The sequence below is a fragment of the Actinopolyspora mzabensis genome (genome assembly GCF_900101095.1).
Classification (GTDB): Bacteria; Actinomycetota; Actinomycetes; order Mycobacteriales; family Pseudonocardiaceae; genus Actinopolyspora; species Actinopolyspora mzabensis.
The window spans coordinates 57,672-115,342 of the sequence record NZ_FNFM01000014.1; the positions used below are offsets into that span (position 1 = coordinate 57,672).

The window sequence follows — 57,671 nt, forward strand, 5'->3', positions numbered from 1 at the left end:
TGCAGGATCGTGCCCCGGCGGGACCGCATCTTGCGCTTGCCGACTCGCTCCACCCTGGCGAGCACGGTGGCATGTTCCCCGATCTCGAGCCCGCCGATAGCCGTGAGTTCACCACGCTCCGCGTAACGGCGGGGATAGTGCCGCAGCAGGTCGCCCACTGTGGACATGCCGAACGAGCTGTTGAGTGCCTTGGCGGTCCTGCCGCCCAGCACCCGATCGAGGTTGGTATCCCACCCGGTCATCGCTTCACCAGTTGTGTCACGGTCGCGGAGCCGTGCTCTCGACGTCGTAGGCCGACCGAACCGGATCGCCCCGCACGGGGCGACCGGCGGCTCGGATCGGTGTGCACCGGTCAAGTTATCCGAGACCACCGACGACGATTATCCGGCCCTGGGACCTGCCGCCGCCCCCGGGCGAGCGTCACTCCACTCCCAGCATCAGTTCGGTGCTCGACTCCCCACAGGAATAGCAGATCAGCTCGACCTCGGGATGGGTGCCGCGCAGGTGCTCGGCCAGCACCGTGGGCAAGGCGCTCGGAGCGTGGTCCGGAATCAGCGCGGTGACCAGTTCGCCGCCCGAGGAGAGCATCCGGTCCAGCAGCAGACAGGCCGCCCGCAGCCTGTCATCCCCGATGAGCACGACCTCGCCGTCCAGCATTCCCAGCAGGTCGCCACTGCGGCAGTAGCCTACCCAGGTCAGCGCCTCCCCCGCCGCGACGCTCAGCTCACCGCGGCGGGTCGCCGCGGCCGCCTCCGCCAGCGCGACTGTGTCGTCGGCGGTCCTGCGGTTGGGATCGTGCACCGCAAGCGCGGCCAGCCCCTGCACCGGTGACGCCGTGGGGACCACCACCACTTCGATCCCCGCCCGCAGCGCGGCCTGTGCCGCGTCCTCGGCGGGACGTGCCAGCGACTCCTCGTTGGGCAACAGCAGCACGTCCCCGTAACCGGTGTCGAGGACCGCTTCCAGGAGCTCTCGCGCCTCCGGCACCGCCCGCTCGTCGATGTGCAGCGTCAACGCGCCTTCCGCGCGGAAGAGGCTTTCCAGCCCTCCGCCGCGCGTGACCGCGAGTACGACGCGCCCCTCCGAGAGGTCGCCGCTCGCGGCGGGGCCGCGCCGGCCCGAACCGCCGCGCGCGGCCTCCCCGACCTGGTCGGCGAACCTGGTGACGCGGATGTCGTGCACCCTGCCGAGTTCGACGCCCGACTCGATGGCCGCACCGATGTCGTCGCAGTGCACGTGTACCGCCCAGGTGGCGGGTGTGGTCGGCTCCCTGAGGACCTGTCCCGTATCGGCCACCGACACGCAGTCACCGAGCCCCGCGAGACGAGTTCGCAGGTCGGCGGCGACGGAGGCGGGTGCCTCGGAGAGCAGGTACATGACCTCGTACTCGTAGTCCGAGTCGTGCCGGGGCTGCTCGTCAGCGGGCGGCCCGGAGTCCAGCACGGCGGGGCTGTCCACCGCGAGTCGTTGTGCGTCGCAGACCACCGCGTGCAGCGAGTCGAGCAGGATGACCAGCCCACGCCCCCCTGCGTCGACCACCCCCGCCGAGTTCAGCTCCGGGAGTTGCGTGCGGGTGAGTCGCAACGCGTCGATCGAGGCCCTGGTCGCGACTCCGACCACGTCGGGGAGTTCCTCGGCCGTGTCCCGGCATGCGTCGACAGCAGCGCGCAGCACGGTCAGCAGAGTCCCCTCCACCGGTCGGGCCACCGACTGTCCCGCCAGCTGGAGACCACGCCGCAACGCTTCCCGGAACAGATCCGCCCCCATCGGGGCTCGTCCCTCGGCCTGTTGGGCGATGCCGCGCAGCACTTGGGAGAGCAACAGCCCGGAATTGCCGCGGGCGCTGTGCAACGCGCCATCCGCCAGCGCTGCCAGCACCCGATCGGAGCGCTCCTCGGCCGCGGTGTTCGCCGCCGCTTCCGCCGCCGCACGCATCGTTTGGAGCAGATTGGTGCCGGTGTCGTTGTCGGCGACGGGATAGACGTTGATGTGGTCGATGGCCGCGCGGTTCGCGGTCAGCGCGAGCACTGCCAACTCGGCCCAACGCCGTACGGCGGGGCCGTCCAACGCCTGCAGCACCATTCCTCCAATGCGTGGACCACACTCGTCCCGGTTATCGCTGAGAATAGTGAGTGCCCACCGCGTCGGTCGCGCCGGTTCTCGAGGAGCGGGGTGTCTCACGGGGCACGGCCCGGCACCGGTCGCGGGCTTCCTGCCGAAGCGCATCCCGCCGTGTCCAACCGTGTCGACACGTGTTGCTAAACTCCGTCGTGATGGAACTCGAGCAGGATCGGTGAGAACCGAGCCGGTTCGCCCGAGGACCTGAATCGGCGGCGAGTTGCGTCGTGACAGCCCGCTGGAAACCCAGGTAAGGCCAGTCACGCTGGCATCGGGTATCGCCACGGGAAGACCTCGCACCACAGCGGAGCGGGGCCAATGCCGCGCCGCGAGGCGACGGCTCGGGGAACGTGCATGATTTCGCACGTTGTCCGAACGGCGGTGTACGGGCACGTAGTCACCCCTGGGTGGACAGCCTTCACCGGCGCGGGGGTAGCCGCGTTGCCCAACAGCGCTGTCACCGCACGAGCATGACCCGCGTCGGGTGACGACGCGGGGACGGAGATTCGAGCGAAGTAAGGGGTGTCTGACGTGGCTGCCGTCTGCGACGTCTGCAACAAGGGACCGGGTTTCGGCATGGCGGTCTCGCACTCTCACCGGCGTACCAAGCGCAGGTGGAACCCGAACATTCAGACCGTGCGCGCCAAGGTCAGCCCGACGCAGCGCAAGCGGATGAACGTGTGCACTTCCTGCCTCAAGGCGGGTAAGGTCGTGCGCGGCTGAGACGACGGCGACACGTCGTCGCGATCACTCGTCGAGAACGCTCGGTCGGTACAACCGGCCGAGCGTTTTTCGGCCGGTGGGCGCCGGGGTGGGTGCACCACGGGAAGCGGCGCTTCCTCACCCCCTCGTCGAGGCCCACCTCCGCCGCCCGATCACGGGCCGGATCTCACGCAACGGTTCGGGAGCCACTCCCGGACCGGAACGTAGCGTCGCGGTCACGGAAGTTTCCAGTCGATCGGCTCCGCCCCCAGTCCCCGCAACATCTCGTTCGCGCGACTGAAGGGCCGTGACCCGAAGAACCCGCGGTCTGCTGACATGGGGCTCGGGTGCGGCGACTCGACGCACTCGACGCCGGGCATCAACGGACGCAGGCTCCGCGCGTCGCGTCCCCACAGAATCGCCACCAGCGGTTCGGACCGTTGCGCCAGCGCCTTGATGGCCTGATCGGTGACTTCCTCCCACCCCTTGCCGCGATGCGAGGCCGACTTGCCCGGCTGCACGGTCAACGCGCGGTTGAGCAACAGCACGCCCCGCTCGCTCCACGGGGTGAGATCCCCGTTGGAGGGGTGCGGATGGCCGAGATCGTCACAGTACTCACGAAAGATGTTGGCCAGACTGCGCGGCACGGGATCGACGTCCGGAGCGACCGAGAAGCTCAAGCCGACGGGATGCCCCGGCGTCGGGTAGGGATCCTGCCCCACGATGAGTGCCCGCACATCCCGAAACGGCTGTTGGAAGGCGCGCAGTACGTTCTCACCGGCCGGCAGGTATTCGCGTCCGGCGGCGACTTCCGAGCGCAGGAAATCGCCCATGTCGGCTATCCGGTCGGACACCGGCGCGAGCGCCTCGGCCCAGCCTGGTTCCACAATCTCGTTCAACGGGCTCCTGCTCACGGGCCATGACCCTAGCGACCTTTTGATCATCAGCACCGCCCCCCTGGGTGCCTGTCACGTCACGGGATCAGGTATGAGTCCCGACCGGGTACTCCGACGGGCCGTTCAATGCCGCCAGTGTTGCCACCCGGTCCGTTCGGTGTGCTCGGCACCGTCCACGGTGACACCTCGACCCTGCCGGACCCGACCGATGGGACGCCACCCGGCGGGGAGATCGTCTTCACCGGGGAAGGTCGCCACCAACGCCTGGTCCTCACCACCGTTGAGTACCCAGTCGCCGGGATCGGCACCCAGTGCCGAGGCCACCTCCAGCAGCCGCTGCGGCACTTCGAGCTGGTCGGTGCGGATGTCCACCGAAACCCCGGAAGCATCCGCGACATGCGCCATGTCTGCGAGCAGCCCGTCCGAGATGTCGATCATCGAAGTCGCTCCGGCCATCGCCGCGGCGGGCCCGGCCTCGTAGGGCGGCTCGGGAACCCGGTGAGCACCGACCACCGACAGCGGTGAGCGGAATCCGCGAGCCAGCACCGCCAGCCCGGCCGCCGACCACCCCAGGCCGCCTGCCAGCGCCACGACATCGCCCTGTCGCGCACCCTCCCTGGTCACCGGTTTTCTGCCCCGCAGGTCTCCCAGCGCGGTCACCGAGACGGTCAGTTGGTTCGAGGTGACCATGTCACCGCCTATCAGGGCGGTGCCCGCGCGCCGCGCCTCTTCCCACATGCCCGCGGCCAGTTCGTCGACGAACTCAGCGGTTACCTCCCCGGAACACCCCAATCCCACCAGCAGGCCGGTCGGAACTGCCCCCATCGCCGCGATGTCGGAGAGGTTCACGGCCACTGCTTTGCGGCCCACGTGCCGGGGAGCGGACCAGTCCAGGCGGAAGTGCACGTCCTGCACCAGCACGTCGGTGGTGGCCACGACTCTGCCGTCCGGCGCGGTGAGCACGGCGGCATCGTCACCCGGCCCCAGGAGGGTGCTGCTCGGCTGGCTCCGGTGCTCGGTCACTCTCCGGATGAGACCGAACTCACCCACCTGTGAGACGGTCCGTGTGTCCGGTCTCTCCTCGGGAGTCAACTGGATCTTCCTTTCGTTGCGCGTCCACGCGACTGAATGCGGTAACTTGCCCGTTCGGGGACCGAGTTCGGTCGTCGGGACGGCACCGTCCCGCCCGGCCGCCCCGTTCCGGCGGGTGAGTCGGACGCGGCGCGGGACGGCTACCGGCCACGTCGCTCGGCCGCTGCTCGCGGGGTGCCCCGAGTCCCGGGCGCCGACTCGGCCGGGCCGGGACGCCTACCGCTCGACCAAGTCGTAAACAGCTTCCAGTTTCCACCTCGAACGCTTCCGACGAGACGAAGGGGCATACCCGTGGTCCAGGCATACATCCTCATCCAGACCGAGGTAGGCAAAGCCGCAGCGGTGGCGTCCGAGATATCCGGGAACACCGGGATCATCAGCGCCGAGGACGTGACGGGTCCGTACGACGTCATCGTGCGTGCCGAGGCCGAGAACGTGGACAAACTCGGCAAGATGGTGGTGGCCAACATTCAGAACGTGGAAGGAATAACCCGCACGCTGACGTGTCCGGTCGTGCATCTCTGAGCAGCCGCACCACCGGCAGGTGCCTGGCCGAACCCGCCCGGCTTCGCACCGGGTGGGAACGTCTGGGCTCGCTCGGGGTGGTGAGGTACCCGGCGCGACCTCCCGCGCCCTCGCACTCCCCTGCGAGGACGGCACCGGTCCGCACCGCCCGCACCGCTCGTGCTGTAGTGGGTGGCGTGCGGGAACAATTCGGATCCGGGCCACCCCGGGTCGTACTGATCATCGCGTTGTCGCTCGGGGTACTGCTGGCGGCGGGCGTTGCCACGCTGGGGGTCCTCAGCGGCGGGACCGGAGAGCACGCCCGACCCGATGCGGGAGCCGCCGCGGACACCACGGCCGATCGCAGCGGACCACTGGCGCTGCCCCCGGTGAAGGCTCCGGAAGCGAACTCGGCGGAGTGCACGACGGTGCTGGGCGCTCTGCCCGATGAACTGCGTGTCGACGGTTCCGCGGTGCCACGACGTGAACTGGCCGTCCCGAAACCGGCGGGCACGGTGGCCTGGGGCGACGCCGAACACGACCCGGTCAGTCTGCGGTGCGGCCTGACAGCCCCGGCCGAGCTGAAACCCACCTCCGAGCTGATGGTGATCTCCGGGGTGAGTTGGCTGCCGATCAGCAGCGGTGAAACCACCACCTGGCTGGCGGTCGATCGGCCGGTCTATGTCGCGGTCACCGGGTCGAACGACACCGGGATCGGCCCGGTCCAGGACGTGTCCCGGATCCTCGACCAGCACCTGCCCGAGCGGGAAGTGTTCGACTGAGTCCCACCCGCCGGACCGGTCAGCGCAACCCCGTGCCGCGGGCCACGGCGGTGTCCAGCAGTGTGCTCAACAGGCTCGAATAGTCGACACCCGCGTGCGCCCACATGCGCGGATACAGCGAGATCGGGGTGAATCCCGGCATGGTGTTCACCTCGTTGACCACCGGCCGGCCGTCCTCGGTCAGGAAGAAGTCGACCCGGGCCAACCCCTGGCAGTCCAGGGCGTGGAAAGCGCCGACCGCGGCCGCACGCAACCGTTCCGTCTCCTCGTCGGAAAGTTTGGCGGGCACGTCGAACTCGGTGTCGTCGTCGAGGTACTTCGAGTCGTAGTCGTACCAGCCAGAATCACTCTCGACGCGCAGTTCGGCGGGCGCCGAAGCGGTCACCTGCCCGTCCGGGAACTCCAGAACACCGCACTCGATCTCGCGTCCGGACAGCGCGGACTCGACGATCACCTTGGGGTCGACGCGACGTGCCGCGGCGACGGCGGCGTCGAGTTCGGCGGGATCGGTGACCTTGGTGATCCCCACCGAGGATCCGGCACGGGCCGGTTTGACGAACACGGGCAGGCCCAGCCTTCTCCTCCGAGATTCGTCCAATGTGGTCTCGTTGCGACGCAGCACCTCGTAGGTACCGACCTCCAGCCCCTCGGCCGCGAGGAGTTTCTTGGCGAACTCCTTGTCCATGGCTGCCGCGCTGGCGAGTACGCCCGGGCCGGCGTACGGAATACCGGCCATCTCGAGCAGACCCTGGATGGTGCCGTCCTCGCCGAAAGCACCGTGCAGCATCGGCAGCACCACATCAACCCCGGAGAGCACCTCTCCCACACTGCCCGACTCCAGCGAGACCAGTTCACGACTGCCGGGATCCACGGGCAGCGTCAACGCCCTGCCGTCGGTGATCTCCGGTTCGACCCGTTCCCTGAGCCGTAGCTGCTCCTCGTCGTCCGGCCCGAGCACCCAGGCTCCGGCACGGGTGATTCCCACGGGGACGACCTCGAAACGCCGCCGATCCAGCTGAGCCAGCACACTACCCGCGGAGAGGCAGGAAATACCGTGTTCGGTACTGCGTCCACCGAAAACAACCGCCACCCGGATCTTGCGTTCAGCCATACGCAGCACCATACCTCGCGTGCGGAGGTCACACCGCAAGCGGCGGATCAACCGCCGACGATCTCCGAGACCAGCATCGGCAAGGTCTCACGCAGCTCCCGTCCGCCGCACACGGCGTAGCCGAGAGCCAGCCCGTACCACTGCTGTTCGGCCTGATGATGCCTGCGCAGACCGTCGACGAACACGCCCCGCCGCCGCAGGGAGGCCATGATGCGACGTTCGGTGGCGCCGTCCGGCAGCGGAACCACGACGTGTGCCCCGGCACGATCACCGAACACTTCGACACCCGCCCGTTCGAAGGCCTCGACGACCAGCTCCCTGCGACCGGAGAGCTCGCGGCGCAGCCGCCGCAGGTGCCTGCCCAGATCCCCGTTCGCGGCGAACTCGGTGAGCAACCACTGCCCCGCCGGGGCGGGTCGCGTGCCGGTGCGTTCGCGGTACTCCAGCACTGCGGTGGTCACCCACTCGGGAGCCAACAGCCAGCCGACACCGAGCGTGGGAGTGAGGATCTTGCTGGTGGTACCCAACTGCACGACCACATCCGGCGCCAAGGCCGCCAGCACGGGCAGCGGAGCCACGTCGTAGCGCAACTCACCGTCGTAGTCGTCCTCGACGATCAGCCAGTTCGCCGTGCGTGCCCGTTCGATCAGCGCGGTTCGCCGCTGGGCGGGCATTCTGCCGCCGAGCGGGTACTGGTGGGCGGGTGAGCAGTAGACGGCGTCGACGTGCTCGGGAATCCGCTCGACCAGGAGACCGGAGTGGTCCACCGGGACGGGAAACACCTCGATGCCGCCTGCGCGCAGCGCACCCACCGCTCGCTGGTATCCGGGTTCCTCGATCGCCACGGACGCACCGGGCGGCAGCACGGCGGCGGCCAGTTCGGCGAGCGCGGCGGTGGTGCCGGCCGTTGCCAGTACCGAGTTCTCGGCAGGCCCCTCGACCACCAGGCCGCGGTGACGCAACAGGTGCTCCACGACGACCGCACGGTATTCCGGCACTCCGGCCCGATAGGGCATGGTGGACGGTGCCTTGTCCCCGGCCGCACGCCAGGCGCGCCGCCAAGCGGCACGGTCTATCCCCTGCGACCACGGCGCACCAGGGGACAGCACCACTCCCCGAGTCGTGTCCGCGTCGCTCTCGACGACCGTCCCGGCCCGCCTCACCCCGTCCACTCCCGGCGGCGCGGCGGTGACGTAGGTGCCGGAACCGTGCCTGCCCGCGATCCAGCCCTCGGCGTGGAGTTGTTCGTACGCGGCAGCCGTGACCGTACGGCTGACGTCGAGGTGTCGGGCGAGCGCACGGGTGGACGGCAGTCGGTCACCGCGTCGCAGCTGGCCCCTCGTCGCGGCGCCACGCAGCCCCTCGGCCAGCTGGACCGCCAGCGGCCGGGTGCTGGTGCGGTCCAGCTCGACTGCCAGTTCCAGCGGTGGCGCTCCGGGCGCGGAAGCCCTGGGTGGCATTTTCGAACACTCCCTGATTGGCCCTTCAATGATGCCACCACTCTGGAGAAGCTGCGGATACGACCCACAGGGCCACTCATCCGAGAAAGGTGCCGCGTTGCTGATCAGAGAACTCGACCAGGCGGAGACGGCCACGGCGTACCCGGTCCTCCGGGAATTACGCCCCCGGTTGAGCACGATGGCCGACTTCCTGGCCGCGGTGGACAGGCAGCGACAGCACGGGTATCGACTGATCGCGGCTCTCGACCCGGAACAGCGGGCGGTGGCGGCGGCGGGATTCCGGGCCGGTGAATGCCTTGCCTGGGGCAGTTACCTGTACATCGACGATCTGTGCACGCTGCCGCGATCCAGGGGAAACGGGTACGCGACCGAACTACTGCGCTGGATCGCACGCGAAGCCGAGGCCGCCGGGGTGGGCGAGATCCACCTCGATTCCGGGAACGGGCGTCACGCCGCGCACCGGTTGTACGCCAGCAGCGGGTTCACCACCCCTTCCACGCACTTCGTCCGGAAGCTGTCGACCGCGCAGGCGGGGTCCTGATCAGCCGGTCGGGTTGAGCGCCCTGCTCGGCCGGTACACGTGGATGCTGATCGCCGGGTCCGGGCCCTCGTTGTGCACCTGATGGGCGTAGTTGGGACCGAAGACCCGGGACTGGCCCGCGACGAGCGTGTGCAGCGCCTCGGCCTGATGGCGCCCGGAGTCGGACCGCACCGCGCGTTCGTGCAGCACACCGGCGAGCACGGTGAAGGCACCGTCGGCCCCTCCGTGATCGTGCAGCTCGGTGTGCTGGCCGGGCAACCAGCTCAGGATCCAGACCTCGTGGTCGTCGGTGCGCCGCAGCAGTTCGGACCAACGTCGTTCCCGGTCGTAGCGCACCAGGTGTGCCCAACCGCGGCGGTCGGTCGCGATCTCACGAGCTATCAACGCCGGATGAGCCCTGGTGCGTTCGGGCCCGTGGAGAACAGTATTCGGTGGAACGGCGAACACAGCGGAGAGTCCTTCGCGAGAGTACGGGAGAAGCGGAAAGCGCGGGAGCGGAGGATCAACGATCCGTGATCACGGGGAAACTCGACGCGAAGGACACAGCGCGCTCGCTACCAGGCGCAGCTCGACATGGCGGTACTGACCGGCCGGACGCCGGACCGCCGTCGGGTTCACCTTCGCAGCGCGCAAAAACACGACGAGAAGTGAACCAGGAACGGGGCGCTGCGGCAAGGAAATTCCCCGGAGTCCGCGATATCTCACACTGCCGTGCGATACCGGCTCACCTGGCGCTCACCTCGCTCCGGGAGTTCTCGCCGCGCGAACCGCGCGTTCCGGCGGCCTCCGCTCCACGGAAACCGGAGCGGAGCACTACTCCCGCCGCAGTGCCGCGAGGACGTCGGCCACGAGATCGGCGGGATCCTCACACCCTGCCGAGAACCGCACGAAACCCTCCGGCACGGGATCTCCCCACTGAGCACGCCGGTCCACGGTGCTGTGCACCCCACCGAAACTGGTCGCTCCGGAAACGAGGTGACTGCGCTCGACGAACCGCTGCACCGCCTCGGCGTCCCGCAGTTCGAAGCGCAGCACGCCGCCCCATCGGCGCATCTGCCGACTCGCCACCTCGTGCGCGGGATCGCTCGGCATGCCGGGCCAGCGAACTCCCGTGACGTCCTCGTGACCGGACAACGCCTCGGCGAGCGCCGCCGCGTTCTCGGCCTGCCGGGCGAGCCGCAGATCGAGCGTCGCCATGCTGCGATGCGCCAGCCAGGTCTCGAACGGTGCCGGAATCGCGCCGGAAAGGGTTCGTACTCGGGTGAGGCGTTGCGCGAGTTCCTCGTCACGCACACTGACGTGGCCGAGCAACAGGTCGCTGTGCCCGCACAGGGCCTTCGTGTCACTGGCCACCACCGCGTCGGCACCGAGTTCCAGCGGTCGCTGCCCCAGCGGCGTGGCGGTCGTGTTGTCCACGGCCAGCAGCGCGCCCGCGGCGTGAGCACGCTCGGCCAACGCCGCGATGTCGCAGACGTCGAGACCGGGATTGGAGGGAGTCTCCAGCAACACCAGACGGGCGTCGTCGAAAACGTCCTCCGGGAAGGGACCCGCGGTCGGAACCTCCCTGACCCGCAGGTGCAGCTCGGCGAGTTCGGTCCGCACGAACTCCCTGGTGGCGTAGTAGCCGTCGGTGGGCAGCACCAGCACGTCACCGGCGTGCAGCACGGCTCGCAGCAGAGTGCCGATGGCCGCCATCCCGGAGGGCAGCAGCAGGCACTTTCCGCCGTCGAGCTCCCCGACGGCGGTCTCCAGCGCCCGCCAGGTGGGGTTCCCGTCCCGACCGTAGAAATCGGCGTCGCCGAGACGATCGGAGCCACCGAGGTGGTACGGGGCCGCGAACACCGGTCCGGGCATGAACGGATCCCCGGTCGTCGGTTCGGTCTCTCCACCGTGTACGCAGCGCGTCCCGTCCCCGTACAACGGGCTCTCCCTCCTGTGCGGCATCTCGATCGCTATTCCGGTTTGCGGTCCCGTCCCAGCAACTCGGCCGCGGCGGGTACCGGGTCCAGCCCTTCGTGGCACACCCGGTGGACCACTTCGGCTATCGGCATCTCCACGCCGTTGGCGACCGCGAGCTCGCAAAGCGACCGGCAGGACTTGACGCCCTCCGCGACCTGCCCGTGTGCGGCACGCTGCGCCTCGGCGACGGAATCACCCTGCCCCAGGCGCTCCCCGAACGTGCGGTTGCGGGACAGCGGCGACACGCACGTGGCCACCAGATCGCCCATTCCGGCCAGCCCGGCGAAGGTCATGGGCTCGGCGCCCAGCGCCGTTCCCAACCGGGTCGTCTCGGCGATGCCCCTGGTGATGAGAGTGGACATGGTGTTGGAGCCGTACCCCAGCCCGGATGCCACCCCGCAGGCGAGCGCGATCACGTTCTTGCAGGCACCGGCCACCTCCACACCGACGATATCGGTGTTGGTGTAGGGCCGGAAGTATCCCGTCGAACAGGCACGCTGCAGCGCGACCGCGCGCTCGTGGTCCGGACAGGCGATCACCGTGGCGGTGGGCTGCTCGTCGGCTATCTCCTTGGCGAGATTGGGACCGGAAACCACGGCCACCCGGGCGGCGGACACATCGGCCACCTCGGCTATCACCTGGCTCATCCGCTTCAGGGTGCTCAACTCGACCCCTTTGGCCAGACTGACCAACGTGGCTCCCTCCGGGAGGAGGGTCTGCCACCCGGTCAGGTTCTCCCGCAGGGTCTGACTCGGCACCGCGAGTACCACCGCGTCGGCCCCGTGCAGCGCCTCCGCGGCCTCGTCGGTAGCGCGCAACCCGCCGGGAAGCGGGGTTCGCGGCAGGTACTCGGTGTTGACGCGGTGACGCTCGATCTCCTCGGCCACGTGGGTCCTGCGGGCCCACAACCGCACCTCGGTGCCCGCGTCGGCGAGCACCTTGGCGAACGCGGTGCCCCAGGACCCGGCCCCAAGCACGGCCACGCGCCGGAGCGCCGCACCACCCTCCGGTTCGGAAACGGCGGTCTCAGACATGGTCGTCGTTCCGCTCCACACGCCTCGAACCGGAGTAGAACGAGGCGGGCGCCGGTTCCTCCCTGATGTCGGCCAGCTGGTCGCGTACCCGACGCATGAGCAGCTCGGTGACCTCGCGCAACACCTTGGTGTCGACTTCTCCCGCGCGATACTCGGACAGGTCCTCGGGGGCGCCGAACCGCAGCGTGACCCGTTTGCGCGGGAAGGGGCGGAAACGTTTGTGATACCCGTCGAGGATTTCCCTGGTCCCCCATCTCGCCACCGGAATCACCGGGACGTCGTGTTCCAGGGCGAGCCTGGCCACCCCCACCTTGGGGGTCATGGGCCAGCCCTCCGGGTCCTTGGTGATGGTGCCGTCGGGATAGATCAGCACCACCTTGCCCTGTTCCAGGGCCCGGTGGGCGTCCCGGAGGCTCTGCTGGGCGCTCACACTGCCGCGATACACCGGGATCTGCTCCACTCCCCGCAACACACCGCGCAGCACCGGGTAGTTCCAGAGCGTGTGTTTGGCCAGGAAGCGGGGAAGCCTGCCCGCCCGGTGCACCGACACCGCGTCGTAGATCGGATCGAGGTGCGAGATGTGGTTGAGCACCAACAGCGCGCCACCCTGGGCGGGGACGTGCTCCAGCCCGATCAGTCTGGTCCGTGCCAGCAAGGTCTTGAGCGGATAGAACACGACGATGGCGATCGCCAACCAGATTCTGCCGACCACACCGTTTCCACGCTCTTTGGTGGCGCCGCGGGAACGTCGCAAACTCCTCGGCTCGGCCACGCCAACTCCTTCCGTTTGAGCGGCTGCCAACATACCCGTTGGGGTGGGCACCGCCGATTGACCGGTCGCGAGAGCTCTCCCCGCTGAGGCGCAGAATGGCGGGGTGACCGTGGGAGTCCAACTGCTCGTACCGATCAAACCACTGCACCTGGCAAAGACCCGGTTGCGTACCGCGCGAACCCTTCCCGAGGAGCACCCCGAGCTGGTTACCGCGCTCGCGATGGACACCGTCCTGGCAGCGGCAACGGCCGAACGGGTACGGGAAGTGCTGGTGGTCACCTCGGACGCGGTGCTGACGCGCCGGTTCCGCGAACTCGGGGTGGAGGTGCTGCCCGACTCCCCGCGGGCCGGGCTCAACGCGGCGCTGCGACACGGTGATCACCTCCTCGGCGCACGGGGCACGAAGGTCCGGGTCGGCGCCCTGCAGGCGGATCTTCCCGCGTTGCGCGGTACCGACCTGGACGGTGCCATCGCGGAGGCGGACTCGGAACGCTCCTACTGCGCGGATCGCCAGGGCAGCGGGACCACCCTGTTGCTCGCCGCCGGCGGCGACGCGCTACGCCCCGGCTTCGGCGCAGGCTCGGCAACGGCTCACCGCGAGAGCGGCGCGAAGGCACTCCTCGGATCGTGGGCCTCGCTGCGCTGCGACGTGGACACCGAAACCGACCTGCGTGCGGCGGAGGCCCTGGGGCTCGGAAGCCGCACCGGGGAACTGCTGCGACGAAACGATCCAAAACCAAACCGTACCGGAATCGGCTGCTCGGGCACGGTGTAGCACCACCGAAACCACTGAGTTCGGGCGACTCTTCACCCCGGCCTACTTGTGTAACCTCCGTCACCATCCGATCGGATGAGCGTAGCCCCCACCTCATGCGTGACAATAGTGGTGTGAGTACGGACGGCGACGATCGGCTTTCCGAATCGATGCGAGGGACCAGCGACGAGACGACTCCTCGGCAGGTCGCTCAACACGCGCCCGAAGCCATCACGCCCGAGGCCGGGACGGCGCCGGACGAAACGGTCACGCGCGGCGGCGAATCGGACGGCGCGCGCGTACCTGCGGCCCCTCCCGCGGTCACCAGAGCCGTGGCCAGTACGGACCTTCCGGAGAATCGGTACCTCAACCGCGAGTTGTCCTGGTTGGATTTCAACGCCCGGGTGCTGGCCGTGGCCGAGGACCGGTCCCAGCCGCCGCTGGAACGGGCGAAGTTCCTGGGCATATTCGCCTCGAACCTGGACGAGTTCTACATGGTGCGCGTGGCCGGGCTGAAACGGCGCGAGGAGACGGGGCTGTCGGTACGCAGCGCCGACGGCCTCTCGCCACACGAACAGCTGACCCGCATCTCGGCACGGAACCAGGACCTGGTGGAACGGCTCGACCGGGTCTTCCTCGACGAGCTGCTGCCGGAACTCGAGGCCAACGGCATCCGCATCCTGAGTTGGACGCGGCTCGAGGACCGGGACCGGGAGAACCTGACGCGCTACTTCGAGGACCACGTCTTCCCGGTACTGACTCCGCTCGCCGTCGATCCGGCGCACCCCTTCCCCTACATTTCCGGGCTGTCACTGAACCTCGCGGTGATGGTCACCGACACCGAGGCCGGGATCAAGCGGTTCGCCAGGGTCAAGGTGCCCGACAACGTGGCGCGACTGATCCGGGTGGAGGACGACCGGGACCAGTTGCAGAGCACGTTCATCCCGCTCGAAGAGCTCATAGCGGCGCACCTGGACAAACTTTTCCCCGGCATGGAGGTCACCGAACACCACATCTTCCGCGTGACGCGCAACGCGGACCTGGAGGTCGAGGAGGACCGCGACGAGGACCTGCTGCAGGCCATGGAACGCGAGCTGGCACGCAGACGGTTCGGTCCGCCCGTACGGCTGGAAATAGCCGACACGATGAGCCGGACAATGCTCGACCTGCTGCTGCGCGAGCTGGACGTGGACCCGCACGACGTCGTGGAGGTGCGTGGCCTGCTGGATCTCTCCTGCATGTTCCAGCTGGGCAAACTACAACGCCCGGACCTGAAAGGGGGGCCGATAGTCCCCGCCACTCATCCGGCCTTCGCGGAGGGCAACACGTCCAAGAGCATCTTCGCGACATTACGCGAGGGCGACGTGCTGTTACATCATCCCTACCACGCGTTCTCCACCTCGGTGCAGCGCTTCATAGAGCAGGCGGCCGTGGACCCGCAGGTACTCGCGATCAAGCAGACGTTGTACCGGACCTCGGGTGACTCACCGATAGTCAACTCGCTGATCGACGCGGCCGAGGCCGGCAAACAAGTGGTGGCACTGGTCGAGCTCAAGGCGCGGTTCGACGAGCAGGCGAACATCCAGTGGGCGCGTGCCCTGGAACGATCCGGGGTGCACGTGGTATACGGCCTGGTGGGGTTGAAAACCCACTGCAAGACGGCACTCGTGGTGCGCCAGGAGGGGGCGACGCTGCGGCGTTACTGCCACCTGGGAACCGGCAACTACAACCCAAAAACCGCTCGAACCTACGAGGATCTGGGACTGCTCACCGCCGATGACGACATCGGCGCGGATCTGACGGATCTGTTCAACGTACTCACCGGATACGCGCGGCACGACACTTATCGCAGGATTCTGGTCTCCCCCCAGGGCATCCGAACCGGGATAGTCGAACGAATCGAGGGCGAAATAGCGCTGGCGCGAACGGGAAAACCGGCGGGAATCCGGATGAAGATCAATTCGCTGGTCGACGAACAGATCATCGATGCTCTCTACCGTGCCTCGCTCGCCGGCGTTCCCGTTCGGATCGTGGTACGAGGTATTTGTGCCTTGCAGGCGGGAGTCGAGGGTCTGAGCGAAAACATCGAAGTCCGATCGATCCTCGGCAGGTTCCTGGAACATTCCAGGGTGTTTCATTTCCAGGGCGCGGACGAACACTGGATCGGAAGTGCCGACATGATGCACCGGAATCTGGACCGTCGGATCGAGGCGCAGGTGCAGGTCACCGATCCCAGGCTGACCTCGGAACTGGACTCGCTGTTGGACTCGGCACTTCACCCGCAGACACGTTGCTGGGTGCTCAACTCGAAGGGTGATTGGGAGGCATCACCGCGGCAGGACCAGCAGGTACGGGACCACCAGACGGAGATGCTGCGCCTGCACGGCGCTAAGGTTTGAGTCGAGATGTCCAACTCCGAACCCACTTCCGAGATCGATCCACCCGCGACGTCGAAATCCGCGACGGTGCACGGCGACACGGGGGGCCCGCTGCCCGCGGTAAGGGCTGCCGGGGCCGTGCTGTGGCGGCCGGGGCCGAGCGAGCCCCCGGAGATCGCCGTGGTGCACCGCCCCCGTTACGGGGACTGGTCGCTTCCCAAGGGCAAGCTGGACCCCGGTGAGACGATCCCGCAAGCAGCCGCGCGGGAGGTCACCGAGGAGACGGGACTGAACTGCGTGCTGTCCCGCCACCTGCGCAGGATCGATTACGAGGTCCCCTGGGGAAGGGACGGCCGGGCCGCCAAGTCCGTTGACTACTTCGCCGCGCGTGCGCTTCCCGGGGAGTTCGTCGCCAACGAGGAGGTCGACGAACTGCGCTGGGTGCCCGCGGCAAGAGCTCACGAGTGGTTGACCTACGCGGACGACCACGACGTGGTGGACTCGTTCATGAGCCTGCCCACCACGATGAGCACCGTACTGCTGGTACGGCACGCCGAGGCGGGCGAGCGCACGGAATTCCACGGTGACGACAACCTGCGACCGCTCAGCGAAGCAGGGTGGCTACAACGGAATCAGCTGCACGGCCTGCTCTCGCTGTTCGGCCCCGAACGTGTCCACTCCGCGCCGAGACTGCGCTGTGAGCAGACGGTGGATTCCGTCGCCGAGAGTCTGCGGACGAACGTCGAATCCGAACCCGCGCTTTCCGAGGAGGCGTATCGAGCCGACCCGGAGGCCGGGAGGCGACGACTGCTGCGCATCGCCGCCGAGCCGGGGACCGCGGTGGTGTGCAGCCAGGGCGGTGTCATTCCGGATCTGGTGGGCTCCCTGGCCCGCTCGGACGGGCTGTCACTCGGTGAGCTCAACAGCCGTAAAGCCAGTGTCTGGGTTCTCTCCTTCCTCACCACGCCGCATTTAGGTGACGGTTCACATCCGGCACCGCTGTTGGCAGCCGCCGACTACTTCCCCGGTCCGTCGCCGGAAAGCACGTGAAAGGAACTGCCACCGGCGTCACTTCTTGCTGCTACGGCCGGAAGTGGACTTCTTGGTCGAGGTCGTGGAGGTCTTGGCCTGCTGTGTCCTCCCGGTGCCGGACCTGGAGCTCGTCGTCCTGCCGGTACCCGTCGACTTCGTAGCACCCGACTTGGCGGTACCGGTGGACTTCGCCGCGCCGCTCCCGGCCGAGGACTTGGTGGTGCTCGCTTTCGCGGTGCTCGACTTGGCCGCCGTCCCACTCTTGGCCGCCGTCCCGCTCTTGCTGGTGCTGGTCTTGCTGGTGCCGCTCTTGGCGGTGCTGGCCTTGGCCGTACTCGCTCTGGTAGCGGTGGCAGCGCTTGTCCGACTCGTCGACGTCTTCGACCGGGTTCCGCCCGTGGCACCACTCTTGCTCGTCGCCGAACGAGCGCTGGTGGACTTGGAGCTCGTCGTCCTGCCGGTACCCGTCGACTTCGTAGCACCCGACTTGGCGGCACCGGTGGACTTCGCGGTGCTCGACTTGGCTGCCGTCCCGCTCTTGCTGGTGCCGGTCTTGCTGGTGCCGGTCTTGGCAGCCCCCGTCCTCGCCGTGGAGCTACGGCTGCTCGTCCCGCTCGTGGTGGCAGCGGTGGTACGGGATCCCGTCCTACCCGCACGGCTCGTGGTGGTTCCGGTAGGGGTGGAACCGGAGGAACTCTTGGTGCTCGTAGCGGTGCTGCGACTCGCCGTACCGGTCTTGGCCGTCGCCGCACGGGGAAGTTTTCGTTGGCCGCCCACCACTTCCTTGAACTGTGTACCGGCCCGAAAAGCGGGCACGTTGGTCTTGCGGACCCGCACCGCCTCACCGGTACGTGGATTGCGGGCGGTGCGGGCGGCACGAGCTCGTTTCTCGAAAACGCCGAAGCCCGTGATATTCACCTTCTCGCCTTTGTTGACGTTGCGGACGATGAGATCCACGACGTTGTCCACTGCCTGACTCGCGGTTTGTTTGTCACCGAGGCGTTCGGCCAATGCCTCGATTAGTTGCGCCTTGTTCACGTCAGTCCCTCCCAGGACAACTACGGCCCGTCCGGGCCGACTCAGGAGCCACGGTAAATCTCCGCGGGAGTGGATGCCATTCGCCACGCCCGCTTTTCGCGTGGTGGCGCGCCATTGACGGCCCGAGAAAACCGATATGGCCCCAGCGGCGCTTTGTCGCCCGGTGTTTTCCGTGAGGCGCGAGCGACGGAACCAACAGCCCGCTCTCGGTTGCGATGAACCGACATCGGGCGTGCACCCGGACCGCGTAGCGGCAAGTCCTGGGAGAAGCACGACGCGGGAGGAAGACGAGGCGGGGGAACACGACGTGGGGAATCAGCGGGTGCGCGGCACGCGGGAGTAGTCGTTCCGGAGCCGGGAAGAGCCGAAGTACCGGGAAACCACGGGCCGTCGACCGGGTGGGACTCGAGCACGCACTCGTGGAGTCGGTTTCCCGGTACGGGCCGGGTGGGATGCGCCGGATCGGCGCTCGCGAGCCGCGCGGGGCACGTCGAGCACCACTGCCGGATGTGCCTCGTTGCCTCGCGGTGCGTCAGAACCGCGCGGACGCGTCCTCGGACGGGTCCGCCTGTCGCCCGGAGTCGAGCCGCCGAATCGCGGCGGAACTCCGGCGGACGCCTCCTCGAGGTTTTCCGGCCTGGTTGGCAGGGTTGCTCACTCGGCGGAACCTCCCGCCGGCTGCGGGGCCCGACATGGGGTAGCGGCCTACCCAACGTCGGGCCCTCCCTGCGGGAGCGCGACGCGGGAGCACCCGCGAGGGGTCGCCCTGCCGAGGAGCTCTCCGACGTTTCCGGCGCGGCAACCGGCCCACGCCGCTCGGCGAACCGACCGGAAAACCCCGATCAACCGGTGGAGGCGGCCTGCGTGGTGGGCAGGAAACTCGGTCTGGTTCGCTCGAAGGCGTCGATGTTGTCCTCCGAGCGCATCGTCAGGCCGATGTCGTCGAAGCCCTCCAACAGCCGCCAGCGGGTGTACTCGTCCACCTCGAAACCGATGGTGAGGTCCTTGGCGCTCACGGTGCGCGCCTCGAGGTCCACCGTGACCTCGGTTCCGGGCTCGGACTCGAGCAGCTTCCAGAGCAGTTCCACATCGGACTGCTCGCAGCGAGCGGCGAGCAGTCCCTGCTTACCCGCGTTGCCTCGGAAGATGTCCGCGAACCGGGAGGATATGACGACCCGGAAACCGTAGTCCTTCAGCGCCCAGACCGCGTGTTCCCTGGAGGAACCGGTCCCGAAATCGGGGCCGGCCACCAGCACGCTGCCCCGGCTGAACGGTTCGACGTTGAGGATGAAGTCCTCGTCGGCGCGCCAGGCCGCGAACAGGGCGTCCTCGAAACCCGTTCGCGCCACACGCTTGAGGTAGACGGCGGGAATGATCTGGTCGGTGTCTACGTTGGACCGCCGAAGTGGCACCCCGATACCGGTGTGCGTGGTGAACGGCTCCATGAGGTACTCCGTATCTCGGGTTGATGGGTGGCTGCCCGGCGGGTCCGGACTCCGCGAACCTGTCGGGACCAGCGCACCGGTGTCACGACGTGGCTCGGTTACAGGTCCTCGGGCGAGGAGAGCGTGCCGCGTACCGCCGTCGCCGCCGCGACGACGGGTGAGACGAGATGGGTCCGCCCGCCCTTGCCCTGCCTGCCTTCGAAGTTGCGGTTCGAGGTCGAGGCCGAGCGTTCCCCGGGGGTGAGCTGATCGGGGTTCATCCCCAGGCACATCGAGCACCCCGCCTGGCGCCATTCGGCACCCGCCGCCTCGAACACCTCGTGCAGCCCCTCGTCCTCGGCCTGCTTGCGCACTCGCATGGATCCCGGAACGACCAGCATCCGGACGTCCTCTGCGACCCTGCGGTCGCGCAGTATCCCCGCCGCGCTGCGCAGATCCTCGATCCGACCGTTGGTGCAGGAGCCGAGGAACACGGTGTCCACCGCGACGTCTCGGAGGGGAGTACCGGCGCGCAGCCCCATGTACTCCAGCGCGTTCTCGGTGGCGGCCCTGCTCTCCTCATCGGCGATCGACTCCGGATCGGGCACCCGCTCCCCGAGCGGCAGTCCCTGGCCGGGATTGGTTCCCCAGGTCACGAACGGCGTGAGTGAGTTCGCGTCGATCGTCACCTCGGCGTCGTAGACCGCGTCGGAGTCCGTGCGCAACGATTTCCAGTGCTCCACGGCTGCGTCCCAGTCCGCTCCGGCGGGCGCGTGCGAACGTCCCTTGAGGTACTCGAAGGTGGTCTCGTCGGGGGCGATCATGCCGGCCCTGGCCCCGGCTTCGATGGACATGTTGCACATGGTCATACGTGCTTCCATCGTCATGGACTCCACGGCCGAGCCGCGGTACTCCAGCACGTAGCCCTGGCCACCACCGGTCCCGATCTTGGAGATCACGGCGAGGATGACGTCCTTGCTCGTGACTCCCGGACGCAGCGTCCCCTCGATGTTGACGGCCATGGTGCGGAAGGGCCGCAACGGCAGGGTCTGCGTGGCCAGTACGTGCTCGACCTCGGAGGTACCGATACCGAATGCGAGCGCGCCGAAGGCGCCGTGGGTCGAGGTGTGGCTGTCCCCGCACACCACGGTGGTTCCGGGCTGGGTCAGGCCGAGCTGCGGCCCGACCACGTGGACGATCCCCTGCTCGGCGTCACCCATCGGATGGAGCCGTACCCCGAAGTCGGCGCAGTTCTTGCGCAACGTCTCGACCTGCGTGCGCGACACCGGATCGGCGATCGGCAACTCAACGCCCTCGGTGGGCACGTTGTGGTCCTCGGTCGCCAGCGTCAGATCCGGACGGCGTACGGCGCGGCCGGCCAGCCGCAGACCCTCGAAGGCCTGCGGGCTGGTCACCTCATGCACGAGATGGAGGTCGATGTAGAGCAGATCCGGCTCGTCGCCCTCACCACGACGTACCAGATGCTCGTTCCAAACCTTCTCGGCGAGCGTGCTACCCATCGCTCCTCCCCATCGAAGCCGTGGGATCCGAGTGGTACGGCTCCCACGTTGTGGACTTCCCAGATAACGAGACGTTAGTATCGCCCCGTGGGAGAGCATAGCGGTATCGGAGTTCTGGACAAAGCGGTGGCCGTACTGCAGGCCGCCGCAGAGGATCCGTGCGGGCTGGCGGAGCTGTGCGAGCGTACGGGATTGCCCAGGGCAACGGCGCACAGACTCGCGGTCGGTTTGGAAACGCACCGGATGCTGCGACGCGGCTCGGACGGACGCTGGCGTTCCGGTCCGGCGCTGGGAGAGCTGGCGGGCGGCGCGGTGGATCCCCTGCTGGAGGCGGCGGCCGCGGTATTGCCCAAACTTCGCGACATCACCGGCGAGAGCGTGCAGCTCTATCGCCGTGACGGGATGCAACGTACCTGCGTGGCCACCGCGGAACCGCCGAGCGGCCTGCGTGACACGGTTCCGGTCAACACGGCGCTGCCGATGACGGCCGGATCCGGCGCCAAAGTGCTGGCCGCTTGGTCCGACCCCGCCACCCAGCGAGCCGTGCTGGCGGAGGCGGTCTTCGGCGAACGCACCCTGATGGAGGTGCGCCGCCGGGGATGGGCGCAGAGCGTCGCCGAGCGGGAGTCCGGAGTGGCCAGCGTCTCGGCACCGGTGCGGGACTCGGCGGGCACCGTGGTGGCCGCCATCTCGGTATCCGGACCGATCGACCGGATGGGGCGCCGCCCGGGAAGTCGGTGGGCCGCCGATCTGCTCGCGGCTGCCGACGGGCTGCAGAACAGGCTCTGAACCGGGGCGAGTACGCAGGTGCCGAGTGGGCGACGGCGGTACGGTCCCGACGAACTCGGGAAACCGTGCCGCCCGACGTCCCGCGGCGCATGGCCCGAGGGGATTCGGCATCCAACGGCTCTGGCACGCCCACGGGGATATGAATAAAGCCGGTGTGCTCGCACACCGGCTTCGTAGCTCTCGGGTAGTCCCGATGGGATTCGAACCCACGTTACCGCCTTGAGAGGGCGGCGTCCTAGACCACTAGACGACGGGACCGTGTAAGCTATCGAACGCTTTCGAGCGGACCATAACCCACGAAGGTGCCGATTGATAACCCGATGAGAACCGAAACACGGTCTCCAAGGAGGCAGATGACGCTGTTTGCACCAGCATCGGCCACAACCGGGAAGCACCGGAAAGCGGAAACCCTCCGGTTATCGTAGTCCCGATGGGATTCGAACCCACGTTACCGCCTTGAGAGGGCGGCGTCCTAGGCCACTAGACGACGGGACCGCACGAGAAGCATCGTACGCTTCTTCAGCTGGGGTACCAGGATTCGAACCTAGACTAACTGAACCAGAATCAGTCGTGCTGCCGATTACACCATACCCCATCGGCACCGATGAACATCGTACCACTCGGCGGTTTTCTCTTTTCCGCTTCGATATCCTCTGTTCATCGCGTTGATGAATATACTAGACCATGCCCGTGAACGGCTTCGCACCACCCCCCTCCCAGGGGCGATTCGGCTGGTGAGCGGGCCTCCCGGTGGTGATTTTCGGGCCGCTGCCCCGAATCCGCCCGAGCGGGGGCCCGAACAGTGGCCGGAAACCTCTCTCCCCGGTTCGCGGGGACTCCCCGAAGTCCCCGCGCGAGGCGGGCGGGCCCCGGCGGGGCACCAGGTGGGATTCCGCCCGAGAACCGGCCCGCCCGAGCGAACGGACCCACTTACGACGGGCCTGCCCCACCCCGAACGGACAGCATCGGTCAGGCCGAGCCGGCCATGCTGACTTGGCGGGCGGGCAACCCGTCATCCGCGCCACCGAAGGGAAGATCGCACACCAGAACTTCGGGTAACTCGTACAGACTCGTGATCACCGACACCCCGTCGACGGGAGCAGCCGAACTCGTCGAACCGCCGCTCTCCCGGTCCAGCCAGATGCCGTGCATACCCGCGCAGGCGGCCCCGTTGGCGTCGATCTCCAGGTTGTTGCCGACATGAGCCACTTCCGCGGCTGAAAGCCCCAGAGCGTCGCAGGCAGCCGCGAAGATTCCGGAGGAGGGTTTGGCCACACCGCACTCGCCCGATATCACCGTCACGTCGAAAGTGGCGGCCAACCCGGTGACGGCGAGTTTGTGCCGCTGATACCCACCGGGGGCGTTGGTTATGGCCGCGACGCGCAGTCCACTGGCACGCAGCCATTCCAGACAGCCGGTGACGTCCTCGAAGAGTTCCCAGGAGTCGCGCAGCGCCACCATTCGCCGCTGCTCCCTGGCCAGCACCTCGTCCTCACTCAACCGTTCGCCGAAGGCGGCGAAGAAATCACGGGTGCGGCTGCGACACATCGTCTCGAAATCGATCTCACCCGCCATCATGCGCGCGTTGTACTCGTCGGTTATCCGTCGCCACACCGGCCATGCCGCATCGTTGCCGGTCAATGACGCGAAAGCCCGTCGAGCCGACCCCCGACTGTCCAACAGCGTGTCGTCGATGTCCAGGCAGACCGCTCTGATACCACGAGAGCGTTCCGAGGCGGATACTTCAAGTGCGGATTTCACTCCGTGAGGCTAAGACTCCACCCGGAGTGGCCGACTCCTCCAACATGGTGATACTTACGTCACTGACACGATTTAGCTCGCCGCGTGCAACAGCACGTGAACACACGTGCCGTGCCGGTCCGCCCGACTTCCGTCGCGGCGACCGGCACGGTGGCGGTGCTCACTCCTCGGGTGCGTTCCGCATTGCCGCACGCAACCGGTCGAGGCAGGACTGCCTGCCGAGCAGTTCCATCGACTCGAACAACGGCGGCGAGACCGTACGACCGGTGATCGCCACACGTACCGGTGTGAACGCCTTGCGGGGCTTGATGCCCAACCCCTCGACGATCGCCTGCTTCAGGGCGTTCTCGATGTCGGCGGCGCGCCACTCGGGCAACGGTTCGAGGACTTCGAGGGCTGCCGAAAGCACCGGCCGCGCGTCACTGCCCAGCGCCTTGGCCGCGGCTGCCGGTTCCGGTTCGAACTCCTCGCCCGCGAACAGGAAGCCCATCATCCCGACCGCGTCCGACAGCACGGTCAATCGCTCCTGCACCAGTGGAGCGGCCGCTCGCACCGTCTCCAGCTGCCGTTCGTTCGGACCCGCGGGCAGCACGCCACCGGCGACCAGGTAGGGCACGACCCTGTCGATGAAATCGCCGAGTTCCAACGCACGCAGATGTGCGGCGTTGATGGCATCGGCCTTCTTCTGGTCGAACCGCGCCGGGTTGGCACTGACCCGGCGGATGTCGAACGCGCTGACCATCTCTTCGAGGTCGAACACGTCGCGGTCGTCGGAGATGGACCAACCGAGCAGCGCCAGATAGTTGAGCAGTCCCTCGGGGAGGAAGCCACGCTCGCGATGGTGGAAGACATCGGACTGCGGGTCACGTTTGGAGAGCTTCTTGTTTCCCTCCCCCATCACGAACGGCAGGTGACCGAACTCGGGCGTGAAGTCCGTCGTGCCGATCCGCTGCAACGCCTCGTAGAGCGCGATCTGGCGCGGCGTGGAGGACAGCAGGTCCTCGCCACGCAGCACGTGAGTGATCCCCATCAGGGCGTCGTCGACGGGATTCGTCAGCGGGTACAGCGCGTCACCGTTGCCGCGCACCAGCACGGGGTCGGGCACGCTGCCCGCGGGGAAGGTGACTTCGCCACGAATCAGGTCGGTGAACCCGATGTCGCGGTCCGGCATCCGCAACCGCAGGACCGGACTGCGCCCCTCGGCCCGCAGTTCCGACTTGCGCTGCTCGGTCAACTCGCGGTCGGCGTTGTCGTAGCCCAGCTTGGGGTCGCGACCCGCATCCCGGTGGCGCTGTTCGACTTCCTGGGGCGTGGAGAACGACTCGTAGAGTTCCCCCGCCTCCAGCAGTGCGGCGGCCACGTCCGCGTAGATCTCACGCCGTTGGCTCTGCCGGTAGGGACCGTACTCACCTCCCACGTCCGGCCCCTCGTCCCAGTCGAGGCGCAGCCAGCGAAGAGCCTCCAGCAGTGCTTGGTAGGACTCCTCGCTGTCCCTGCTCGCGTCGGTGTCCTCGATGCGGAACAGCAACGATCCGTTGTTGTGCCGGGCGAACGCCCAGTTGAACAGTGCGGTGCGGATCAGTCCGACGTGTGGCGTGCCGGTGGGCGAGGGGCAGAACCTGGCTCGTACCGGACGGTCGGACTCGGCGGTGGTGACATCTGACGTGCTCATGACTGATTCAGCTTATCCCGCTTGCCGCCCCTCTTGACCGGCGCGTCCCTTCGGCGCATGCTGGCGTTATTCAACGCCTGTTGAATTCTGCTGCGGAAGTACTTCGCGGCTCGCGAGGTGCCCGTTCCGACCACGGGCTCGGGTAGTCGTCCGGCGCGGCTCGTGCCGGGTGACCACCCACGCGAGCAGCGGTGCGGCCGCGTCGAAGAGGTCCTACACGGGAGGGATCGCGATGAAGCGGACCACCTGCTGCGTTGTCGGAGGGGGCCCGGCGGGAATGGTGCTGGGGCTGTTGCTCGCCCGCTCCGGGGTACCCGTGACGGTGCTGGAAAAGCACGCGGATTTCCTGCGGGACTTCCGAGGTGACACGGTGCACCCGACGACGTTGGCACTGCTGGACGAGCTGGGCCTCGCCGAGCGGTTCGCCGAACTGCCCCAGCGAAGGGTCAGCACGGTGATGTTGCCGGTGGGGCCGGACGGCGAGTTCTACACGCTGGGTGATTTCGAGCGGCTGCCGATCAAGTACAACTACATCGCCATGGTGCCGCAGTGGGACCTGCTCAATCTGCTGGCGGCGGAAGCGGCGAAGGAGCCGAACTTCGAGCTGCGCATGAGCACCGAGGTGACCGGTCTGGTGCGGGAGCGCGGCCGGGTGACCGGGGTCGACTACCGCACGGCGGACGGGGAGCGTGGCAGGCTCCGGGCCACCATCACGGTGGCCTGTGACGGCAGGGATTCCCTGGTCCGGCGGGAACTGGCCGACCAGCTCCGGGTGCGGGACTTTCCGACTCCGATGGACGTGCAGTGGTTCCGGATTCCACGCCGGCAGGAGGACCCCGCCGGAGCCGTGGGCAACATCGGGGACGGCGCGTTCACCGTACTGCTGGATCGGGAGGACTACTTCCAGGCCGCCTCGGTCATAGCCAAGGGCTCCGACGCGACCGAGCGAGCCCACGACATCGGGAAGTTCAACGAATCGCTGCGTGGGCGACTCGGCTGGCTCGACGACGGGCGGGAACTCGTCCGTAGTTGGGAGGACGTGAAGCTGCTGCACGTCAGCCTGGACCGGCTGCGCCGCTGGCACGTTCCGGGGCTGCTGTGCATCGGGGACGCGGCACACGCGATGTCACCGGTCGGCGGAATCGGCATCAACCTGGCGGTGCAGGACGCGGTGGCGGCCGCTCGTCACCTCGCGAAACCGTTGCGGCGTGGCGAACTGCGGCGCAGGCACGTCGCGGCGATCCAACACGCCCGCCTGCCCACCACCGCGCTCCTCCAGGGACTGCAACGCACCGTTCACGCCAACGTGGTCGAGCCGGCACTGCGTGGGGAGATCGACTTCGGTCGGCGCGCCCGACTCCCCCGCCCGCTGAAGCTGCTGCCGAGACTTCCCTGGCTGCGCGTCGTTCCGCCGTACATCCTTGCCTACGGCGCTCGGCGGGAGCGCCCACCGAGGGAGGCACTCCGCTGATGCCCCGGAGAAGCTCGTTCCACCCGCGGTTCGGACGGAATCGCGGTTGAAACGAGCGCACTGCCGGTGGCGCCGGCGACCGGGCGGCCGCGGGGACGCACGCCGCACCGCGACTCGACAGCGGTGGCTCAGGCCTGCTGCACCGGGTTGGTGAGTGTGCCGAGGCCGTCGATGGAAACCGAGACCTTCTGTCCGGCCCGCATCGGGCCCACCCCGGAGGGGGTACCGGTCAGGATCACGTCACCGGGCAACAGGGTCATGACCCGGGAGATGAACGAGATCAGACCGGCCACATCGTGCGTCAACAGCGAGGTGCGGGACTCCTGGCACAGCTCGCGGTCGAGCTCGGTGCGCAACTGCAGGTCGGAGGGGTCAACGGTGGTGTCGATCCACGGTCCCAGCGGGCAGAAGGTGTCGTAGCCCTTCGCCCTGGTCCACTGCCCGTCGGCCCGTTGCTGGTCCCTTGCCGTGACGTCGTTGGCGATCGTGTACCCGAGCACCACGTCGGTTCCCCTGGCCTCGGGCACGTCCTTGCAGGGCTGGCCGATCACCACGGCCAGCTCGCCCTCGTAGTCGACCCGCTCGGAGTTCGGCGGCATCTTGATCGGGGCACTCGGGCCGATCACGGATGTCGAAGGCTTCATGAAAAGCACCGGATTCTCCGGCACCTCCCCACCCATCTCCCGTGCGTGCTCGGCGTAGTTCTTGCCCACGCAGAGCACCTTGGTCGGCAGGATGGGCGCCAACAGCCGCACGTCGGCCATCGGCCACTTACGACCGGTGAACGTCGGCTCCCCGAACGGATGCTGGTCGATCTCGACGGCGAGCACTTTCTCACCGGGGGATTTGGGGTCCGGCTCCAATGCCACGAACGAGACCCCTTCGGGCTGAGCAACACGTGCCAGGCGCAAACGAAACCTCCGTCATCAACTGTTCGCCGAACAGCTTACGTGCGGGTGGGCAACGGTCCAGTTCCTGGTCACCTCGTGTTGGAGCTACTGACCTCCGCCGTCTCACCCCGGTGGACCGCCTTGTGGGCGAACGCGTCGCACAGCGCGTACCAGCTCGCTTCGACGATGTTGCCGTGCACGCCCACGGTGCTCCACTCCCGGTGTTCGTCCCGCGACTCCACGAGCACCCTGGTGACGGCGTCGGTGCCGGAAGCGTCGGTGAGAATCCGCACCTTGTAGTCCACCAGTTCGACCTCGTCCAACCACGGCAAGCGAGGCACCAGCGCCTTGCGCAGTGCGGCGTCCAACGCGTTGACGGGACCGTTCCCCTCGGCGGTGGCGATGACGCGTTCCTGCAGCACGTGCAACTTGACAGTCGCCTCCGAGACCACCTGCCCGTCGGGACGGTGGTCGAGCGAGACCCGGTAGGACTCCAGTTCGAAGGGCGCGCCGAACGACACCTCGCCCGAGGTGTCGCGGTCCGTCTCCGCCGCGGAGCCGTCGGCCAGCGCCATCTCACGACGCAGCATCAGCTCCAGCGAGGCGTCCGCTCCCTCGAAGGACCACCCCCGTGCTTCCAGTTCCTTGACCCGCCGCACCGCACCGGTGATGGCGTCCGGCGCCGAACTCAGGTCCAGCCCCAGTTCGACTGCCTTGAGCTCCAGGCTGGCACGGCCGGACATCTCGGTGACGAGTACCCGCATTCCGTTGCCGACGCGCTCGGGGTCGATGTGGTTGTACAGTTCGGGATCGACTTTGATCGCGCTGGCGTGCAGCCCGGCCTTGTGGGCGAAGGTGGATCCCCCCACATACGCCTGATGCGTGTCCGGCGCGATGTTGGCGATCTCGGCGAGCGCGTGCGATACCCGGCTGAGTTCGGACAGGTTGCCCTCGGGCAGCACGGGCAGCCCAAGTTTCGTCTCCAGATTGCCGATGACGGGGAACAGGTCTGCGTTGCCCGCCCGTTCTCCGTAGCCGTTGGCGGTGCACTGCACGTGGGTGACCCCGGCCTGCACCGCCGCGAGCGTGTTGGCGACGGCACAGCCGGTGTCGTCCTGGCAGTGGATCCCCAACCGGAAACCGGTACGCCGGACGATCTCCTCCACCGTTTCGGCCAGTGCTGTCGGCAGCTGCCCACCGTTGGTGTCGCACAGGCACACCAGGTCGGCACCCGCGTGCACGGCCGAGTCGAGCATCCGCAGGGCGGTGTCCGGATCGTGGGCGTACCCGTCGAAGAAGTGCTCGGCATCCAGGAAAACGCGTTTGCCGTGCTCGGTGAGGTACCTGACGGTGTCGGCGATCATGGCACCGTTCTCGGTCACGTCGGTACGCAACGCGCGTTCGATGTGTCTGCTGTCGGATTTGGCGACCAGCGTGACCGCGGGAGCTCCCGAGTCGAGCAACGCGGCCACCTGGTCGTCCTGCTGCACGGGAACCCCGGGTCGGCGTGTGGAGCCGAACGCGGTGAGCACGGCGTGCCGAAGGTCGAGCTCGCCGGCGGTGGCCCGACGAAAGAACTCGGTGTCCTTCGGCAACGCACCGGGCCAACCGCCTTCGATGAAGCCCACGCCGAGACTGTCCAGGATGCGGGCGACCGCGAGCTTGTCGGCCACCGAGTAGGAGATGCCTTCGCGCTGCGCGCCGTCGCGCAGCGTGGTGTCGTAGACGTGAAACGTGTCCGCCTGTGGGGTCCCTGCCGGGCTGGTGCGGTTCACTGTCCCTCCAGAAGGGCGGTGATGGCGGGCCGGTCGTGGCTGGAACGGCCCGTTATGGCTGTCGTGGACACAAAAAAGACCCCCCGCGGATGCGAGAGGTCTGCGCGCCGGGTCTGCGGAGTCGAGTCACCCGGCGCGCTTGCCAATAATGCCCGTCGTGCACTGGAGCATGCCGCAATGCTCGCACATCGCGGACACACTCCAGCCAGTGGGCCTTTCTTCCCACGATACGGACACTCGAAGTGTCCGTGGCACGGCCCGTCAGCGGCGCGGCCGATCCGGTCGGACTCGGCGGGGGATCACACCTGCTGCACGACTTCCCGCGCCGAAACCAGCGCGGCGAGTCGATCACCGATGGCGTGCGTGGCACCCGGCGCGGAGTGATCACGCGTGGCCAGATCGAAGGCGACCGAGGCCTGCACCCGCCTCGCGGCCTCCGCGTAACCGACGTGGTCGAGCAGCAACGCGACGGACAACACCGCCGCCGTTGGGTCGGCGATGCCCTGCCCGGCGATGTCGGGCGCACTGCCGTGTACCGGTTCGAACATGCTCGGATTGCGCCGCGTGGCGTCGATGTTCCCACTGGCGGCCCTGCCAATACCGCCGGTGACCGCACCGGCCAGATCGGTGATGATGTCGCCGAAGAGGTTGTCGGTGACGATCACGTCGAACCGAGCGGGATCCTGCACCAGGTGGATCGTCGTGGCGTCGACGTGCTCGTAGTTCACCGTGACGTCGGGATACTGCAGCGACAGCTCCTCGACCACCCGGGACCACAGGGATCCGGCGTGGCTGAGCACGTTGGTCTTGTGCACCAGGGTCAGATGCTTGCGTGGACGAGCCGAGGCCCTCGCGAACGCGTCGCGGACCACTCGCTCCACGCCGAAGGCGGTGTTGAGACTCACCTCGGTCGCCACTTCCTGTGGCGTGTCCTTGCGCAGCAGGCCCCCGTTGCCCGCGTAGGGGCCTTCGGTGCCTTCCCGGACGACGACCATGTCGACCTCGCCGGGGTCGGCGATCGGACTCTGCACTCCCGGATAAAGCCGCGCCGGACGCAGATTCACGTGGTGGTCGAGTTCGAAACGCAGCCGCAACAGCAATCCGCGTTCCAGGATCCCACTCGGCACCGAGGGATCACCCACCGCACCGAGCAGAATCCCGTCGTGCTCGCGCAACTCACCCAACACGGATTCCGGAAGTAGCTCCCCGGTGTTGTGCCAGCGAGCGGCGCCCAGATCGTACCGCGTGATCTCGGTTTCGGGGACCACTTCCCCGAGCACCTTCAGCGCCTCGGCCACCACTTCCGGCCCGATCCCGTCACCTGGGATCACAGCGAGCCGCATGCACACCTCCCGAGTCCTACCCCCGATTTGGGGCTGAAACGTTGTGCCGCAGGCTACCGTGCTTCGGTGTCGCTCAGGCACGCCGGACCCCAATACTGGACGTCACTTCCCGAACAGTGGGACACCCAATCGGGTGAATGTCACCCGTGCAGGGGGTGTTCGGAGGAGACAACCGAGCCGCTGACCAGCCGATACAGCTTTCGTCCGCCGGAACGAGAACTCGATTCCGATCGATTGTCCGTACACGCGCGCACGGATCCTCGCGGCCCCGCGAACGAAAAACGGGGGCCGCCGCGTGCAGCGGCGGCCCCCGAAGGATCCGCCGGGATACCCCACCGGTCACACGAGGTGACCCGGTACGGAACCCGGGTGACCCGCGGCCCGAACGGGGCCGCGGGATCGGTTCACTCGAAACTGACGGTCCGAACGGTCTTGGCACCGACGGCGGCGCCGATCGGCTCGAGCACGCCCGCATCGACCGGGCGGTCCACCCGCAGCAGCATGATCGCGTCCGAACCGTCCGAGGTCTGGCTGATCTGCGCGGCCTCGATGTTCGTCCCGACCTCGCCGAGCAGCGTCCCGACCTTGCCCATGACACCGGGCCGGTCCGGGTACTCCAGCAGCAGGACGCTGCCCTCGGCACGCAGGTCGAAGTGCCTGCCGTTGACCTCGACGAGCTTCTCCACCTGGTTCGGACCGTCCAGGGCGCCCGAGACGACACCCGTACGGCCGTCGGCCAGCACGGCGCGCACCGAGACCACGCTGCGGTGGCTCGCGCTCTCCGGAGCGGTCTTGACGTCGATGTCCACCCCGAGGTCCTCGGCGAGCTGCGGAGCGTTGACGAAGGTGACCTGACTCTCCACCGCACCGGAGAAGACACCGCGCAGCGCCGCCAGCGGCAGCACGGAGACGTCCTCGTCGGCCAGCTCACCCCTGGCCTCGACCGTGACGGAGGTCGGCGTGCTGCCGAGCACCGCGGCCAGCAACGAGCCCAGCTTCTGGGTCAGCGGCAGGTAGGGGCGAACCTCCTCGCCGACGGCACCGCCCTGCACGTTGACCGCGTCGGGAACGAAGTCACCGCGCAGCGCCTGCAGCGTGGAGTGAGCCACGTCGGTACCGGCCCGGTCCTGGGCCTCGGCGGTGGAGGCACCCAGGTGCGGAGTCGCGACCACGTTGGACAGCTCGAACAGCGGGCTGGAGGTGGTGGGCTCGGTGCTGTAGACGTCGATACCCGCACCGCCGAGGTGCCCACTGCGCAGCGACTCGGCGAGCGCGTCCTCGTCGATGAGCCCACCGCGCGAGGCGTTGACGATGATCGCGCCCTGCTTGGTCTTCTTGAGTTCCTCGGCACCGATGAGGCCGAGCGTCTCGGCGGTCTTAGGCAGGTGGATCGACATGGCGTCGGCGCGCTGCAGCAGCTCCTCGAGGCTGACGAGCTCGATGCCGAGCTGGGCGGCACGCGCGGCAGAGACGTAGGGATCGTAGGCGATCAGCTTGGCACCGAAGGCCTCCAGTCGCTGCGCGACGAGCTGGCCGATCTTGCCGAGACCGATGACACCGACGGTCTTGTCGTTGATCTCCACGCCGCTGAGCGCACTGCGCTTCCACTCCCCGGCACGCAGGCTGGCATCGGCCACGGCCACGTTGCGGGACACCGCCAGCAGCAGCGCGATCGCGTGCTCGGCGGCCGAGACGATGTTGGAGGTGGGGGCGTTGACGACCATGATGCCGCGTTCGGTGGCGGCGGGAACCTCGACGTTGTCCAGTCCCACTCCCGCACGGGCGACGACCTTCAGCCGCGTGCTGGCCGAGTAGACCTCGGCGTCGACTTTCGTCGCCGAACGGACCAGCAGCGCGTCGGCGTCGGCAACGGCTTCGAGCAGTGCCGGGCGGTCGGTGCCGTCGACGTGACGGATCTCGACCTCGTCTCCGAATGCTTCCAGCACCGAAGGGGCCAGCTTCTCGGCGATCAGGACGACAGGACGGCTTGCGTTGGTCACGGGCGCGCTCCAGTAACAGAGATCAGGGTCGAAGCAAGGCACGCCATTGTGCCGGGCTGGTGAAGCAGTTTAACGCTGATATGAGAATCCGTTCACACAAGTGTTGGACGTATCACCGTAACGCTACGGCATCCCAACACGACCGCGTAGCGGAAACAACACCGAAACCGCCGCACACGGGCTCCGTGGCCGGTCGAACACCCCGCCGCCTCGCGGCGAAGCGGCTCGACGGCTCACGGCTCGTCGAACTCCCCGTCCTTGGCACCCGCCACGAAGGCGTCCCACTCCTCCGGGGTGAACACCAGCACGGGCCCCTCCGGATCTGCTCCGTTGCGCATGCCGATATAGCCGTCCACGAAGGCGATCTCCACTCCCGGTTCGTCATCGTCGTCGGTGCTGGTGATCCACTCGGCGTTGGTGAAGTCGAGCTCGTCCCGGATGTGGGCCTTGTCGTCGACCGGTTGCGTTTCCTCACTCACGGTGTGGATATTAGCGCGCCGCGCGAACCTCCCGTGACGCCCGGGAGCACTCCGGAAAAACCGTGGGGCGGCCCCGAACTCCCTCGGGACCGCCCCACGGCACGGCGAATCGCCCGAATCCCTCAGCCCTTGGTCCAGGACATCAGGGACCGAAGCCGCTTGCCGACCTCCTCGATCTGGTGCTCGTTGCCAGCGGCCTGCAGCTTGTTGAACTCGGGCCTGCCCGCTTCGTCCTCGGCCACCCACTCCTTCGCGAAGGAGCCGTCCCGGATCTCGGAGAGGACCTGACGCATCGAGTCCTTGACGTGCTCGTCGATGACCCGGGGACCACGGGTGAGGTCACCGTACTCGGCGGTGTCACTGCAGGAGTACCGCTGTCCGGCGATACCGCCCTCCCACATCAGGTCCACGATCAGCTTCAGCTCGTGCAGCACCTCGAAGTAGGCGATCTCCGGCTGGTAACCGGCCTCGACGAGAACCTCGAAGCCGGACTGCACCAGCGCACTCGTTCCACCGCAGAGCACGGCCTGCTCACCGAAGAGGTCGGTCTCGGTCTCCTCGGTGAAGGTGGTTTTGATGACCCCGGCCCGCGCACCGCCGATACCGGCGGCGTAGGCGAGCGCCAGCTGCTGCGCCTCGCCGCTGGGGTCCTGCTCCACCGCGATCAGGCACGGCACTCCCTTGCCGTCCACGAACTGGCGGCGCACCAGGTGACCAGGCCCCTTGGGGGCGACCATGGCGACATCCACGTCGGAGGGCGGCTGGATCAGCCCGTAGCGGATGTTGAACCCGTGTCCGAAGAACAGCGCGTCCCCGCTGTTGAGGTTCGGAGCGATGTCGTCGGCGTAGATCCGACGCTGCTTGGTGTCCGGCGCGAGGATCATGATCAGGTCCGCCTCGGCGGCCGCCTCCGAGGGAGTGACGACCCGCAGCCCCTCCTCCACGACCTTCTCGCGCGACTTGGAGTTCTCCGGCAGACCGATCCGGACGTCGACGCCGCTGTCCCGCAGGCTCAGCGCGTGTGCGTGCCCCTGGCTGCCGTACCCGATGATGGCGACCTTGCGCGACTGCACCCGGCCGAGGTCGGCATCCGCCTCGTAGAAGATCTCAGTTGCCATTACCGTTCGTGTTCCTTTCTGTAGCGAATCCGCGTCGTACGCGGGTCAACGCACCGCGGTTGCCGTGATGGAGCGTGCTCCTCGGCCGATGGCGACCATGCCGGACTGGACCATCTCGCGGACGCCGTAGGGCTCGAGCATGCGCAGCAGGGCGTCGAGTTTGTCGGTGTCCCCGGTGGCCTCGATGGTCAGCGCCTCGGGAGAGGCGTCGACGACCTTGGCCCGGAACAGTTGCACGGTTTCCAGGACCTGACTGCGCACCGAGGCGTCTGCCCGCACCTTGACCAGCAGCAGTTCACGCTGCACGGAGGACTCGGGCTCCAACTCGACGATCTTGATGACGTTGATCAGTTTGTTGAGCTGCTTGGTGACCTGTTCCAGCGGTTGTTCCTCCACCGAGACCACGATGGTCATCCGGGAGATCTCCGGGTGCTCGGTGGGACCGACGGCCAGGGATTCGATGTTGAAGCTGCGCCGGGAGAACAGTCCGGAGACCCGGGAGAGCACACCGGGGACGTTTTCCACCAGCACGCTGAGTGTGTGTCGACTCATCGGTGTGGTCACCCCTCGTCGTCGAACAGTGGGCGGATTCCGCGAGCGGCCATGATCTCGTCGTTGCCGGTGCCGGAGGCGACCATCGGCCAGACCTGGGCGTCCTTGCCCACAACGAAGTCGATGACCACGGGTCGGTCGTCGACTGCCATGGCCCGCTCGATGACGCTGTCGACGTCGGAGGCGGCCTCACACCGCATTCCCACCCCGCCGAGGGCGTCGGCCAGCAGCGCGAAATCGGGAATCCGGTGGTTGTGGGTGCCGAGGTCACTGTGTGAGTAGCGCTCGGCGTAGAACAGGTTCTGCCACTGCCGAACCATACCGAGATTGCCGTTGTTGATGACGGCGACCTTGATCGGCAGCTGTTCGATGGCGCAGGTGGCCAGTTCCTGGTTGGTCATCTGGAAACAACCGTCCCCGTCGATGGCCCACACCTGCCGGCCGGGAGCCCCGGCCTTGGCGCCCATCGCCGCTGGCACCGCGTAGCCCATCGTTCCCAGCCCACCGGAGTTGAGCCAACTACGCGGCCGCTGATAGCCGATGAACTGCGCGGCCCACATCTGGTGCTGGCCCACCCCCGCGGTGTAGACCGCCTCCGGGCCCGCCAGCGCACCGATCCGCTCGATCACGTACTCCGGCGACAGCGTGCCGTCGGAGGGCCAGTCGTAGCCCAGCGGGAAGCGGTCCCGCCAGTCGCCGAGCTGGTTCCACCACGGTGCGAGGTCCGGGGCGCCGTGCTCCGCTTCGGCGGTGTCCACGGCATCGACGAGTTCGGCGAGGACCTCCTTGCAGTCACCGACGATGGGCACGTCGGCGACCCGGTTCTTGGAGATCTCGGCCGGATCGATGTCGGCGTGCACCACCTTGGCCTCCGGAGCGAAATCCGACAGCCGACCGGTCACCCTGTCGTCGAACCGGGTTCCCAGCGCGAGCAGCAGGTCGGAACGCTGCATCGCGGCGACCGCGGCGACGGTGCCGTGCATGCCGGGCATGCCCAGGTGCAACGGGTGCGTGTCCGGGAAAACCCCACGCGCCATCAGTGTGGTCACCACCGGAATGCCGGTGCGCTCGGCGAGTTTGGTCAATTCCTCGGCAGCCTCGGCCTTGACCACACCGCCCCCCACGTACAGCACCGGTCGTTGCGCCGAGGCCATCAACCGGGCCGCTTCCCTGACCTGCTTGCCGTGCGGTTTACCGACCGGACGGTAACCGGGCAGCCGCTGCTCGGGGGGCCAGGAAAACGACGTGACGAGTTGTTGCACGTCCTTGGGGACGTCGACCACGACGGGACCGGGGCGGCCGCTGGAGGCGATGTAGAACGCCTCGGCGACGGTCCGCGGGATCTCGTCGGGATCGGTGACCAGGAAGTTGTGCTTGGTGACCGGCAGCGTGATGCCGCAGATATCGGCTTCCTGGAACGCGTCGGTACCGATCTGGCCGGTGGACTGCTGCCCGGTGATCGCCACCAGCGGCACCGAGTCCATGTGCGCGTCGGCAAGCGCGGTGACCAGGTTGGTCGCCCCGGGCCCGGAGGTCGCCATGCACACCCCGGTCTTACCGGTGGCCTGGGCGTATCCGGTAGCTGCGTGTCCGGCCGCCTGCTCGTGCCGAACCAGTACGTGACGAACCTTCGTCGAGTCCAGCAGCGGGTCGTAAGTGGGCAGGATCGTACCGCCCGGGATACCGAACACCACTTCGCAGCCCACCGCTTCCAGCGAGCGGACGAGGGACTGCGCACCGGTGGCTCTTACCGGTGCCCCGTGGGGCGGGGCTGGTTTCGGACGTTGCCCCGGTGATGCCTCCGGGGCCGGATTCTGCCTGGTGTTGGCGCTGGTCATCGAGTCTGCCTCGTGGTCGATGAATGGGGCCGGGCACGAAAAAACCCCCGCCGGCACAGGGCCGAACGAGGGTGGGCGCGTCGACGTTTCGTACTCCTCAGGCGTCGACGCGCCCGGGAAGTACGAGAATGTCGTTACTGCGCTGCATGGCTCGCACATTAGCCTCGGCACGACAACCAAGTCAAACCTACGGGAAATACTTCCCGGATGTTGGACACCACCGGGTGACAGGGCACGCGAAGAAGCCGACCCCGGCGCACGAGCGGAAGAGCCTCACCGGTAGCGCCCACTCCCCGAAAAGGCGAACTGCGCAGCTGAGACCATCGAACGGTGAACGACTCCCAGGAAAACGACCGACTTTCCGCCCCGAAGGCAGGGGAGGAACCGCCCCGGCCGGAAACCACCGGGACGGAGGAGCAGGGGGCGGGTTCCCCGGGCGAGACCGGAACCGAGACCGGGCAAGAGGCCGCACCCGAAGCAGGAGACACCGACGAAACCGCGTCGGGGGCACCGGAGACCACGACAGAGCGGGAACCGGAGCACCCCCCGGAGGGCGACTCCGAGCAGGCGGAGCCTCCTGAACTGCCGCCCCGCCTGGTTTTCCGGATCACGCGGGTGAGCCTGCTGGTGATCCTCGTGCTCGCGTTCTGCATCAGCCCCGTGGCGGCCTCGTTGCCGCCGCTGTCGGTGCTGTACCTGATACCGCTGGGCCTGATCGTCTGGGTTGTTCGGACGCGCACCGTCGTCGACGAGTCGGGCATCACGGCTCGGACCCTCACCGGAGCGACCCGGATGGATTGGTCCGACATCAGGGCACTGCGACTCCACGAACGCCGCTGGGTGCGCGCGGTGACCACTTCGGACCGCGAGGTTCGGCTGCCGGCACTCCGGGTCCGGGATGTGCCACGACTGGCCACGATGAGCCGCGGCCGCATACAGGACCCGAGCCGCCCCAAGGACGCGGACGCGGATTGAATCCGGACGGGGCTCTCACCATGCGGACACGACCAGGGTGTTCACGAGCACGAACGAGACCGGAGTAGTGTCGTGCTCACCGCGAACTCCTGTCGCCCACGAGGCGTGACCGTGTCCGCCCGCGCGGCGGTAGTCCCACTAAGTGAGAGCTTTCAATCATGCCCGAGTTGCGTTCCCGAACGACGACACACGGTCGAAACGCCGCAGGCGCCCGCTCGCTGTGGCGTGCCACCGGAATGACCGACAACGACTTCGGCAAACCGATCGTGGCGATCGCCAACTCCTTCACCCAGTTCGTACCGGGTCACGTCCACCTCCGCGACCTGGGAGAGGTGATCGCCGGGGCGGTTCGCGAGGCGGGCGGTGTCCCACGGGAGTTCCACACCATCGCGATCGACGACGGCATCGCCATGGGGCACAGCGGAATGCTGTACTCGCTGCCTTCCCGCGAGATCATCGCGGACTCGGTGGAGTACATGGTCAACGGGCACCAGGCGGACGCGCTCGTCTGCCTGTCGAACTGCGACAAGATCACCCCGGGGATGCTCAACGCCGCCATGCGGCTGAACATCCCCACGGTCTTCGTCTCGGGCGGGCCGATGGAGGCGGGCAAGGCGGTCGTGGTCGACGGTGTCGCCCACGCGCCGACCGATCTGATCACCACTATCGCCGCGTCGGCGAACTCGCAGGTGGACGAGGAGGGGCTGAGCGAGGTGGAACGCTCGGCCTGCCCCACCTGCGGTTCCTGCTCGGGCATGTTCACGGCCAACTCGATGAACTGCCTGACCGAGGCGCTGGGGCTGGCGCTGCCCGGCAACGGTTCGACGCTGGCCACCCACCGGTTCAGGCGCGACCTGTTCGAACGCGCGGGCCGCACGGTGGTCGAGATCGCCGAACAGTGGTACCGGTACGACGACGACTCGGTACTGCCGCGTTCGATCGCGAACGAGCAGGCGTTCGAGAACGCGTTGGCACTGGACATGGCCATGGGCGGTTCGACCAACACGGTGCTGCACACCCTCGCCGCCGCACGCGAGGGCGAGATCGACTTCACGCTCTCCGACATCGAGCGGATCAGCCGCAACGTCCCCTGCCTGGCCAAGGTCAGCCCGAACTCCGACTACCACATGGAGGACGTGCATCGGGCGGGCGGCATCACGGCGATCCTGGGTGAGCTCGACCGTGGCGGACTGCTCAACCGCGAGGTCCGCTCGGTGCACAGCCCGAGCCTGCGCTCCTGGCTGTCCGAGTGGGACGTGCGCGGTGAAAACCCCGGTGAGCACGCCTCGGAACTCTTCCACGCCGCGCCCGGCGGAGTCCGCACCACCGAGGCTTTCTCCACGGAGAACCGCTGGTCCGCACTGGACACCGACGCGGCCGAGGGGTGCATCCGCGACGTCGCGCACGCCTACACCACCGACGGCGGCCTGGCCGTGCTGCGGGGCAACCTGGCCGAGGACGGCGCAGTGGTCAAAACGGCCGGTGTCGACGAGGAACTCTGGACCTTCCAGGGACCCGCCCGGGTTCTGGAGAGTCAGGAACAAGCCGTCTCCGCGATTCTGAACCGGGAGATCGAAGCGGGCGACGTGCTGGTGATCCGCTACGAGGGCCCGTCGGGTGGCCCCGGTATGCAGGAAATGCTGCACCCCACCGCATTTCTCAAGGGCGCCCGAATGGACCGCGAGTGCGCACTGATCACCGACGGGAGGTTCTCCGGGGGAACGTCGGGCCTGTCCATCGGGCACATCTCCCCCGAAGCGGGCAACGGCGGCACGATCGGTCTGGTCGAGGACGGTGACCAGATCCGCATCGACGTGGGCGAGCGGAAACTCGAACTGCTGGTGGAAGAACCAACCCTGGCCGAGCGTCGGGCCAAGATGGCGAGCTCGGAACACCCCTGGCAACCGGTGGACCGACAGCGCCGGGTCAGTACGGCGCTGCGGGCCTACGCGAGCCTGGCCACCTCCGCCTCGTACGGAGCCGTCCGGAGCATCTGCGGCTGAACCGGACGTGGTCGGTGGGCCCGGACCCACCGACCACGGTTCACCGGAACACGAAGAACACCGCCGCGGCGGCGGCAACCGCCAGCAGCAGCCCCACGAAGCCACTGGCGACCGGACGTCGGAACCAGAGGCGCCCGTTGTCGGCCGCCACACGTCCCGGCCCCGCGAACAGCAGCGCCAGGGCCACGACACCGAGCATCGCGGGATACTCGACACCGCCGGTTTCCAGGAAGAATCCGTCGGCACGCTGCACGACCACCGCGTTGAGCATCACACCCAGCAGCCCCGCGGCCGCCAGCGGCGTGAAAAGCCCGAGCACCACCAGGATCCCCGCGCCGAACTCCACCCCAGCCGTGACGGTTGCGAGCAGTTGCGGCTCCCGGAATCCCATGCCGGACAGCATGTCCGCGGTTCCCTCCGGGCCCTGCCCACCGAGCACGCCGAAGAGTTTCCGTGCGCCGCGGGCGATGAACACGGCGCCCAGTGCCAATCGCAACACCAGCAGCGCGAAGTCCGCACCGCCGTTCCAGCGCCGCCGGTTAACCGAGTCGGCGAACTCGTCGTAGAGGTCCAGGTCGCGTTGCGAGGCGGGATCTCCCACGTTGGTGTAGGCATCGTCGTCGTAGTAGTCGAGTTCCACGGCCCCGCTCCCGGTGGAACTGCCGTACGTGCGTGTCGAGCCCTGTTCCCGTTCCGGAACGGTCCAGCCACCCTGCGGTTCCCGGACATCACGGTGATACTGATCATCGGGATACCCGCCCGCGGAATCGGGGCGGTCGTCGTGGATTCGCACGGCGAAAGGCTAGGACATCCTCCGCGAAATGTGCGAGCTTTTCGGAAAAATCGACGGCGGGAGGGCCGGGAGTGTTCGCGGCACTCACTCCGGGTTAACCGGTGACGCGATATGGTCTGCGACCGTGGCAGTCCGAACCGGCGACCGACATCAGCGCTCCCGTGCGCCGCGCCGCTACGCGGCGGTCGGCACGGCGTTGGTCGCAGCCGTCCTGACCGGTGGCTGCGCGGAGTTCCCCGACCAGCATCCGAAGCAGTGGCGGGAACAGCCCTCGTTACGGCCGCAGGCCGGGCCGCAACCGCGCGCCGAAGGACGTCAGCAGCCTCCCGGGGAGGGGGACACCGAGACCTCGCCCTCCGAGAAGGCCGAGCCGGACGGCTGCGACGACCCCGACCCCGCCGTCGTGGCGACCTGTCTCGGGGCGGTGGGTGACGTGGCCGTACTGCCCGGTGGCCGGGGTGCTCTCGTCGGTGAGCGCAAGACCGGCAGAATCATGCTGGTCGAACGGGACTCCGATCCGCGGGAGCTGGCCCGTGTCGACGTGGACGCCGCGGGCGGTGGCGGGCTCACCGGGCTGACTCTCTCGCCGAGCTATGCCGAGGACGGCCTCGCCTACGCCTATGTCACCACTGCCACCGACAACCGCGTGATCCGCATCGCCCCGGACGATCCGCCGGAACCCATCCTGACCGGTATTCCGCGTGGCCCCAGCGGCAACGCGGGCGCCATCACCACGAGCGGTTCGGACACGCTGCTCGTCGCGACGGGCAACGCGGGCGCCCAGGGCAAGGCGGACGAACGCGCCGCGCTGGCGGGCAAGGTGCTGCGGATCGACACCTTCGGCGACCCCGCCCAGGACAACCCCGACCCGGGGTCACCGGTGATCGCGGCAGGGCTGAGCGCGCCCGGTGGCTTGTGCGCCCGACCGAACAGCTCCACGTTCTGGGTGACCGACCGGCGTGCCGAGCAGGACGTGCTGCTCCGCGGCTCGCCCGACGAGGAACTAGGTGCCCCCAAGTGGTCCTGGCGGACGAACCCCGGTGTGGCCGGCTGCGCCGCGGGGGGTGGGCTGATCGTGGTGGCACTGACCGACGCCTCGGCCGTCTACACCATGCGTCCCGGCCCGGAGGGAACGTTCACCGGCGAACCGGAACGGGCGCTGGAGGACACCTACGGTCGGCTGCGCGCGGCCAGCAGCGGGCCGAACGGAATGCTGTGGCTCGGCACCGCGAACAAGGCGGGCGGGGACCCCGTCTCCAGCGACGACAGGGTGATCCGTATCGAGCCGCCCAACGGGGGAACAGCGGGCAAGGAGTGAGGTCTCCCGCACCACGTGCCGCGATGCGGGAGACGGTCACGCCGGTGTGCGCGTCACCCCGGCACGGTTCTCACTGCTGACCGCAGGCGGCCAGCACCAGTTCGCGGACCCGCTTGGCGTCCGCCTGCCCCTGGGTGGCCTTCATGACGGCCCCCACGATCGCGCCCGCGGCCTGCACCTTGCCGCCGCGGATCTTCTCCGCCGCGTCGGGCTGGGCCGCCAGCGCCTCGTCCACCGCGGCCTGCAGCGAGGAGTCGTCGGAGACGACCTCGATGCCGTCGGCGGCGATCACCTCGTCCGGCTCGCCCCGGTCCTCGAGCACCCCGTCGATCACCTGGCGGGCCAGTTTGTGCGTCAGCTTGCCCTCGCCGACCAGCTCGATCACCCGGGCCACCTGGCCGGGCGTGACCGACAGCTCCGCGAGCTCCACGCCGCGCTCGTTGGCGCGCTGGCTCAGATAGGCGACCCACCACGAGCGCGCCTCCGATGGCGAGGCACCGGCGTCCACGGTGGCCGCGACGAGATCCAACGCCGAGGCGTTGACCAGATCGCGCAGCTCCTCGTCGGACAGTCCCCACTGCTCCTGGACCCGCCTACGCCGCTCCCAGGGCATCTCCGGAAGCGTGCCGCGCAGCTGCTCCACCCACTCCCGCGAGGGAGCGATCGGAACGAGATCGGGTTCCGGGAAGTAGCGGTAGTCCTCGGCCTCCTCCTTGCGCCTCCCCGAGGAGGTCTCACCGGTGGACTCGTCGAAGTGCCTGGTCTCCTGGACGATCTCGGAACCGTTCTGCAGCAGGGACGCCTGCCTGCGCATCTCGAAACGCACCGCCCGCTCGATGCTGCGGAACGAGTTGACGTTCTTCGTCTCGGTGCGGGTACCGAAGCCGCTCTCCCCCTTCGGGGTCAACGAGACGTTGGCGTCGCAACGCAACGACCCCTGGTCCATCCGGACGTCCGAAACGCCCATCGAACGCAGCAGATCCCGCAGCGCGGTCACGTAGGCGCGAGCGATCTCGGGAGCACGTTCCCCGGCACCGGTGATCGGCTTGGTGACGATCTCGATGAGCGGCACACCCGCGCGGTTGTAGTCCAGCAGCGAGTGCTCGGCACCGTGGATCCTGCCGGAGGCACCGCCGACGTGCGACGACTTGCCGGTGTCCTCCTCCATGTGGGCCCGTTCGATGCCCACCCGGAAGGTCTCACCGTCGTCGAGCACGACGTCGAGACCGCCGTCGAACACGATCGGCTCGTCGTACTGCGAGGTCTGGAAGTTCTTGGGCATGTCCGGATAGAAGTAGTTCTTCCGCGCGAACCTGCACCACTCCGCCACCTGGCAGTCCAGTGCCAGACCGATCCTGATGGCCGACTCCACGGCCGAGCCGTTGACCACCGGCAGCGCACCCGGCATACCCAGGCACACCGGGCAGACCCGCGTGTTCGGCTCGGCGCCGAACTCGTTGGCACAGCCGCAGAACATCTTGGTGGCGGTGGAGAGCTCGACGTGCACCTCGAGCCCGAGCACCGGGTCGAAACGTCGCAGGACCTCGTCGTAGTCCATGATCTCGGCGACAGCTGTCATTCCCGTTCCGCCTTACGTACCTCGCGAACGGCCAACGCCACTCCGGTGATCAACCCGAGAACGGTGACGATCGCGTCCGCCATCACCAGTCGATCGTTGTCCTCGCGCGCCTTGCGGATCTTGCCACGCAGACCGATGCCGCGGGACAGCTCCGCACCGACGGCGAGCAGGGCTCGCAACTTGGGATTCATCAGGCGACCTCCAACCGCGGAACACGGTCGAGCAGGGGAACTTCCGAAGCCGCGTCGCGCGCCGCCTCGTAGGCGGCACCCACGCGGTAGAGCCGGTCGTCGGCCATGGCGGGCGCCATGATCTGCAGACCGACGGGCATACCGTCCTCGGTGGAAAGCCCCGAGGGCACGCTCATCGAGGCGTTGCCCGCGAGGTTGCTCGGAATGGTGCACAGGTCCGCGCGGTACATGGCCATCGGGTCGTCGACACGTTCCCCGATGCGGAACGCGGTGGTGGGGGTCGTGGGCGAGACCAACACGTCCACCTGCCCGAAAGCGGCGTCGAAGTCCCTGGTGATCAGGGTGCGGACCTTCTGCGCCTGGCCGTAGTAGGCATCGTAGTAGCCGGACGAGAGCGCGTAGGTGCCGAGCATGATACGACGCTTGACCTCGGGACCGAAGCCCTGCTCCCGAGTCAGCGACATGACCTCCTCGGTGCTGCGGGTGCCGTCGTCACCGACCCGCAGTCCGTAGCGCATCGCGTCGAACCGCGCGAGGTTCGAGGAGCACTCGCTGGGCGCGATCAGGTAGTAGGCCCCGAGCGCGTACTCGAAGTGCGGGCAGGAGACCTCCACGACCTCGGCACCGAGCGAGGTGAGCGTGTCCACGGCGGTGCGGAACGAGTCCCGCACGCCCTGCTGGTAGCCCTCGCCGCCGAACTCGCGGACGACCCCCACGCGCACCCCGCGCAGATCCCCACCCGCACCTTCCCGTGCGGCGGCGGTCACCTTCGGAACCGGCGCGGCCACCGAGGTGGAGTCCATCACATCGTGCCCGGCGATGACCTCGTGCAGCATCGCGGCGTCCAGCACCGTACGCCCGCACGGTCCCGCCTGGTCCAGCGAGGAGGAGAACGCGACCAGGCCGTAGCGGGACACCCCGCCGTACGTGGGCTTGACCCCCACGGTCCCGGTGACCGCGGCGGGCTGCCGGATGGAACCCCCCGTGTCGGTGCCGATCGCCAGCGGCGCCTCGAACGCCGCCAGCGCGGCCGAGGAGCCTCCCCCGGAACCACCGGGGATCCGGTCGGTGTCCCACGGATTGCGGGTCGGTCCGAACGCGGAGTTCTCGGTCGACGAGCCCATGGCGAACTCGTCCATGTTCGTCTTGCCGAGGATCACCACACCCGCGTCGCGGAGCCTGGCCGCCACGGTCGAGTCGTACGGGGGTGTCCAGCCCTCCAGCATCCTGGAGCCACAGGTGGTCGGCATGTCGGTGGTGGTGAGCACGTCCTTCAGGGCCAGCGGCACACCGGCCAGCGGAGAAGCGGGCGTGCCGTTGGCACGCTGCTCATCGGCCCGCCGGGCGGCGTCCAACGCGGCTTCGCGGTCGACGTGCAGAAAGGCGTGCACCGCCGGTTCGATCGCCTCGATACGGTCCAGGTGCGCGCGAGTGACCTCCACGGCGGACACCTCGCCCGCGGCGATCTTGGCGGCCAGTTCGGAGGCGGCGAGACCGGTGAGTTCGGTCGAACCAGGCCCGTCCGGGACTGATGTGGTCGAGGACATCACGCCTCCTCGTTGAGAATCCTGGGTACTCGGAACCTGTTTTCCTCGGTGGCGGGTGCCCCGGCCAGTGCCTCCCGGCGGGACAGCCCGGGACGCACCTCGTCCGTTCGGAAAACGTTGGTGACCGGTACCGCGTGGGACGTGGGCGGTATTTCGTCGGCGGCCACCTCGCCGACCCTGGCGACCGAATCGAGGATCACGTCCAACTGGCCTGCGAACGTGTCGAGTTCCTCCTCGGATACGGCCAACCGGGCGAGGCCGGCGAGATGAGCCACCTCGTCACGGGAAATCGTGGACAATGCGCGGGCCCCCTGATCGTGTCCGGTTCGTTCGGGTATCCGGTCGTTTCCGGCTACCACACGTGTTCGAGTCGAATTCCTGTTCGCCACCCGCGCGGCGCGGAACGAACGAGGCCGCGAGAACGATGTCGACCGTCCCGCTCCTGCTGATCACTGAACCGATTCGCTCGGGTCGCCGAACAGGCTTCGAAAGGTGACAACGAGTCTATGGGCAGCGACCACGACCACCAACGGGTGGTCACACCCGGGCATCGAGATCGTTTCGAGCCGGTGTGCATCCAGCGGCATCGTCCCGGGGGAGCGTCGCGTCTGCCACAATTTGGCCGGTCCGCTCCACACGAGGGCCCCGAGCCGCTCGTGCGAACCGGTCCGGCGCGGACGGCGAGGTGCCGCGCACGATGCTGGAGGCGTGAAAACCGGTGTCCTTCCTCATCCGGGTTCAGGTTCCGGACCGTCCCGGTGCACTCGGGTCGGTGGCGAGCGCGCTGGGCGAGATCGAGGCCGACATCCTCAGCGTGGATGTGGTCGAGCGGAGCAGCGAGGCCGCCATCGACGACCTCATCGTGGAGCTTCCCTCCGGAAGGCTGCCGGACGTGCTGATCACGGCCGCGGAGTCGGTGGAAGGCGTTCGGGTGGACGCGGTGCGGCCCTATGCCGGCATACTGGACACCCACCGCGAGCTGGAGCTGGTCGAGGAGATCGCCGCCGAACCGGCGCGGGGACTCCAGCTGTTCGCCGAGGGCGTACCCCGGATCATTCGCTCGGGGTGGGCGATGATCTTCGGTAGCCGCGCTGGAGGGCCGGAGCACCTGGCAGCCAGCACCTCGGCTCCGGAGGACGAGTACCTGTGGTTACCGTGGATGCCGTTACCCAGGGCCACCGTGCTGGAGGGGGACGACTCCTGGGTGCCGGACACCTGGAAGGAACTGGGTACCGAACTGGCCGCCACCCCGATAGGCAAACCCGACCTGGTGCTGCTGGCGGGCCGACCGGGCGGGCCGATGTTTCGCACCTCCGAGGTAGCCCGGCTGGCGCACCTGGCGGGCATCGTCTCGGTGGTGCTGGACGGCTGAGTACGACCGTACCGCCCGAAGGGCCCCACGAACGGTCGTGCCGGAGTCACATAGCTCCCGGCCGACGCGTCGGCCGGGAGCGAACGGACGGGAGCGAACGGTCGGATCCTCACCGCTCCAGGTCCAGGGCGTAGGCGAGCAACCGCACCCCGGCGAACGGCTCCCAGTCGTGCTCGGCAACACGGTGGAATCCCTTCCGCTCGTACAGCCGGTGCGCGACCGTCATGGTCCGGTTGCTGTACAGCACGACCCGTTCCCAGGCCTCCACGGCCGCCAAGTCGGTCACCCGGTCGACCAGCGCGGCCCCCACTCCGCTGCCTGCCGCCTCCGGGGCCACGGCCAACATCCGGAACTCCAGTTCGCCGGGACGCGCGAGCTCGGTGTACTCGCTGCCGTGGCGGGCCACCGTGACCGTGCCGCACACCTTGTCACCTTGCACGGCCACGAGCAGTTCCGCCTTGGCGGCGCGATCGGCGGCGTCCCGGAGCGAGGTGAGGTAGTGCGTGTTCTCGGCGGGAATGTGCCCACCTTCCAGGTAGGCACGCGCCGTCAGCTCCCCGACGGTGTCGAACTCGGCGGGCAGCGCCCGTCTGATGGTCACGCTTTCCATGCGGTCGATACTAGTGTCGCCCACGACAGTCGAGTGGTGGAGACCGCACCGCTCACCCCTCCGGCTGTAGTGCCATCCCGGCCGCGGCCTCCGGCCCCTGCTCCAGCAGCACCCGAAACCCCTCCTCATCCAGCACGGGGACACCGAGTTGGACCGCCTTGTCGTACTTGGAACCGGGGGCATCGCCCACCACCACGAAAGCGGTCTTCTTCGACACGGAACCGGCGGCACGCCCGCCCCGGTTCATGATCCACTCCTTGCTCTCGTCCCGCGAGTAGGTGGGCAACGAGCCAGTCACCACGATCGACAACCCTTCCAGGTTGCGCGGCACGGCGGTGTCCCGCTCGTCGGCCATCCGGACCCCGGCGGCACGCCACTTGTCGACCACTTCGCGGTGCCAGTCGACGGTGAACCACTCCCGCACGGCGCCCGCGATGGTTTCGCCCACGCCGTCCACGGCGGCGAGATCCTCCTCCGCGGCGGCTTCGATCGCGTCGAGAGACCCGAACTCGCGCGCCAGTGCCTGAGCGGCGGTCGGGCCGACGAACCGGATGGACAGTGCGACCAGCACCCGCCAGAGCGGCTGTTGTTTGGCGTTCTCCAGACCGGTGAGCAGTTTGGTCCCGTTGGCCGTCAGGCTCCCGTCCTTGGCCCGGAACTGCTCGGTGCGCAGCAGCTTGTCCTCGTCGAGCAGGAAAACGTCCCCCTCGTCGACGACGACCCCGGCCTCGAGCAGCGCGGCGGCCGACTCGTAGCCGAGCACATCGATGTCGAACGCTCCCCGCCCCGCCAGGTGGAACAACCGCTCGCGAAGCTGTGCCGGGCAGGAACGCGCGTTGGGGCAGCGGATGTCGACGTCGGTCTCCTTCTGCCGGTACAACGTCCACCCGCACTCCGGACAGGTCTCCGGCATCACGAACGGATACTCGTCGCCGTCCCGAGCATCGACCACCGGCCCCAGCACCTCCGGGATGACGTCGCCTGCCTTGCGGATGACCACCCGGTCACCGACCAGCACGCCCTTGCGACGCACCTCGTCGGCGTTGTGCAGCGTGGCCAACGAGACGGTGGACCCGGCCACCTTCACCGGATTCATCTCCGCGAACGGGGTGACCCGCCCGGTGCGGCCGACGTTGACCCGGATGTCGACCAGCTCGGTGGTGGCCTGTTCCGGGGGGTATTTGTACGCGATGGACCAACGGGGGGCGCGGGAGGTGGTGCCGAGTCTGCGCTGCAGGGCCACGTCGTCGATCTTGATGACGATTCCGTCGATCTCGTGGTCCGCCTCGTGCCGGTGCTCTCCCCAGTAACGAACGTGCTCGGTGAGTTGCTCCAGCGAGGAAAGCACCACGGTGTGCGGAGAGACCGGCAGCCCCCAGGTGCGCAGCGCCTCGTAGGCCGCCGACTGGGTGGGGGGCTCGAACCCGTCCCGCCTGCCGAGGCCGTGGCAGATCAGCCGGAGCGGGCGCTGCTTGCTGATCCGCGGATCCTTCTGCCGCAGCGAACCGGCGGCACCGTTGCGCGGGTTCGCGAAAGCGGTTTTGCCCGCGTCCACCAGTGAGGCGTTGAGCTCGGCGAACTCGTCGAGCCGGAAGTACACCTCACCCCTGATCTCGACCAGTTCCGGGACCGGATACTCCGGGCTGCCGGTCAGCCGGTCCGGCACGTCCCGCATGGTGCGCACGTTCAGTGTCACGTCCTCGCCGGTCCTCCCGTCCCCGCGGGTCAGCGCCCGTTCCAGCCTGCCGTTGCGGTAGAGCAGGTTGACGGCCAGACCGTCGATCTTGGGTTCGCAGAGGAAGGCGGGGTGGCTACCCGTCTCCCGTTCGACGCGGTTCACCCAGGTCGTGAGTTCGGAGACGTCGAAGGCGTTGTCCAGGCTGAGCATCCGCTCCAGGTGGTCGACGGCGGTGAACTCCGTCGAGAAGGTGCCACCGACCTCCTGCGTCGGCGAGTCCGGGGCGCGCAGCGCCGGGTGTTCGTCCTCCAGCCGCTGCAACTCGACGAACAGTTCGTCGAACTCGCCGTCGGTGATCACCGGAGCGTCGAGCACGTAGTACCGGAACTGGTGGAAACGCACCTGCTCCACCAGCTCCTCGTGGCGCTGCCTGCTCTCACGCGGAACGTCTTCGAGTCCCTCGGCCCGTGCATCGGGCGCGGGCTCGGCCCCGGACTTTTCGATCCCAGCCTCTTCGGCCCGAGGGTCCGAGGGGCGCGCCTCCCGCGAAGCGGCGGCGTCCGGTGCGGCGTGCTCGTGCGTGCGTTCCCTGGTCACGTCCCGAGACTAACCAGCACCACCGACAACGGCGCGTTCGACCGGTGCAGCACCCGGCTACTGCTCGGTGTCCGGTTCGGCGGAATCGGTCTTCTCGGTGTCGAAGGCACGAACCCGCTCGCGGAACGAGACCAGATCGACGGCGTTCGCCGGGAGCAGCTCGGCCGTCTCGACCCTACCGAGGCGATCGGCCGCCAACCTCTCGCCCAGCGCGGCGTGCAACGGCAGGAAGGTCAGTGCCTCCCGTTCCTCCTCTGCCAGTTCGGAGAAGTCGGGGTGGTGGACCGCGACGTCGATCAGGTTCCTGGTGTTGTCGAACTGCGCCGCGACACGCACCTCGTCCAGCTGGTAACGCTTGCCACGGAGGTTGACGGTGACTTCCCTCGGATCGGGGACCGGAGGCACCGCGTCGTGGTACTCCCACAGTGAATCGGCGGCAGGTGCGGCCGCCTTCCAGGCATCGGTGTAGACCCGCAGTGCGGGATCCGCCTGGGCGGTGATCACCAAGGCGTAGATGGCCTCGCGGCCACGCTCGATCGAGAAGTTCAGGCGTGGGTGCAGCAACCCGACCGCTTCCGCGAGCTGGTGGTCGACGCGTTGCGGCACCCCGTCCCCCAGCGCGGACCCCACCTGTGGCAGCAGTTCCTCCCAACGACGCCAGAACAGCTCCGCGCGCCGGGCGGCCTCGGCGGACTCGTCCCCCTCTCGCGACGTCGCCTTCGCCGCCCGCCGTTCGAGCCCGAACAGCCGACGCAGCAAGCCCATCACACTCTCCATCCCGCCGAACCGTGGAACAGTGAACCGATCTCGTGCGGGGAAGGACCGGGGACCACCTCCCCGCCCGTCCCCACCACCGGGCAGGTCAGGAACTGTCCGGCGAACCACTCCGGATCGGGCACGCATCCCGTGACACGCGCCGACAGCGCCAGCATGAGCGGCACCCGCGCCGCCTCGTGCCAGGGTAGTCCGGCGCGTAACGACTCCAGATCATCCGGGCGGGTTCCGGAGCGGCACTCGGGCAGCACGGGTTCGAAGCAGGTGCGCACCTCGCCGTCAACGGCGTGGGCGAACCCACCGGTATCACCGACGTCCCAGTACACCGAGACCAGTTCGCTGCCGGAACTGGCCTCGGCGAGCACGTCGTGCCGGAGGCCCTCGAAACGGCTCTCCTCGGCCACGAGTGTCCACCCGCCCACCCGGCGGAGACCGATCAGCGACTGCTTGTCCGCGCAGGCGAAGGACTCCTCGCAGAACTCCTCGAAGTTCCAGGGTCTGCCCCGGACCGGATCGGCTCCGAAGGCTCGTGCCACCCGGAGCACATCGGTGCCCCGAACCAGGGTCAGGCACGCCGCGTCCCGCACGGCGCTGTCGTGGATCCAACCGTGCCGATCGACTTCCGCGTTCCCGCTACCCACAGCCGATTTCCTATCACTGTCGGGCCGTTCCGCGTGGGAGTTCCGACGAATCGGTCCCACACGAGGGGCGAGGCCGAACGCGTGACCTCGATCAGCTGTTGCCACTGGTCCACTCGCTCCACGGAACCTGCCAGTCGCCGAAGCCGTCCCAGGAGGCCAGCTCCCCGCCCTTGGAGTTGGTCACCTCGACGACGTCACCCTTCTTGATCAGGTCGTAGACCCATTTCGCGTCTGCGGTGCTCATGTTGATGCAACCGTGGCTGACATTGCGCTCGCCCTGATCCCCGACCGACCACGGGGCGGCGTGCAGGAACTCGCCGCCGTTGGAGATCCGTACGGCCCACTCGACCTCGGTGCGGTAGCCGCCCTCGTCGAGTCCCAGGCCGTAGGTGGTCGAATCCATCATGTAGGTGTCGTGCTTGCGCATCACCACGTGCGTGCCGTTGTGCGACGGGTAGGAGGGGCGGCCCAACGAGACCGGGATCGTGCGCTTCACCTCACCGTTGACCGTGACCTTCATCCGGTGGGAGGCCGCGTCGGCCCGCAGGATCACCTCGTCACCGATCTTCACGGTGGCGTGGCGGTCGGACTCGCCGTAGACACCGTTGCCGAGGTTCTTGCCGTAGACGTTGACGTCGATCGTGATCTCGGTGCCCGGTTCCCAGTATTCCTTGGGGCGCCAGTGCACCTCGCGGTCGTCGAACCAGTAGAACTCACCCCGGACCTGCGGGTCGGTACTGATGTCGATGGCCTTCTCGGCGCGTTCCCTGACGGGAGCCGGCGCGTCCTCGCTGAAGTAGAACGCCAGGGGCTGACCGACACCCACGGTTTGTCCGTCCAGCGGATTCATGGAGACGTGGGTGAGGTTCTCGGGCGTCAGCGTGGTGAACCGGGAGCTTTCGGTCAGTTTCTCGCCGTTCGCGCCGGTGGCCTTCGCCACCACCTCGTAGGTCTTGCCGTAGCCGAGCGGCTCCTGGACCGACCAACTGCGACCGTTGTTCTTGAGCGAGCTCTCGACCTTCTCACCGGATGCGTTGGTCATCACGACCTCGGTGAACTTGGCGTTCTTCGCCCGTGCCCCGATCTCACCCACCGGAGACGCGGACGAGACTCCCGACTTCGGGGTGAACTCGATCGCGGGCGGGCCGCTGCTGCTCGGCTCCGAACCTCCCGAGGTCGGGGTGCGGGCATCACCACCCGCCCCCGTGCCGCACCCGGCGACCAGTAACGCGACCAAGCCGAGCAGGGTCGTTCGAAGTTTTTGCCGTGGGGAAACCATGGATCCCCCGGAAGAGCGACTCAACAGTTCCATCCGTGGCTTTCCGTTCCGCTCGATTCACCATTCCCCACAGTCGTGTCCCCCGTGAGTTCGAGGCTCACCCGGCGCCGCCTCGTACCGGAAGGCCCCGTACTGGACGGCGAAACGTGAGTCCGCACAACTGCTGTCCAGGATGACGCCTTCTCACTCGAAAGGGTTGTCATCGCGTCACAGCCGTAGTACTTCCGTAACCTCACCCGGCCATCGAGCTGATCGCGCACGGAGACCGTGGCGAGGAGCCGACCACCCGAACGACGGCACGGGCGACGAGCAGCACCGCCCGTGACAGGCCGCTCCATCACCCACGCACGGAAGAGCCCGCCGACCCCCCGGCCCAGCGAAGAGACAACGAAGTTGCAGCGCACAACGTCCGCGACACGCAATCGACCCCCCTCGAATCAGAGCCCCGGCAACCGTGCTAAAGTTTGTGTTGTCGCCAACGCGAGAGGGAATTTCGAGCGAGGCGGAAAATTTCACACGGCAACGCGCCAATAGCTCAAGCGGCAGAGCAACTGACTCTTAATCAGTGGGTTCGGGGTTCGAGTCCCTGTTGGCGCACCGAAGTCCCAAGTCAGCAGGCTTGGGACTTTTTCGTGTGGGAAACATTCCCAACCGGAGCCCGACCGGAACGAAGTCGATCGCCCCCGGGGCGGATTGTCGAGCGCTTCCGCCGCCGAACGATTCCTGCCTCTCCGTCCGGGAGACGGCTCCCGATACGTCGACAATCGCGAATTCACCGGATTCCGTGCCACACGTCACGCCACCGGAATACCTCTCGCCCGACACCCGGGCTCGAAAGCCCGAGCGCACGTAGAATTCACGGGGAACGAACAATCACGGCGACAACGGCCGGGAGTGTGATCCATGCCAATGGTCCCCACCGGCGAGGGCCCGCGCTCCGGTGACGGGCACGACCGCGAGGAACGTCTCCCCGAATCGCACGCGAGTTGGCGTGACCTCGCGAGTTGGTATCCCTGGTTCACCCCGGCGCTTGGACTGCTGCTCGTGGTGGCGGGGATCAACTTGTTCGGCGAGCTCGCGGAGCAGGTCTACGAACACGGCGCGATCCTCGGTCTGGACCGTCGGCTCCTGGAGATGGTCGCCGAACTGCGCACCCCCACCGTGATCGCGGCGTTCAACGTCATCACTTACCTGGGTGAGGGAGCGGTGGTGTTCTCCGCGGCGGTCATCGCAGCCGTCTGGCTGGGAACCACGACCCACAGCTGGGGACGTCCGATGTTGTTGGTGCTGACCTCCGGCGGAACGGCACTGACGGTTTTCCTGCTCAAACTCACCATCGCGCGTCCGAGACCGGTCCCGGCCCCCAACGCGGCCACCGAGGACAGCTTCGCCTTCCCCTCCGGGCACTCCGCACATTCCGCGGCGGTCTACCTGATGCTGGCGATTCTGCTGCTGGGAGTCCTGCGCGGGCGCTGGTCACGCGCGGGCGTCGTGACTCTGGGGATACTGCTGATGCTGATCACCGGATTCTCCCGGCTGGTGCTGGGGGTGCACTCCCCCTCCGACGTCGTGGCGGGCTGGCTTCTGGGAACAATTTTCACGATCGGGCTCGTCAGCCTCCACACCCTGTCGCTGCAGCTGGCGCCGCTGCGTTCCAGGCTGGTGGAGCGCGCGAAACGAAGCGATGCGGAGCGGAAGGCCGATCCCCCCGAGGGGGATCGGCGCCACGAAACGTGAGCCGGGATCAACCCCGGCCGGGAACGAGCGGAACGCCGAACACCGCGGCGCTGGCGTCAGCTACGCTTCGGCGGCCACGGCACGAACCCGCTGGTTCGCCGTACGTAGTCCGCGTAGTCCGGCCTGCGTTCGGCGATGTCGCGTTCCAGCAACGGTTTGCCGCTGCCACGAGCCAACAGCCAGGTCATCAATACGGGTGAAAGCAGCGTGAAAACGCCGATCTGATGGTGACAGGCGATCAGATACAGCCCCCACCACACGCAGGCATCACCGAAGTAGTTCGGATGACGGGTATAGCGCCACAGCCCCGTTCGAAGCACCGCCCCCGCGTTCTCCGGTCGGTTGCGGAACCTGCGCAGCTGCTCGTCACCGACGGCCTCGAAGGCGAAACCCACCAGCCAGACGAACAGCCCCACCCAGAGCGCCGCGGCTGACAGGGGATGGCGGGCGGAACCGCCGAACTGGGCGAGCTGCACCGGAAGAGCGACGAACCACATCACCAAGGCCTGGGTGAGATACACCCGGAAGTACATCCGCCCGGCCGGGAACCTGCGCGCTCTGGCGAGCATCTCCCGATAGCGGGGATCCTCCGGTTTGACCCGGTTACGCAAGTGAAGGTGCAGGGCCAACCGCACTCCCCACACGACTGTGAGCACCGCGGCCAGCCAACCCGCGACGCCGGGCGGGGCAACCTCCCCGAAGGCGGGCCGGACCAGCGACAGGGCGCACACCGCGATCAGCGCGAAACCGGCGCCCCAAGCGGTGTCGATGGTGTCGTAGCGATTCCGCCGGCGCGCTATCAGGAACGTGACGGTGACCGTGGCCCACGCCACCCCCAGCCCGATGCCGAGCACTCCGGCCACTGCTCCCGGGGTCAACGTCGAACCTCGGGCAACGCGAGGGTGCCGGTGTCGACCGAACCGTCCTCGTGCGGGCGCACCCCGAGAATCTGGTGCACTCCCATCCGGTTCTCCTCGAAGGCCAGCGCGCCACCTGCCAGGTACAGCCACCACACCCTGGCCTGTTCCGTACCCGCCAGTGCGAGCACCTCGTCCCACCGGTCGAGCATGGTCCGCAACCAGGCTCGAACCGTGCGCACGTAGTGCTCGCGCATCGCCTGCACGTCACGAACCTCGAACCCGGCGCGTTCCAGCTTCCACAACGTCGCACCGATCGGAACCATGTTCATGTCCGGCGCGATGTAGGACTCGATGAAGGCACCCCCACCGGGCGCCGAATCACCGCGCGACATCTGCTGCAGCAGCAGCCTGCCGCCGGGCCGGAGCATACGGCGCAGCGTGGCGAGGAAATCCGGATAGTTGGCCGAACCCACGTGCTCCCCCATCTCCACCGAAGCCACCGCGTCGTACTCCCCGGAGTCGGGAACCGCCAGCTCACGATAATCGCACCGCCGAACCTCGACCAGTTCCGCCAGCCCGAGTTCGTGCGCGCGGCGTCGGACGTGATCGGCCTGCTGCGCCGAGAGGGTCACGCCGGTACCGGAGACACCGTAGTGCTCGGCCGCGTAGAGCAGCAGCGAACCCCAACCACAACCGACGTCGAGCAGTCGGGTGTCGCTGTCCAGTCCGAGCTTGCGGCAGATCAGGTCGAGCTTGGCCTCCTGTGCGGCCGCCAGCGTGCGCTCGGTGCCGTCCTCGGGCCAGTATCCGCAGGAATAGGCCATCCTGGGGTCGAGCAACAGCCCGTAGAACTCGTTGCCCAGATCGTAGTGATGCGCGATGACCTGGGAATCACGTCGTCTGCTGTGCAGCCTGCCGCTAGGACGCGCCTCACTGCCCGGAGGGGTGGGACGGGGCCCGAGAGCTCCCAGACGGGCGGCGTCCCGCACCAGTCCCCACCAATGCCCTGGACCGAGCCGGGGAACGGTCACGCCCTCGCGTCTCCCGAGCGCCCAGCAACGCCGCAGTGCCTCGGTGAGATCGCCGTGCACGTCCAGATCGCCGGTGACGAACGCTCGGGCCAGTCCCAGTTCACCCGGGCGGTAGAGCAGATGACGCACCGCGCGCCGACTGCGGAGCAGCACCCGGGGGTTGCCGGACGGTCCTTGACTGCTGCCGTCCCAGGCGCTGAGCCCCAACGGGAGCTCCACACCGAGCGTCCGCTCCACCAGAGCGGCGATATCGTCCGCCACCCCGCCGGCGCCGCCACCCGTAGGCCGCTGCTTTCGGATCCGGCCGGCCCGGACGAACGGCGTGGCCCGTGCGCGCCTGCTCCATCCTCGGACAGGGCTCCGGAACAACGCGGAGGACCCCCTACGAATTCGTAACACCCGACCTCCCACACGATCGTCGTGATCAAGTGCCGCACGCGCTGTGCCCCATCGGCACGTCGTGCGGCGCTTTCGGTGATTCGCGGCCGAGAGCGAAAGCGACCGCCCGCACCCGCGGATTGTGTGGGCCGCCACACCGACCAACCCCGGCACCGGGCGGTTCCGAACAACGGATATGCGAGATCACGAAGCAGCCGATCGGGTGATCCGGGCTGGGGAGAAACCCGGGGCCGTACTGCACAACCTCCGGCAAGCCGTCGAGGCGGACGTGGCGGTACTGGTGCTGCACGGTGGCCGCTCTCGCAGCGAGGAACCGATGCGCCCATGGCGGCTGGCTTACCTGCGCATGGGGTGGCTCGCGCTGCGGGTGGCACGCCGGCACGGTGGAGCACCGGCGGTGTGGTTGCTGCGGAACCGACTGCGCGGGTGGAACGAGCCGGACCGGGATCCGGTGGTCGATGCCCGCTGGGCGCTGCGGGAGATCCGGCGGCGCTCGCCGCACGCCCGGATCGTGCTGGTGGGGCACTCGATGGGAGGACGCGCGGCCCTGCTGCTCGCGGGCGAGGAGGGCGTGGGGGACGTCTGTGCGTTGGCGCCGTGGCTCGAACCGTCCGATCCGGTGGAGCAGCTCGCGGGCACCCGAACGCTGCTCGCGCACGGCGATCGTGACGGCATCACCTCGGCACACGCTTCCGCCGAGTACGCACGACGGGCGGATCGCGCCGGCCACACCACGCGGTACCGGCTGGTTCCGGGCAGCGGGCACGCGATGCTGCGTCGCCACCGGGAGTGGACCCGACTGGCCCGCGAGTTCGTGACCGAGGTCGGGCCGAGCCGCTCCACGGGCAGGGCACCGTCCCACATCGAAGGCCACCCCGGAGGGCAGTGATGGACAACGGAACCGGCCGACCGCGAGTGGCCGTCATCGGTTCCGGGGTTTCCGGGCTGACGGCGGCGTACCTGCTGCAACGGCACTACGAGGTGACGCTGTTCGAAGCGTCGGACCGGCTGGGCGGTAACGCGCACACCCACGACGTGCCCACCCCCGACGGACGAAGGATACCCGTGGACAGCGGCTTCATCGTGCACAACCGGAGCACCTATCCGCAGCTGTGCAGGCTGTTCGAGGAGCTGGGGGTGGCGACACGGCCCACCGAGATGTCGATGAGCGTGCGCTGCGAGGGATGCGGCCTGGAGTACGCCGGGGCGAAACGATTACGCGGACTGTTCGCCCAACTCCGCAACCTGGGCAACCCGGCCTACCTGAACCTGCTCGGGCAAGTGATGCGGTTTCACCGACGAGCCAACTCGTTGCTGGACACACCGGTGGCGGACGAGTCGGTGCCCACACTGGAAACCTTCCTCCGGCAGGGGAACTTCTCGGAGTACTTCGTCAACCACTTCGCACTCCCGCTGGTCTCCGCGGTCTGGTCGGCCGACGGGGTCAGCAGTGGCCAGTACCCGGCGCGTTACCTGTTCCGC

The 57,671-nt window shown here is 68.0% G+C and carries 50 protein-coding genes, 4 tRNA genes and 1 pseudogene (2 of these 55 cut by a window edge); 17 read left to right on the forward strand and 38 right to left on the reverse strand.

Annotated elements, in window-relative coordinates; genetic code table 11:
• A protein-coding gene (gene recG, locus BLR41_RS21085) for an ATP-dependent DNA helicase RecG (RefSeq protein ID WP_092632129.1) crosses the window boundary here: on the reverse strand, window positions 1-242 show its beginning. 2,011 nt of this gene lie to the left of the window's left edge; 242 of the gene's 2,253 nt are visible here — the first part of the coding sequence; the start codon lies at window positions 240-242; its stop codon lies beyond the left edge, outside the window.
• Between the two features lie 178 nt (window positions 243-420).
• Window positions 421-2,079 carry a DAK2 domain-containing protein gene (locus BLR41_RS21090; RefSeq protein WP_092632290.1) on the reverse strand — a complete coding sequence of 553 codons (1,659 nt, stop codon included), beginning with the start codon at window positions 2,077-2,079 and terminating at the stop codon, window positions 421-423.
• A 570-nt stretch (window positions 2,080-2,649) separates the two neighbouring features.
• Between BLR41_RS21090 and rpmB the strand changes: the two genes are divergently transcribed.
• Window positions 2,650-2,841, forward strand: coding sequence for a 50S ribosomal protein L28 (gene rpmB, locus BLR41_RS21095; protein ID WP_092632132.1), 192 nt, complete (start codon window positions 2,650-2,652; stop codon window positions 2,839-2,841).
• A 215-nt stretch (window positions 2,842-3,056) separates the two neighbouring features.
• On the opposite strand, the gene BLR41_RS21100 is transcribed toward rpmB, so the two are convergent.
• Both BLR41_RS21100 and BLR41_RS21105 read right to left on the reverse strand, forming a co-directional pair.
• A complete protein-coding gene (locus BLR41_RS21100) occupies window positions 3,057-3,764 on the reverse strand; it encodes a uracil-DNA glycosylase (RefSeq protein WP_218120299.1) in 708 nt (235 codons plus the stop codon).
• A gap of 75 nt (window positions 3,765-3,839) precedes the next feature.
• Window positions 3,840-4,808 carry a thiamine-phosphate kinase gene (locus BLR41_RS21105; RefSeq protein WP_092632138.1) on the reverse strand — a complete coding sequence of 323 codons (969 nt, stop codon included), beginning with the start codon at window positions 4,806-4,808 and terminating at the stop codon, window positions 3,840-3,842.
• Between the two features lie 291 nt (window positions 4,809-5,099).
• Between BLR41_RS21105 and BLR41_RS21110 the strand changes: the two genes are divergently transcribed.
• Both BLR41_RS21110 and BLR41_RS21115 read left to right on the forward strand, forming a co-directional pair.
• Entirely contained in the window at window positions 5,100-5,333 is a 234-nt protein-coding gene (locus BLR41_RS21110) for an Lrp/AsnC ligand binding domain-containing protein (RefSeq protein WP_043572263.1), read from the forward strand.
• 176 nt (window positions 5,334-5,509) lie between these two features.
• A complete protein-coding gene (locus tag BLR41_RS21115; RefSeq protein WP_245694676.1) occupies window positions 5,510-6,094 on the forward strand; it encodes a DUF3515 domain-containing protein in 585 nt (194 codons plus the stop codon).
• Window positions 6,095-6,113: 19 nt separating this feature from the next.
• Here BLR41_RS21115 and BLR41_RS21120 read toward each other — a convergent pair whose 3' ends face one another.
• Together BLR41_RS21120 and pdxR are read right to left on the reverse strand one after the other, a co-directional pair.
• On the reverse strand, window positions 6,114-7,205 hold the full coding sequence (locus BLR41_RS21120) for a D-alanine--D-alanine ligase family protein (protein ID WP_092632296.1): 1,092 nt from the start codon (window positions 7,203-7,205) through the stop codon (window positions 6,114-6,116).
• Window positions 7,206-7,252: 47 nt separating this feature from the next.
• Window positions 7,253-8,665, reverse strand: coding sequence for a MocR-like pyridoxine biosynthesis transcription factor PdxR (pdxR, locus tag BLR41_RS21125; RefSeq protein WP_092632141.1), 1,413 nt, complete (start codon window positions 8,663-8,665; stop codon window positions 7,253-7,255).
• A 97-nt stretch (window positions 8,666-8,762) separates the two neighbouring features.
• Here pdxR and BLR41_RS21130 point away from each other — a divergent pair, with 97 nt between their 5' ends.
• Entirely contained in the window at window positions 8,763-9,206 is a 444-nt protein-coding gene (locus BLR41_RS21130) for a GNAT family N-acetyltransferase (RefSeq protein WP_092632144.1), read from the forward strand.
• On the opposite strand, the gene BLR41_RS21135 is transcribed toward BLR41_RS21130, so the two are convergent.
• The 4 genes from BLR41_RS21135 to BLR41_RS21150 form a co-directional block, all read right to left on the reverse strand.
• On the reverse strand, window positions 9,207-9,653 hold the full coding sequence (locus BLR41_RS21135) for a cysteine dioxygenase (RefSeq protein WP_092632147.1): 447 nt from the start codon (window positions 9,651-9,653) through the stop codon (window positions 9,207-9,209). It lies immediately after the preceding gene.
• A gap of 366 nt (window positions 9,654-10,019) precedes the next feature.
• Window positions 10,020-11,150, reverse strand: coding sequence for a cystathionine gamma-lyase (locus BLR41_RS21140; protein WP_092632150.1), 1,131 nt, complete (start codon window positions 11,148-11,150; stop codon window positions 10,020-10,022).
• An 8-nt stretch (window positions 11,151-11,158) separates the two neighbouring features.
• Complete coding sequence (locus tag BLR41_RS21145; protein WP_092632153.1) at window positions 11,159-12,199, reverse strand: NAD(P)H-dependent glycerol-3-phosphate dehydrogenase; 1,041 nt, start codon at window positions 12,197-12,199, stop codon at window positions 11,159-11,161.
• Window positions 12,192-12,971, reverse strand: a complete 780-nt coding sequence (locus BLR41_RS21150; protein WP_092632156.1) for a lysophospholipid acyltransferase family protein — start codon at window positions 12,969-12,971, stop codon at window positions 12,192-12,194. Before BLR41_RS21150 ends, BLR41_RS21145 begins: the two co-directional genes overlap by 8 nt.
• Window positions 12,972-13,074: 103 nt before the next feature.
• Between BLR41_RS21150 and cofC the strand changes: the two genes are divergently transcribed.
• The 3 genes from cofC (at window position 13,075) to BLR41_RS21165 (ending at window position 17,153) form a co-directional block, all read left to right on the forward strand.
• On the forward strand, window positions 13,075-13,746 hold the full coding sequence (gene cofC, locus BLR41_RS21155) for a 2-phospho-L-lactate guanylyltransferase (RefSeq protein WP_092632158.1): 672 nt from the start codon (window positions 13,075-13,077) through the stop codon (window positions 13,744-13,746).
• Window positions 13,747-13,841: 95 nt separating this feature from the next.
• Entirely contained in the window at window positions 13,842-16,124 is a 2,283-nt protein-coding gene (locus BLR41_RS21160) for an RNA degradosome polyphosphate kinase (protein ID WP_425426939.1), read from the forward strand.
• Window positions 16,125-16,130: 6 nt separating this feature from the next.
• A complete protein-coding gene (locus tag BLR41_RS21165) occupies window positions 16,131-17,153 on the forward strand; it encodes an NUDIX hydrolase (RefSeq protein WP_092632163.1) in 1,023 nt (340 codons plus the stop codon).
• 18 nt (window positions 17,154-17,171) lie between these two features.
• On the opposite strand, the gene BLR41_RS23750 is transcribed toward BLR41_RS21165, so the two are convergent.
• The 3 genes from BLR41_RS23750 to leuC form a co-directional block, all read right to left on the reverse strand.
• A complete protein-coding gene (locus BLR41_RS23750) occupies window positions 17,172-18,173 on the reverse strand; it encodes an HU family DNA-binding protein (protein WP_092632166.1) in 1,002 nt (333 codons plus the stop codon).
• An 842-nt stretch (window positions 18,174-19,015) separates the two neighbouring features.
• On the reverse strand, window positions 19,016-19,618 hold the full coding sequence (gene leuD, locus BLR41_RS21175) for a 3-isopropylmalate dehydratase small subunit (protein ID WP_092632169.1): 603 nt from the start codon (window positions 19,616-19,618) through the stop codon (window positions 19,016-19,018).
• Between the two features lie 98 nt (window positions 19,619-19,716).
• Complete coding sequence (leuC, locus tag BLR41_RS21180) at window positions 19,717-21,117, reverse strand: 3-isopropylmalate dehydratase large subunit (protein WP_092632172.1); 1,401 nt, start codon at window positions 21,115-21,117, stop codon at window positions 19,717-19,719.
• Window positions 21,118-21,204: 87 nt separating this feature from the next.
• Between leuC and BLR41_RS21185 the strand changes: the two genes are divergently transcribed.
• Entirely contained in the window at window positions 21,205-21,906 is a 702-nt protein-coding gene (locus BLR41_RS21185; protein WP_165400580.1) for an IclR family transcriptional regulator, read from the forward strand.
• Window positions 21,907-22,091: 185 nt separating this feature from the next.
• Here BLR41_RS21185 and BLR41_RS21190 read toward each other — a convergent pair.
• The 5 genes from BLR41_RS21190 to gltX form a co-directional block, all read right to left on the reverse strand.
• Window positions 22,092-22,164: transfer RNA gene (locus BLR41_RS21190), tRNA-Glu, on the reverse strand.
• A 164-nt stretch (window positions 22,165-22,328) separates the two neighbouring features.
• Window positions 22,329-22,401 (reverse strand) — tRNA-Glu (locus BLR41_RS21195).
• A 28-nt stretch (window positions 22,402-22,429) separates the two neighbouring features.
• A tRNA-Gln gene (locus BLR41_RS21200) sits at window positions 22,430-22,501 on the reverse strand.
• A gap of 374 nt (window positions 22,502-22,875) precedes the next feature.
• Window positions 22,876-23,667: an HAD family hydrolase gene (locus BLR41_RS21205; protein ID WP_143013152.1), complete on the reverse strand. Its 792-nt coding sequence runs from the start codon at window positions 23,665-23,667 to the stop codon at window positions 22,876-22,878.
• 160 nt (window positions 23,668-23,827) lie between these two features.
• On the reverse strand, window positions 23,828-25,339 hold the full coding sequence (gene gltX / locus BLR41_RS21210) for a glutamate--tRNA ligase (protein ID WP_092632178.1): 1,512 nt from the start codon (window positions 25,337-25,339) through the stop codon (window positions 23,828-23,830).
• 232 nt (window positions 25,340-25,571) lie between these two features.
• On the opposite strand from gltX, the gene BLR41_RS21215 reads away from it, so the two are divergent.
• On the forward strand, window positions 25,572-26,810 hold the full coding sequence (locus tag BLR41_RS21215; RefSeq protein ID WP_092632299.1) for an FAD-dependent oxidoreductase: 1,239 nt from the start codon (window positions 25,572-25,574) through the stop codon (window positions 26,808-26,810).
• 128 nt (window positions 26,811-26,938) lie between these two features.
• Here the strand turns inward: BLR41_RS21215 and BLR41_RS21220 are convergent, their stop codons facing one another.
• The 8 genes and pseudogenes from BLR41_RS21220 to BLR41_RS21255 all read right to left on the reverse strand — a co-directional run bounded on the left by BLR41_RS21220 (window position 26,939) and on the right by BLR41_RS21255 (window position 36,805).
• Window positions 26,939-27,721: a fumarylacetoacetate hydrolase family protein gene (locus BLR41_RS21220; RefSeq protein ID WP_092632181.1), complete on the reverse strand. Its 783-nt coding sequence runs from the start codon at window positions 27,719-27,721 to the stop codon at window positions 26,939-26,941.
• 68 nt (window positions 27,722-27,789) lie between these two features.
• Entirely contained in the window at window positions 27,790-29,475 is a 1,686-nt protein-coding gene (gene cimA / locus BLR41_RS21225) for a citramalate synthase (RefSeq protein ID WP_092632184.1), read from the reverse strand.
• Between the two features lie 299 nt (window positions 29,476-29,774).
• Window positions 29,775-30,818, reverse strand: a complete 1,044-nt coding sequence (locus BLR41_RS21230; RefSeq protein WP_092632187.1) for a 3-isopropylmalate dehydrogenase — start codon at window positions 30,816-30,818, stop codon at window positions 29,775-29,777.
• Window positions 30,819-31,222: 404 nt separating this feature from the next.
• The gene (gene serA / locus BLR41_RS21235; protein ID WP_092632190.1) at window positions 31,223-32,818 is read right to left on the reverse strand and encodes a phosphoglycerate dehydrogenase; all 1,596 of its coding nucleotides are present in this window, start codon (window positions 32,816-32,818) and stop codon (window positions 31,223-31,225) included.
• Window positions 32,819-33,051: 233 nt separating this feature from the next.
• Window positions 33,052-33,297 carry a DUF397 domain-containing protein gene (locus BLR41_RS21240; RefSeq protein ID WP_092632193.1) on the reverse strand — a complete coding sequence of 82 codons (246 nt, stop codon included), beginning with the start codon at window positions 33,295-33,297 and terminating at the stop codon, window positions 33,052-33,054.
• Window positions 33,298-33,419: 122 nt separating this feature from the next.
• A pseudogene (gene ilvC / locus BLR41_RS21245) lies at window positions 33,420-34,418 on the reverse strand (ketol-acid reductoisomerase); the annotation flags it as partial.
• A gap of 42 nt (window positions 34,419-34,460) precedes the next feature.
• On the reverse strand, window positions 34,461-34,967 hold the full coding sequence (ilvN, locus tag BLR41_RS21250; protein ID WP_092632302.1) for an acetolactate synthase small subunit: 507 nt from the start codon (window positions 34,965-34,967) through the stop codon (window positions 34,461-34,463).
• Between the two features lie 8 nt (window positions 34,968-34,975).
• Complete coding sequence (locus BLR41_RS21255; RefSeq protein ID WP_092632199.1) at window positions 34,976-36,805, reverse strand: acetolactate synthase large subunit; 1,830 nt, start codon at window positions 36,803-36,805, stop codon at window positions 34,976-34,978.
• Between the two features lie 330 nt (window positions 36,806-37,135).
• Here BLR41_RS21255 and BLR41_RS21260 point away from each other — a divergent pair, with 330 nt between their 5' ends.
• Both BLR41_RS21260 and ilvD read left to right on the forward strand, forming a co-directional pair.
• On the forward strand, window positions 37,136-37,780 hold the full coding sequence (locus BLR41_RS21260) for a PH domain-containing protein (protein WP_092632203.1): 645 nt from the start codon (window positions 37,136-37,138) through the stop codon (window positions 37,778-37,780).
• Window positions 37,781-37,938: 158 nt separating this feature from the next.
• Window positions 37,939-39,783, forward strand: a complete 1,845-nt coding sequence (gene ilvD / locus BLR41_RS21265) for a dihydroxy-acid dehydratase (RefSeq protein ID WP_092632206.1) — start codon at window positions 37,939-37,941, stop codon at window positions 39,781-39,783.
• 40 nt (window positions 39,784-39,823) lie between these two features.
• Here ilvD and BLR41_RS21270 read toward each other — a convergent pair whose 3' ends face one another.
• Complete coding sequence (locus tag BLR41_RS21270; RefSeq protein ID WP_092632209.1) at window positions 39,824-40,576, reverse strand: DoxX family protein; 753 nt, start codon at window positions 40,574-40,576, stop codon at window positions 39,824-39,826.
• Between the two features lie 124 nt (window positions 40,577-40,700).
• Between BLR41_RS21270 and BLR41_RS21275 the strand changes: the two genes are divergently transcribed.
• On the forward strand, window positions 40,701-41,894 hold the full coding sequence (locus BLR41_RS21275; protein ID WP_245694680.1) for a PQQ-dependent sugar dehydrogenase: 1,194 nt from the start codon (window positions 40,701-40,703) through the stop codon (window positions 41,892-41,894).
• Window positions 41,895-41,964: 70 nt separating this feature from the next.
• Here the strand turns inward: BLR41_RS21275 and gatB are convergent, their stop codons facing one another.
• The 4 genes from gatB to gatC are packed head-to-tail and all read right to left on the reverse strand — an operon-like array spanning window position 41,965 to window position 45,510.
• Window positions 41,965-43,473, reverse strand: a complete 1,509-nt coding sequence (gene gatB, locus BLR41_RS21280; protein WP_092632215.1) for an Asp-tRNA(Asn)/Glu-tRNA(Gln) amidotransferase subunit GatB — start codon at window positions 43,471-43,473, stop codon at window positions 41,965-41,967.
• Window positions 43,470-43,664, reverse strand: a complete 195-nt coding sequence (locus tag BLR41_RS21285; protein WP_092632218.1) for a hypothetical protein — start codon at window positions 43,662-43,664, stop codon at window positions 43,470-43,472. Before BLR41_RS21285 ends, gatB begins: the two co-directional genes overlap by 4 nt.
• Entirely contained in the window at window positions 43,664-45,211 is a 1,548-nt protein-coding gene (gene gatA / locus BLR41_RS21290; RefSeq protein ID WP_092632221.1) for an Asp-tRNA(Asn)/Glu-tRNA(Gln) amidotransferase subunit GatA, read from the reverse strand. Before gatA ends, BLR41_RS21285 begins: the two co-directional genes overlap by 1 nt.
• A complete protein-coding gene (gene gatC, locus BLR41_RS21295; RefSeq protein ID WP_092632305.1) occupies window positions 45,211-45,510 on the reverse strand; it encodes an Asp-tRNA(Asn)/Glu-tRNA(Gln) amidotransferase subunit GatC in 300 nt (99 codons plus the stop codon). The genes gatA and gatC overlap by 1 nt, the downstream gene beginning before the upstream one ends.
• Window positions 45,511-45,929: 419 nt before the next feature.
• On the opposite strand from gatC, the gene BLR41_RS21300 reads away from it, so the two are divergent.
• Complete coding sequence (locus BLR41_RS21300; protein ID WP_092632224.1) at window positions 45,930-46,583, forward strand: ACT domain-containing protein; 654 nt, start codon at window positions 45,930-45,932, stop codon at window positions 46,581-46,583.
• 109 nt (window positions 46,584-46,692) lie between these two features.
• Here the strand turns inward: BLR41_RS21300 and BLR41_RS21305 are convergent, their stop codons facing one another.
• The 5 genes from BLR41_RS21305 to BLR41_RS21325 all read right to left on the reverse strand — a co-directional run bounded on the left by BLR41_RS21305 (window position 46,693) and on the right by BLR41_RS21325 (window position 52,120).
• Window positions 46,693-47,193 carry a GNAT family N-acetyltransferase gene (locus BLR41_RS21305; RefSeq protein WP_092632308.1) on the reverse strand — a complete coding sequence of 167 codons (501 nt, stop codon included), beginning with the start codon at window positions 47,191-47,193 and terminating at the stop codon, window positions 46,693-46,695.
• 52 nt (window positions 47,194-47,245) lie between these two features.
• Window positions 47,246-49,375: an NAD-dependent DNA ligase LigA gene (gene ligA / locus BLR41_RS21310; RefSeq protein WP_092632311.1), complete on the reverse strand. Its 2,130-nt coding sequence runs from the start codon at window positions 49,373-49,375 to the stop codon at window positions 47,246-47,248.
• A gap of 150 nt (window positions 49,376-49,525) precedes the next feature.
• Window positions 49,526-50,233: a hypothetical protein gene (locus BLR41_RS21315; RefSeq protein ID WP_092632227.1), complete on the reverse strand. Its 708-nt coding sequence runs from the start codon at window positions 50,231-50,233 to the stop codon at window positions 49,526-49,528.
• Window positions 50,233-50,883, reverse strand: coding sequence for a DUF6461 domain-containing protein (locus BLR41_RS21320; protein WP_092632230.1), 651 nt, complete (start codon window positions 50,881-50,883; stop codon window positions 50,233-50,235). Before BLR41_RS21320 ends, BLR41_RS21315 begins: the two co-directional genes overlap by 1 nt.
• A gap of 91 nt (window positions 50,884-50,974) precedes the next feature.
• Window positions 50,975-52,120, reverse strand: a complete 1,146-nt coding sequence (locus BLR41_RS21325; protein WP_245694682.1) for a L,D-transpeptidase — start codon at window positions 52,118-52,120, stop codon at window positions 50,975-50,977.
• A 566-nt stretch (window positions 52,121-52,686) separates the two neighbouring features.
• Between BLR41_RS21325 and BLR41_RS21330 the strand changes: the two genes are divergently transcribed.
• Together BLR41_RS21330 and BLR41_RS21335 are read left to right on the forward strand one after the other, a co-directional pair.
• A tRNA-Lys gene (locus BLR41_RS21330) sits at window positions 52,687-52,759 on the forward strand.
• A gap of 306 nt (window positions 52,760-53,065) precedes the next feature.
• Window positions 53,066-53,899, forward strand: a complete 834-nt coding sequence (locus tag BLR41_RS21335; RefSeq protein WP_092632233.1) for a phosphatase PAP2 family protein — start codon at window positions 53,066-53,068, stop codon at window positions 53,897-53,899.
• 56 nt (window positions 53,900-53,955) lie between these two features.
• Here the strand turns inward: BLR41_RS21335 and BLR41_RS21340 are convergent, their stop codons facing one another.
• Both BLR41_RS21340 and BLR41_RS21345 read right to left on the reverse strand, forming a co-directional pair.
• Window positions 53,956-54,777, reverse strand: coding sequence for a DUF1295 domain-containing protein (locus tag BLR41_RS21340; RefSeq protein ID WP_245694684.1), 822 nt, complete (start codon window positions 54,775-54,777; stop codon window positions 53,956-53,958).
• On the reverse strand, window positions 54,774-56,051 hold the full coding sequence (locus BLR41_RS21345) for an SAM-dependent methyltransferase (RefSeq protein ID WP_092632239.1): 1,278 nt from the start codon (window positions 56,049-56,051) through the stop codon (window positions 54,774-54,776). The genes BLR41_RS21340 and BLR41_RS21345 overlap by 4 nt, the downstream gene beginning before the upstream one ends.
• A 313-nt stretch (window positions 56,052-56,364) precedes the next feature.
• Between BLR41_RS21345 and BLR41_RS21350 the strand changes: the two genes are divergently transcribed.
• On the forward strand, window positions 56,365-57,078 hold the full coding sequence (locus BLR41_RS21350; RefSeq protein ID WP_176798089.1) for an alpha/beta hydrolase family protein: 714 nt from the start codon (window positions 56,365-56,367) through the stop codon (window positions 57,076-57,078).
• A protein-coding gene (locus BLR41_RS21355) for an NAD(P)/FAD-dependent oxidoreductase (RefSeq protein WP_092632242.1) crosses the window boundary here: on the forward strand, window positions 57,078-57,671 show its 5' end (the start). The gene runs 687 nt beyond the window's last position; the window shows 594 of its 1,281 coding nt (coding positions 1-594); it begins with the start codon at window positions 57,078-57,080; the stop codon falls past the right edge of the window. Before BLR41_RS21350 ends, BLR41_RS21355 begins: the two co-directional genes overlap by 1 nt.

What these genes read in the sequence shown, in the direction of transcription:
- BLR41_RS21350 (WP_176798089.1), top strand. Translation starts at nt 56,365, where the DNA reads ATGCGAGATCACGAAGCAGCCGATCGGGTGATCCGGGCTGGGGAGAAA.
- pdxR (WP_092632141.1), bottom strand. Translation starts at nt 8,665, where the DNA reads ATGCCACCCAGGGCTTCCGCGCCCGGAGCGCCACCGCTGGAACTGGCA.
- ilvD (WP_092632206.1), top strand. Translation starts at nt 37,939, where the DNA reads ATGCCCGAGTTGCGTTCCCGAACGACGACACACGGTCGAAACGCCGCA.
- gltX (WP_092632178.1), bottom strand. Translation starts at nt 25,339, where the DNA reads ATGAGCACGTCAGATGTCACCACCGCCGAGTCCGACCGTCCGGTACGA.
- leuD (WP_092632169.1), bottom strand. Translation starts at nt 19,618, where the DNA reads ATGGAGCCGTTCACCACGCACACCGGTATCGGGGTGCCACTTCGGCGG.
- BLR41_RS21165 (WP_092632163.1), top strand. Translation starts at nt 16,131, where the DNA reads ATGTCCAACTCCGAACCCACTTCCGAGATCGATCCACCCGCGACGTCG.
- BLR41_RS21230 (WP_092632187.1), bottom strand. Translation starts at nt 30,818, where the DNA reads ATGCGGCTCGCTGTGATCCCAGGTGACGGGATCGGGCCGGAAGTGGTG.
- BLR41_RS21255 (WP_092632199.1), bottom strand. Translation starts at nt 36,805, where the DNA reads ATGACCAGCGCCAACACCAGGCAGAATCCGGCCCCGGAGGCATCACCG.
- gatA (WP_092632221.1), bottom strand. Translation starts at nt 45,211, where the DNA reads ATGTCCTCGACCACATCAGTCCCGGACGGGCCTGGTTCGACCGAACTC.
- BLR41_RS21160 (WP_425426939.1), top strand. Translation starts at nt 13,842, where the DNA reads ATGCGTGACAATAGTGGTGTGAGTACGGACGGCGACGATCGGCTTTCC.
- ilvN (WP_092632302.1), bottom strand. Translation starts at nt 34,967, where the DNA reads ATGAGTCGACACACACTCAGCGTGCTGGTGGAAAACGTCCCCGGTGTG.
- BLR41_RS21305 (WP_092632308.1), bottom strand. Translation starts at nt 47,193, where the DNA reads ATGGAAAGCGTGACCATCAGACGGGCGCTGCCCGCCGAGTTCGACACC.
- gatB (WP_092632215.1), bottom strand. Translation starts at nt 43,473, where the DNA reads ATGACAGCTGTCGCCGAGATCATGGACTACGACGAGGTCCTGCGACGT.
- BLR41_RS21315 (WP_092632227.1), bottom strand. Translation starts at nt 50,233, where the DNA reads ATGGGCTTGCTGCGTCGGCTGTTCGGGCTCGAACGGCGGGCGGCGAAG.
- BLR41_RS21120 (WP_092632296.1), bottom strand. Translation starts at nt 7,205, where the DNA reads ATGGCTGAACGCAAGATCCGGGTGGCGGTTGTTTTCGGTGGACGCAGT.
- BLR41_RS21335 (WP_092632233.1), top strand. Translation starts at nt 53,066, where the DNA reads ATGCCAATGGTCCCCACCGGCGAGGGCCCGCGCTCCGGTGACGGGCAC.
- BLR41_RS21145 (WP_092632153.1), bottom strand. Translation starts at nt 12,199, where the DNA reads ATGTCTGAGACCGCCGTTTCCGAACCGGAGGGTGGTGCGGCGCTCCGG.
- BLR41_RS21140 (WP_092632150.1), bottom strand. Translation starts at nt 11,150, where the DNA reads ATGCCGCACAGGAGGGAGAGCCCGTTGTACGGGGACGGGACGCGCTGC.
- BLR41_RS21100 (WP_218120299.1), bottom strand. Translation starts at nt 3,764, where the DNA reads ATGATCAAAAGGTCGCTAGGGTCATGGCCCGTGAGCAGGAGCCCGTTG.
- leuC (WP_092632172.1), bottom strand. Translation starts at nt 21,117, where the DNA reads ATGGGTAGCACGCTCGCCGAGAAGGTTTGGAACGAGCATCTGGTACGT.
- BLR41_RS21215 (WP_092632299.1), top strand. Translation starts at nt 25,572, where the DNA reads ATGAAGCGGACCACCTGCTGCGTTGTCGGAGGGGGCCCGGCGGGAATG.
- BLR41_RS21285 (WP_092632218.1), bottom strand. Translation starts at nt 43,664, where the DNA reads ATGAATCCCAAGTTGCGAGCCCTGCTCGCCGTCGGTGCGGAGCTGTCC.